At 61.7% G+C, this 57,671-nt stretch carries 49 protein-coding genes, 1 tRNA gene and 1 riboswitch (2 of these 51 running past the window's edge); of the genes, 24 read left to right on the forward strand and 26 right to left on the reverse strand.

Translation table 11 applies throughout. The features are described 5' to 3' along the window. The 3 genes from H8S23_RS09600 to H8S23_RS09610 form a co-directional block, all read right to left on the reverse strand. On the reverse strand, nt 1-467 hold the 5' portion of the coding sequence (locus H8S23_RS09600) for a [Fe-Fe] hydrogenase large subunit C-terminal domain-containing protein (RefSeq protein ID WP_186888126.1). 826 nt of this gene lie to the left of the window's left edge; only the first 467 of its 1,293 coding nucleotides appear in the window; the start codon lies at nt 465-467; the stop codon falls past the left edge of the window. 86 nt (nt 468-553) lie between these two features. Beyond that, nucleotides 554-994, reverse strand: a complete 441-nt coding sequence (locus H8S23_RS09605; RefSeq protein ID WP_186888127.1) for an ATP-binding protein — start codon at nt 992-994, stop codon at nt 554-556. Between the two features lies 1 nt (nt 995). Continuing rightward, nucleotides 996-1,343 (reverse strand): DRTGG domain-containing protein, encoded by a 348-nt coding sequence (locus H8S23_RS09610; RefSeq protein ID WP_186888128.1) that lies wholly within the window; start codon nt 1,341-1,343, stop codon nt 996-998. A 275-nt stretch (nt 1,344-1,618) separates the two neighbouring features. On the opposite strand from H8S23_RS09610, the gene H8S23_RS09615 reads away from it, so the two are divergent. The 15 genes from H8S23_RS09615 (at nt 1,619) to H8S23_RS09685 (ending at nt 18,400) form a co-directional block, all read left to right on the forward strand. Beyond that, a complete protein-coding gene (locus tag H8S23_RS09615; RefSeq protein ID WP_186888129.1) occupies nt 1,619-2,107 on the forward strand; it encodes an NADH-quinone oxidoreductase subunit NuoE family protein in 489 nt (162 codons plus the stop codon). A 45-nt stretch (nt 2,108-2,152) separates the two neighbouring features. Beyond that, complete coding sequence (locus H8S23_RS09620; RefSeq protein WP_186888130.1) at nt 2,153-2,710, forward strand: ATP-binding protein; 558 nt, start codon at nt 2,153-2,155, stop codon at nt 2,708-2,710. Next, entirely contained in the window at nt 2,707-3,078 is a 372-nt protein-coding gene (locus tag H8S23_RS09625; protein WP_186888131.1) for a (2Fe-2S) ferredoxin domain-containing protein, read from the forward strand. The genes H8S23_RS09620 and H8S23_RS09625 overlap by 4 nt, the downstream gene beginning before the upstream one ends. Nucleotides 3,079-3,090: 12 nt before the next feature. Next, entirely contained in the window at nt 3,091-4,881 is a 1,791-nt protein-coding gene (gene nuoF / locus H8S23_RS09630) for an NADH-quinone oxidoreductase subunit NuoF (RefSeq protein ID WP_186888132.1), read from the forward strand. An 18-nt stretch (nt 4,882-4,899) separates the two neighbouring features. Then, nucleotides 4,900-6,645 carry an NADH-dependent [FeFe] hydrogenase, group A6 gene (locus H8S23_RS09635; RefSeq protein WP_186888133.1) on the forward strand — a complete coding sequence of 582 codons (1,746 nt, stop codon included), beginning with the start codon at nt 4,900-4,902 and terminating at the stop codon, nt 6,643-6,645. Between the two features lie 846 nt (nt 6,646-7,491). Then, nucleotides 7,492-8,703 carry a phosphoglycerate kinase gene (locus H8S23_RS09640; RefSeq protein WP_186888134.1) on the forward strand — a complete coding sequence of 404 codons (1,212 nt, stop codon included), beginning with the start codon at nt 7,492-7,494 and terminating at the stop codon, nt 8,701-8,703. Nucleotides 8,704-8,808: 105 nt separating this feature from the next. Further along, entirely contained in the window at nt 8,809-9,576 is a 768-nt protein-coding gene (tpiA, locus tag H8S23_RS09645; RefSeq protein WP_186888135.1) for a triose-phosphate isomerase, read from the forward strand. 211 nt (nt 9,577-9,787) lie between these two features. Further along, on the forward strand, nt 9,788-11,302 hold the full coding sequence (gpmI, locus tag H8S23_RS09650) for a 2,3-bisphosphoglycerate-independent phosphoglycerate mutase (RefSeq protein ID WP_186888136.1): 1,515 nt from the start codon (nt 9,788-9,790) through the stop codon (nt 11,300-11,302). Nucleotides 11,303-11,502: 200 nt separating this feature from the next. Beyond that, nucleotides 11,503-11,673, forward strand: a riboswitch (Lysine riboswitch). Nucleotides 11,674-11,759: 86 nt separating this feature from the next. After that, nucleotides 11,760-13,184, forward strand: coding sequence for an APC family permease (locus H8S23_RS09655; RefSeq protein ID WP_186888137.1), 1,425 nt, complete (start codon nt 11,760-11,762; stop codon nt 13,182-13,184). 1 nt (nt 13,185) lies between these two features. Beyond that, entirely contained in the window at nt 13,186-14,787 is a 1,602-nt protein-coding gene (locus tag H8S23_RS09660; RefSeq protein ID WP_186888138.1) for an amidohydrolase, read from the forward strand. Nucleotides 14,788-14,880: 93 nt separating this feature from the next. After that, complete coding sequence (locus tag H8S23_RS09665) at nt 14,881-15,087, forward strand: hypothetical protein (protein WP_186888139.1); 207 nt, start codon at nt 14,881-14,883, stop codon at nt 15,085-15,087. Beyond that, nucleotides 15,084-15,869: a DUF6994 family protein gene (locus H8S23_RS09670; protein WP_207721140.1), complete on the forward strand. Its 786-nt coding sequence runs from the start codon at nt 15,084-15,086 to the stop codon at nt 15,867-15,869. The genes H8S23_RS09665 and H8S23_RS09670 overlap by 4 nt, the downstream gene beginning before the upstream one ends. Before the next feature lie 393 nt (nt 15,870-16,262). Beyond that, nucleotides 16,263-17,267: a DUF2804 domain-containing protein gene (locus tag H8S23_RS09675; RefSeq protein ID WP_186888140.1), complete on the forward strand. Its 1,005-nt coding sequence runs from the start codon at nt 16,263-16,265 to the stop codon at nt 17,265-17,267. A 464-nt stretch (nt 17,268-17,731) separates the two neighbouring features. After that, nucleotides 17,732-18,244 (forward strand): N-acetyltransferase, encoded by a 513-nt coding sequence (locus tag H8S23_RS09680; protein ID WP_186888141.1) that lies wholly within the window; start codon nt 17,732-17,734, stop codon nt 18,242-18,244. A gap of 67 nt (nt 18,245-18,311) precedes the next feature. Continuing rightward, nucleotides 18,312-18,400: transfer RNA gene (locus H8S23_RS09685), tRNA-Ser, on the forward strand. A 235-nt stretch (nt 18,401-18,635) separates the two neighbouring features. Here H8S23_RS09685 and H8S23_RS09690 read toward each other — a convergent pair. After that, on the reverse strand, nt 18,636-19,073 hold the full coding sequence (locus H8S23_RS09690; RefSeq protein ID WP_341479914.1) for a DDE-type integrase/transposase/recombinase: 438 nt from the start codon (nt 19,071-19,073) through the stop codon (nt 18,636-18,638). A 91-nt stretch (nt 19,074-19,164) separates the two neighbouring features. Here H8S23_RS09690 and H8S23_RS09695 point away from each other — a divergent pair, with 91 nt between their 5' ends. Then, nucleotides 19,165-19,656: a hypothetical protein gene (locus H8S23_RS09695; protein WP_186888142.1), complete on the forward strand. Its 492-nt coding sequence runs from the start codon at nt 19,165-19,167 to the stop codon at nt 19,654-19,656. Nucleotides 19,657-20,023: 367 nt separating this feature from the next. Here the strand turns inward: H8S23_RS09695 and H8S23_RS09700 are convergent, their stop codons facing one another. The 5 genes from H8S23_RS09700 to H8S23_RS09720 form a co-directional block, all read right to left on the reverse strand. After that, complete coding sequence (locus tag H8S23_RS09700) at nt 20,024-20,812, reverse strand: class B sortase (protein WP_243165972.1); 789 nt, start codon at nt 20,810-20,812, stop codon at nt 20,024-20,026. 166 nt (nt 20,813-20,978) lie between these two features. After that, on the reverse strand, nt 20,979-23,105 hold the full coding sequence (locus tag H8S23_RS09705) for an autotransporter outer membrane beta-barrel domain-containing protein (protein ID WP_186888143.1): 2,127 nt from the start codon (nt 23,103-23,105) through the stop codon (nt 20,979-20,981). Then, nucleotides 23,102-23,389, reverse strand: a complete 288-nt coding sequence (locus H8S23_RS09710) for a hypothetical protein (protein ID WP_186888144.1) — start codon at nt 23,387-23,389, stop codon at nt 23,102-23,104. Before H8S23_RS09710 ends, H8S23_RS09705 begins: the two co-directional genes overlap by 4 nt. A 38-nt stretch (nt 23,390-23,427) precedes the next feature. Next, nucleotides 23,428-23,985, reverse strand: a complete 558-nt coding sequence (locus H8S23_RS09715) for a hypothetical protein (RefSeq protein ID WP_186888145.1) — start codon at nt 23,983-23,985, stop codon at nt 23,428-23,430. 815 nt (nt 23,986-24,800) lie between these two features. Then, the gene (locus H8S23_RS09720; protein ID WP_186888146.1) at nt 24,801-25,637 is read right to left on the reverse strand and encodes a tyrosine-type recombinase/integrase; all 837 of its coding nucleotides are present in this window, start codon (nt 25,635-25,637) and stop codon (nt 24,801-24,803) included. A gap of 960 nt (nt 25,638-26,597) precedes the next feature. On the opposite strand from H8S23_RS09720, the gene H8S23_RS09725 reads away from it, so the two are divergent. Beyond that, entirely contained in the window at nt 26,598-27,278 is a 681-nt protein-coding gene (locus H8S23_RS09725) for a nucleotidyltransferase domain-containing protein (protein WP_186888147.1), read from the forward strand. A 398-nt stretch (nt 27,279-27,676) separates the two neighbouring features. On the opposite strand, the gene H8S23_RS09730 is transcribed toward H8S23_RS09725, so the two are convergent. Then, nucleotides 27,677-28,210 carry a prolyl-tRNA synthetase associated domain-containing protein gene (locus tag H8S23_RS09730; protein ID WP_186888148.1) on the reverse strand — a complete coding sequence of 178 codons (534 nt, stop codon included), beginning with the start codon at nt 28,208-28,210 and terminating at the stop codon, nt 27,677-27,679. 802 nt (nt 28,211-29,012) lie between these two features. Here H8S23_RS09730 and H8S23_RS09735 point away from each other — a divergent pair. The 4 genes from H8S23_RS09735 to H8S23_RS09750 all read left to right on the forward strand — a co-directional run bounded on the left by H8S23_RS09735 (nt 29,013) and on the right by H8S23_RS09750 (nt 33,499). Further along, a complete protein-coding gene (locus H8S23_RS09735) occupies nt 29,013-29,477 on the forward strand; it encodes a low molecular weight protein-tyrosine-phosphatase (RefSeq protein WP_186888149.1) in 465 nt (154 codons plus the stop codon). 180 nt (nt 29,478-29,657) lie between these two features. Then, nucleotides 29,658-31,517 carry a serine hydrolase domain-containing protein gene (locus tag H8S23_RS09740; RefSeq protein WP_186888150.1) on the forward strand — a complete coding sequence of 620 codons (1,860 nt, stop codon included), beginning with the start codon at nt 29,658-29,660 and terminating at the stop codon, nt 31,515-31,517. A gap of 6 nt (nt 31,518-31,523) precedes the next feature. Then, nucleotides 31,524-32,927 (forward strand): MATE family efflux transporter, encoded by a 1,404-nt coding sequence (locus H8S23_RS09745; protein ID WP_186888151.1) that lies wholly within the window; start codon nt 31,524-31,526, stop codon nt 32,925-32,927. Nucleotides 32,928-33,034: 107 nt separating this feature from the next. Continuing rightward, entirely contained in the window at nt 33,035-33,499 is a 465-nt protein-coding gene (locus tag H8S23_RS09750; RefSeq protein ID WP_186888152.1) for a helix-turn-helix domain-containing protein, read from the forward strand. Nucleotides 33,500-33,935: 436 nt separating this feature from the next. Here the strand turns inward: H8S23_RS09750 and H8S23_RS09755 are convergent, their stop codons facing one another. After that, nucleotides 33,936-37,193 carry a UvrD-helicase domain-containing protein gene (locus H8S23_RS09755; RefSeq protein ID WP_186888153.1) on the reverse strand — a complete coding sequence of 1,086 codons (3,258 nt, stop codon included), beginning with the start codon at nt 37,191-37,193 and terminating at the stop codon, nt 33,936-33,938. 536 nt (nt 37,194-37,729) lie between these two features. Further along, nucleotides 37,730-39,028: a M23 family metallopeptidase gene (locus H8S23_RS09760; protein ID WP_186888154.1), complete on the reverse strand. Its 1,299-nt coding sequence runs from the start codon at nt 39,026-39,028 to the stop codon at nt 37,730-37,732. 333 nt (nt 39,029-39,361) lie between these two features. On the opposite strand from H8S23_RS09760, the gene H8S23_RS09765 reads away from it, so the two are divergent. Both H8S23_RS09765 and H8S23_RS09770 read left to right on the forward strand, forming a co-directional pair. Further along, nucleotides 39,362-40,654, forward strand: a complete 1,293-nt coding sequence (locus H8S23_RS09765; protein WP_186888155.1) for an MFS transporter — start codon at nt 39,362-39,364, stop codon at nt 40,652-40,654. 101 nt (nt 40,655-40,755) lie between these two features. Next, nucleotides 40,756-42,030, forward strand: coding sequence for an MFS transporter (locus H8S23_RS09770; RefSeq protein ID WP_186888156.1), 1,275 nt, complete (start codon nt 40,756-40,758; stop codon nt 42,028-42,030). Nucleotides 42,031-42,158: 128 nt separating this feature from the next. On the opposite strand, the gene H8S23_RS09775 is transcribed toward H8S23_RS09770, so the two are convergent. The 4 genes from H8S23_RS09775 to H8S23_RS09790 form a co-directional block, all read right to left on the reverse strand. Then, nucleotides 42,159-43,199, reverse strand: a complete 1,041-nt coding sequence (locus H8S23_RS09775) for a zinc-dependent alcohol dehydrogenase (protein ID WP_186888157.1) — start codon at nt 43,197-43,199, stop codon at nt 42,159-42,161. Nucleotides 43,200-43,359: 160 nt separating this feature from the next. After that, nucleotides 43,360-44,307, reverse strand: a complete 948-nt coding sequence (locus H8S23_RS09780) for a carbohydrate kinase family protein (RefSeq protein WP_186888158.1) — start codon at nt 44,305-44,307, stop codon at nt 43,360-43,362. A 23-nt stretch (nt 44,308-44,330) separates the two neighbouring features. Further along, on the reverse strand, nt 44,331-45,167 hold the full coding sequence (locus H8S23_RS09785; RefSeq protein WP_186888159.1) for a class II fructose-bisphosphate aldolase: 837 nt from the start codon (nt 45,165-45,167) through the stop codon (nt 44,331-44,333). Between the two features lie 14 nt (nt 45,168-45,181). Further along, complete coding sequence (locus H8S23_RS09790) at nt 45,182-46,222, reverse strand: NAD(P)-dependent alcohol dehydrogenase (RefSeq protein ID WP_186888160.1); 1,041 nt, start codon at nt 46,220-46,222, stop codon at nt 45,182-45,184. 273 nt (nt 46,223-46,495) lie between these two features. Here H8S23_RS09790 and H8S23_RS09795 point away from each other — a divergent pair, with 273 nt between their 5' ends. Further along, complete coding sequence (locus tag H8S23_RS09795; protein WP_186888161.1) at nt 46,496-47,725, forward strand: ROK family protein; 1,230 nt, start codon at nt 46,496-46,498, stop codon at nt 47,723-47,725. Between the two features lie 70 nt (nt 47,726-47,795). Here the strand turns inward: H8S23_RS09795 and H8S23_RS09800 are convergent, their stop codons facing one another. The 10 genes from H8S23_RS09800 to H8S23_RS09845 all read right to left on the reverse strand — a co-directional run. Continuing rightward, entirely contained in the window at nt 47,796-48,743 is a 948-nt protein-coding gene (locus tag H8S23_RS09800) for an aldo/keto reductase (RefSeq protein WP_186888162.1), read from the reverse strand. Between the two features lie 107 nt (nt 48,744-48,850). Further along, nucleotides 48,851-49,633 (reverse strand): VOC family protein, encoded by a 783-nt coding sequence (locus H8S23_RS09805; RefSeq protein ID WP_186888163.1) that lies wholly within the window; start codon nt 49,631-49,633, stop codon nt 48,851-48,853. Between the two features lie 13 nt (nt 49,634-49,646). Beyond that, nucleotides 49,647-50,606: a carbohydrate kinase family protein gene (locus H8S23_RS09810; RefSeq protein ID WP_186888164.1), complete on the reverse strand. Its 960-nt coding sequence runs from the start codon at nt 50,604-50,606 to the stop codon at nt 49,647-49,649. A 44-nt stretch (nt 50,607-50,650) separates the two neighbouring features. Beyond that, entirely contained in the window at nt 50,651-51,487 is an 837-nt protein-coding gene (locus H8S23_RS09815) for an alpha/beta hydrolase (RefSeq protein WP_186888165.1), read from the reverse strand. A gap of 15 nt (nt 51,488-51,502) precedes the next feature. Beyond that, nucleotides 51,503-52,324, reverse strand: a complete 822-nt coding sequence (locus tag H8S23_RS09820) for an alpha/beta hydrolase (protein ID WP_186888166.1) — start codon at nt 52,322-52,324, stop codon at nt 51,503-51,505. 99 nt (nt 52,325-52,423) lie between these two features. Then, on the reverse strand, nt 52,424-53,446 hold the full coding sequence (locus H8S23_RS09825) for a zinc-dependent alcohol dehydrogenase family protein (protein ID WP_186888167.1): 1,023 nt from the start codon (nt 53,444-53,446) through the stop codon (nt 52,424-52,426). 168 nt (nt 53,447-53,614) lie between these two features. After that, nucleotides 53,615-54,595, reverse strand: a complete 981-nt coding sequence (locus tag H8S23_RS09830; protein ID WP_186888168.1) for an alpha/beta hydrolase — start codon at nt 54,593-54,595, stop codon at nt 53,615-53,617. After that, entirely contained in the window at nt 54,592-55,593 is a 1,002-nt protein-coding gene (locus tag H8S23_RS09835; protein ID WP_186888169.1) for an ABC transporter permease, read from the reverse strand. Before H8S23_RS09835 ends, H8S23_RS09830 begins: the two co-directional genes overlap by 4 nt. A gap of 18 nt (nt 55,594-55,611) precedes the next feature. After that, nucleotides 55,612-57,102, reverse strand: coding sequence for a sugar ABC transporter ATP-binding protein (locus tag H8S23_RS09840; RefSeq protein WP_186888170.1), 1,491 nt, complete (start codon nt 57,100-57,102; stop codon nt 55,612-55,614). A gap of 116 nt (nt 57,103-57,218) precedes the next feature. Beyond that, on the reverse strand, nt 57,219-57,671 hold the end of the coding sequence (locus tag H8S23_RS09845) for a sugar ABC transporter substrate-binding protein (protein WP_186888171.1). It continues 543 nt past the right edge of the window; only the last 453 of its 996 coding nucleotides appear in the window; its start codon lies off the right edge, out of view — the gene reads right to left on this strand; its stop codon occupies nt 57,219-57,221.

Consider the following 57,671-nt stretch of genomic DNA (forward strand, 5'->3'; position numbering starts at 1 on the left):
GGCACCAGCTCGGGAAAACGCACCCGGATCAGCCGTGAGACCGCCGGGCAGGCGGAGCTGATGACCGGTTTGAGCGTGTCCGGGCGGGCGAGATAGCGCCGGGTCGCGTCGCTGACCAGCTCGGCGGCCCGGGCCACCTCGTACACCTCGGCAAAGCCCATGTCCCGCAGGGCGGTGAGCAGCAGGTCGGTGTCCTCCAGGTTGTTGAACTGGGCGTAAAGGCTGGGCGCGGGCAGCGCGATGGGATAGTCGTAATCGCCGATGACCGACAGGGGATCATAAATGGGCTGCTTGGCGTGGTGCGGGCAGATGCGGATGCACTCGCCGCAGTCGATGCAGCGCTCAGGGCTGATGGCGGCCTTGCCGTCCCGCACCCGGATGGCCTCGGTGGGGCAGCGTTTGATGCAGTTGATGCATCCCTTGCACTTGTCCCGGTCCAGTGTGACCGAATGGAAAAACTCGCGCACGGACAAAACCTCCTCGCTCTCGACTGAAAACGCCCCGCCCGCCGCGCCTGCGGCCGCAGGGGCGCAAAAAGCACCGGCCGGGCCCGTCAGGCCCGGCCCAGACGCACCGCCATCTGGATGCGGGTGCCCTCGCCCACGACGGATTCGATCTGGAACTCGTCGGTGTATTTTTTCATGTTGGGCAGGCCCATGCCGGCCCCGAAGCCCAGGCTGCGCACCTCGTCGGGCGCGGTGGAATATCCCTCGCTCATGGCCAGCGGGATGTCCTCGATGCCCGGCCCCTGGTCGGACAGCGTCATATCCACCCGCTGGGGGGTGACGGCCACCTCGATCTCGCCGCCCCCGGCGTGGATGGCCAGGTTGATCTCGCCCTCGTACAGCGAGATGGCCACCTTGCGCACCGCGTCGGGCGGGAAGCCCAGCGCCTTGAGGCGCGCCTTCAGGTCGGCGCTGGCCTCCCCGGCGCGGGTGAAATCGTCCCCCGGTACGTCGTAGTGCAGGCGGATCGCCTGCGTCGTCTCACCCATCTCAGCCCACACCGCCTCTCAGCCCTTGTTCATAGAGCAGCCCGCAGGCGGTGAACATGGTGTGGCGGGTGCAGAGGATGGCCATCCCCCGCTCTTCCGCCAGGGCAAGGATGCCCGCGTCCGGGCGCTTGCCGCGCACAAAGACGATGCAGATCATGTCCATCATGTCCGCGGTGCGCACCACCTGCGGGTTGTTGAGGCCGGTGATCAGCACCGACTGATCCTTGACAAAGGCCAGCACGTCGCTCATCATATCGCTGCCGCAGGCGGTGTGGACCTCTTTTTCCAGGTCCGCCCCCGGCGTCAGCAGCTGTGCGTCCAGAATCTGAATGATATCGGAAATTTTCATAAAAACCCTCCCTGCGGCGTGAAGCCGTAGCCGAAGTGCGCTCTCTGGCGGGCAGACCGCCTCTCTGCTGACTATTATATCGGATAACCGCAATCCGCGCAATGCACAAAAAAACTTGCGATATTTGTGCAACTTTTCGACAATTTCCAGTAAAAAAGAAATGGCGGCCGCCCGCTGGTTTTGGTATAATGAATATGTCTGGAATTTTCGCATTTTTGCGGAATGCAATAAAGCCGCGGCTGGTTTTGCGCGGCTAAACAGGGAGGACTTTTTGTATGGCGCGTGGAACAACAGTGCCCTTCAAGGGCACGCCGGAACAGGAGCAGCAGCTCAGGGCCTGGCTGGCGGAGCACAAAGACATGCCCGGGGCGGCAATGCCGGCCCTGCAGTATGCGCAGGAGGTCTATGGCTACCTGCCCATCGAGGTGCAGCGGATCGTGGCGGAAGAGCTGGACATGCCGCTGGAGGAGATCTACGGCATCGCGACCTTTTATGCCCAGTTCAGCCTGAACCCCAAGGGGCAGTACAAGATCTCGGTGTGCCTGGGCACCGCCTGTTATGTCAAGGGCAGCGGCAAGATCTATGAGAAGCTGCAGGAAAAACTGGGGATCGCCGGCGGCGAGTGCACGCCGGACGGCAAGTTCAGCCTGGACGCCTGCCGCTGTGTGGGCGCCTGCGGCCTGGCCCCGGTCATGACCGTCAACGACGACGTCTACGGCCGTTTGACCGGCGACGAGCTGGACGAGATCCTGGCCAAGTATTGAACTGCGGCCGCCCCGTGAGGGCGGACGAAAGGAGCCGGGGACACCATGCAGGAACTTTCCATGAACGTGCTGGACGTGGCTGAGAACAGCGTGGCCGCGGGCAGCACCCTCACCCGGGTCACCGTTGAGATCGATACGGCACAGCGGCTGCTCACCGTCACCATCGCTGACAACGGCAGGGGGATGGACGAGGAGACGGTGCGCCGGGTGACCGACCCGTTTTACACCACCCGGACCACCCGCAAGGTGGGCCTGGGGCTGCCCCTTTTCCGGGAGGCGGCAGAGGCCACCGGCGGCGGGCTGACGATCGAGTCTCAGCCGGGCAGGGGGACCACCGTGAGGGCGACCTTCACGCTGGGGCACATCGACCTTGCGCCGCTGGGGGACATGACCGGCACCATAGTGGGGCTGGTGCAGTGCAACCCGGAGATCGACTTTGTCTACCGGGTGACCGCGGACGGAGAGGAATTCTGTATGGACACCCGCGAAGTGCGGGACATCCTGGAGGGCGTCCCGCTCTCCACCCCGGAGGTGGCCGTGTTTCTGCGCGGCTATCTGCAAGAGAACACCGAAAATCTGCTGAAAAGGAGCACATTGATATGAAGAGCCTGGAAGAGCTTGCCGCCATCCGCGACCGGATGAAGAACGTGGTCAATACGCGTGAAGCCGGCGAGGACAATATCCGCATCGCCGTGGGCATGGCCACCTGCGGCATCGCCGCCGGCGCCCGCCCGGTGCTGAACGCCTTTACCGAGGAGGTCGCCCGCCGCGAACTGTCCGGCGTCACGGTCACCCAGACCGGCTGCATCGGCATCTGCCAGTACGAGCCGGTGGTCGAGGTATTCGCGCCCGGCAAAGAAAAGGTCACCTATGTAAAAATGACGCCCGAAAAGGTGGCGCGCGTGGTCGGCGAGCACATCGTCGGCGGCACCCCCGTCGCCGAGTACACCATCGGCGCGGCCCAGAGATAAGGAGGAAAAGAGATGTTTAGAAGCCATGTAATGGTTTGCGGCGGCACCGGCTGCACCTCCTCCGGCAGCGCCAAGATCATGGAGGCCTTCGAGCGCGAGATCGCGCTGAACGGCCTGGACAAAGAGGTCAAGGTCATACATACGGGCTGCTTCGGCCTGTGCGCGCTGGGCCCCATCGTGGTCGTCTATCCCGAGGGCTGCTTTTACAGCCGCGTAAGGGAAGAGGACGTGGGCGAGATCGTGCGCGAGCACCTGCTCAAGGGCCGCCCGGTCACCCGGCTGCTGTATGACGAGACCGTGGAGAACAACGAGATCAAGTCCCTCTCCGAGACCAACTTCTATAAAAAGCAGCACCGTGTGGCGCTGCGCAACTGCGGCGTCATCAACCCGGAGAACATCGACGAGTATATCGCGTTCGACGGCTACCAGGCGCTGGGCAAGGCCCTGACCACTATGACCCCGGACGAGGTCATCCAGACCATTCTGGACAGCGGCCTGCGCGGCCGCGGCGGCGCGGGCTTCCCCACCGGCCTGAAGTGGAAATTTGCCTCCGGCAACCGCGGCAGCGTGCAGAAGTACGTGTGCTGCAACGCCGACGAGGGCGACCCCGGCGCGTTCATGGACCGCTCGGTGCTGGAGGGCGACCCCCACGTCGTGCTGGAGGCCATGTCCATCGCGGCCTACGCCATCGGCGCCACCCAGGGCTACATCTACATCCGCGCCGAGTACCCCATCGCCGTCGAGCGCCTGCGCATCGCCATCGACCAGGCGCGCGAGTACGGCCTGCTGGGCAAAAACATTTTCGGCACCGACTTCTGCTTTGACATCGACCTCAAGCTCGGCGCCGGCGCTTTCGTCTGCGGCGAGGAGACGGCCCTGATGACCTCCATCGAGGGCAAGCGCGGCGAGCCGCGTCCCCGCCCGCCGTTCCCGGCGGTCAAGGGCCTGTTTGCCAGCCCCACCATCCTGAACAACGTCGAGACCTATGCCAACGTGCCCCAGATCATCCTCAACGGCGCCGAGTGGTTCTCCTCCATGGGCACCGAGAAGAGCAAGGGCACCAAGGTCTTCGCGCTGGGCGGCAAGATCCATAACACCGGCTTGGTCGAGGTGCCGATGGGCACCACGCTGCGCGAGATCGTCGAGGAGATCGGCGGCGGCATCCCCAACGGCAAAAAGTTCAAGGCGGCCCAGACCGGCGGCCCCTCCGGCGGCTGCATCCCGGCCAGCCTGATCGACACCCCCATCGACTATGACAACCTGCTGGCCATCGGCACCATGATGGGCTCCGGCGGACTGATCGTCATGGACGAGGACACCTGCATGGTGGACATCGCCAAGTTCTTCCTGGAGTTCACGGTCGACGAGTCCTGCGGCAAGTGCGCGCCCTGCCGCATCGGCACCCGCCGCCTGCTGGAGCTGCTGGAGAAGATCACCGACGGCCGCGGCGAGATGGAGGACCTGGACAAGATCGAAGAGCTGGCCCAGTTCATCAAAGAGAACGCCCTGTGCGGCCTGGGCCAGACCGCCCCGAACCCCGTCCTCTCCACGCTGCGCTATTTCCGCGACGAGTACATCGCCCACATCAAAGACAAGCGCTGCCCGGCCGGCGTCTGCAAAAAGCTGCTGCAGTTCCGCATCGACCCGGTCAAGTGCAAGGGCTGCACCCTCTGCGCCCGCACCTGCCCGGCCGGCGCCATCAACGGCAGCGTGAAGAACCCGCATGTCATCGACCAGTCCAAGTGCATCAAGTGCGGCGCCTGCATGGAGAAGTGCAAGTTCGGCGCGATTTCGAAAGGTTAAGAGAGGGAGTGAAGAAACGTGGAGACTGTAAACATCAAGATCAATAACGTGCCTTACGCCGTTAAGGCCGGTTCTACCATCCTCGAGGCCTGCCATGAGGTGGGCATCGATATCCCGACCCTTTGCTACCTCAAAGAGATCAACGAGATCGGCGCTTGCCGCATCTGCGTGGTCGAGGTCAAGGGCGCGAAAAGCCTGGTCACCGCCTGCGTTTACCCGGTGAACGAGGGCATGGAGATCTTTACCAACACGCCGAAAGTTTTTGCCGCGCGCAAGACCAACCTGGAGCTGGTGCTCTCGACCCACAACAAGGACTGCCTGGCCTGTGTGCGCAACGGCTCCTGCGAGCTGCAGGCCCTTTGCCTGCGCTACGGCGTGAGCAACTCTGAGCGCTTTGCCGGTGAAATGCCGGAGAGCGAGATCGACGACATGGCCCCGCACCTGATCCGCGACAACTCCAAGTGCGTGCTGTGCCGCCGCTGCGTGGCGGTCTGCAAGAGCCTGCAGCACGTGGGCGTCATCGGCCCCAACGAGCGCGGCTTCAAGACCCACATCGGCTCCGCTTTTGAGGCGAACCTGGTGCAGACCAGCTGCATCCACTGCGGCCAGTGCATCGTGGCCTGCCCCACCGGCGCGCTGCGTGAAAAGGACGATACCGACAAGGTGTGGGCGGCTCTGGCCGACCCGACCAAGCATGTGGTGGTGCAGCCCGCGCCCAGCGTGCGCGCCACCCTGGGCGAGTGCTTCGGCGACCCGGTGGGCACCAATGTACAGGGCAAGATGGTGGCCGCGCTGCGCCGCCTGGGCTTTGACAAGGTGTTCGACACCGATTTTGCGGCCGACCTGACCATCATGGAGGAGGCGCACGAGTTCATCGAGCGCGTCCAGAACGGCGGCAAGCTGCCCCTGATCACCAGCTGCAGCCCCGGCTGGGTCAAATTCTGCGAGTATTATCACCCCGAGTTTGTGGAGAACCTGTCCAGCTGCAAGTCCCCGCAGCAGATGTTCGGCGCCACGGTCAAGAGCTATTACGCCGAGAAAGCGGGCATCGACCCCAAGGACATCGTCTGTGTGTCGGTCATGCCCTGCACGGCCAAAAAGTTTGAGATCAAGCGCAACGATCAGGATGCCAACGGCGTGCCCGACGTGGACATCTCCATCACCACCCGCGAGCTGTCCCGCATGATCGACCGCGCGGGCATCCAGTGGGCGGACCTGCCCGACGAGCAGTTTGACCCGCTGATGGGCGAGTCCACCGGCGCGGGCACCATCTTCGGCGCCACCGGCGGCGTGATGGAGGCGGCGCTGCGCACCGCCGTCGAGACCCTCACCGGCAAACCGCTGGAAAACGTGGAGTTCCACGACGTCCGCGGCACCGCGGGCATCAAGGAGGCCACCTATGACGTGGCTGGCATGCAGGTGAACGTCTGCGTGGCCAGCGGCCTGGAAAACGCGCATCAGGTGCTCAAGAGCGTTGTCAGCGGGGAAAAGAGCTATCACTTTATCGAGTTCATGGCCTGCCCGGGCGGCTGCGTGAACGGCGGCGGCCAGCCCTATCAGCCGGCCAGCGTGCGCAACTTCACCGATCTGAAAGCCCTGCGCGCGAAAGCCCTGTACAGCGAGGACGAGGGCCAGACCTATCGCAAGAGCCACGAGAACCCTGAGATCATCCAGCTTTACAAAGAGTATCTCGGCGAGCCGGGCAGCGAAAAGGCCCATCACCTGCTGCACACCACCTACCAGAAGCGCGATATCCAGTATTGAGCTTTTAGAGGCGGTACGGATCAAGAAAAAAGGGACGGCGGAAATTTTCCGCCGTCCCTTTTTTGGCGCTTTGAGGCGGCGCAGGACCGGGGGCTTTGCAAACGCTGCGGCGGGACAGGCTTTGCAATAGAACTGAAAAACATTTGCAGATCTTCGGCGAAGATCTTTACGGCAGCGCAAAAGTGGCGTTAGGAAAAGGGGCGCATCGAAGAACCAAAAATGCGCTTCCGCTCCCATCGCAAAGCCCTGCCGCTGTTCTGCGGGCTGCTCCAGGCGGCATTCCTGCAAAACGCCGGGCTTTTTGGTACAGAACACGGGAGGCGGAGACCCTCAAAAGTGCGCGTGCAGGTTTTTCAGGGATGGGATCCGTCTTTTTGACTTTCTGTTTTCAGTGGTTTTGCAGCTGCCGGACGGATCTTGACCCGAGGTTCAGCGGGAGACAAAAACGATCCGCCCCCAGGGATGGATGGGCGCTCTGCCCAAAGCCGGATATGCCGCTCCCGACGGACGGCGGGGACGCCGGCCGGCCGCGTTTTTCCCGGCGCGCCGGGGCAAGCCGGGACTTTGAAAAAGAGCGGGACGCGGACGCGCGGGACGGGGAGCGGGACGGTTTCCTCCGCCGGTGCGGCGTGCCCGCACAGGAAGCTTTCATCAACAGGACCATCTTTCCTGTTTTGTGCCCTTTTGCTTTTGTCCAAACTGTTAAAAAATTAACGTTTCGCCTGTAAAATGGCCGTTTACCGCTTGCATGCGGCGGCAAATCTTATTATAATAGAAAAGGTGAAAACCACGGCCGAAAAAGATTCGAACAGGAAAGTTTGAAATAAGAAAGGGAGTACGGTTTTTATGAGCACTCTTGGAAAAAAGACAGTTGACGAACTCGATGTAAAGGGCAAGCGCGTCCTGGTCCGGGTCGACTTCAATGTCCCCATGAAAGACGGCGCCATCACCAACGATAACCGCATCGTCGCGGCCCTGCCCACCATCAAAAAGCTGGTCGCGGAGGGCGGTAAGGTCATCCTCTGCAGCCATCTGGGCAAGCCCAAGAACGGCCCCGAGGCCAAGTTCAGCCTGGCTCCCTGCGCGGTGCGCCTGTCCGAGCTGCTGGGCCAGCCGGTCGTCTTTGCCGACGACGACCAGGTAGCCGGCGAAAAAGCCCACGCCGCTGTCGCCGCCATGAAAGACGGCGATGTGGTGCTGCTGCAGAACACCCGCTTCCGCAAAGAGGAGACCAAAAACGAGCCCGCGTTCAGCAAAGAGCTGGCCAGCCTGGCGGAAGTGTATGTCAACGACGCGTTCGGCTCCGCCCATCGCGCCCACTGCTCCACCGCAGGCGTCACCGACTATATCAAGGACACCGCCGTGGGCTACCTGATGGGCAAGGAGATCGAGTTTTTGGGCAACGCGGTCAACAGCCCGGTGCGCCCGTTCGTCGCCATCCTGGGCGGCGCGAAGGTCGCCGACAAGCTGAGCGTCATTGAAAACCTGCTGACCAAGGTGGACACCCTGATCATCGGCGGGGGCATGGCCTATACTTTCCTGAAAGCGCAGGGCATGGAGGTCGGCTCTTCCCTGGTGGATGACGAGAAGCTGGATTACTGCAGAGAGATGCTGAAAAAGGCCGAGGAGAAAGGCGTCAAGCTGCTGCTGCCGGTGGATACCGCCATTTCGGCGCACTTCCCCGACCCCATCGACGCTGTCATCGAGGTCACCTATGTGGACGCCGACAAGATCCCCGCCCACATGATGGGCCTGGATATCGGCCCCAAGACCCGCGAGGCGTTTGCCGAGGCGGTCAAGAGCGCCAAGACCGTGGTCTGGAACGGCCCCATGGGCGTGTTTGAGAACCCGGTGCTGGCCGAGGGCACCAAGGCGGTCGCCAGGGCGATGGCCGAGACCGACGCCACCACCGTCATCGGCGGCGGCGACTCCGCGGCTGCAGTCATGCAGCTGGGCTATGCGGACAAGATGACCCATATCTCCACGGGCGGCGGCGCCTCTCTGGAGTATCTGGAGGGCAAGGTCCTGCCTGGCATCGCCTGCATCGCGGACAACTGAGTATTCTGAATGCGGCGGATCCTGATCCCGCCGCATTTTTCGCAGGCAGCCGCGGCGCTGTGCCGGGGCCGCCTGTCATCACACCACACAAAGGAGAGGTTCTCAATGAATAAAGCAAAGCGCAAGGCCGTTATCGCCGGCAACTGGAAAATGAACAAGACCGCGGGCGAGGCTGCCGAGCTGATCTCCGCCCTGATCCCCGAAGTGGCGGGCGCCGACTGCGAGGTCGTCATTTGCACCCCGTTCACCGATCTGCCGGTCGCCGTCTCCAAGACTGCGGGCAGCAACATCTCGGTGGGCGCGCAGAACGTCCATTTTGAAAAGTCCGGCGCGTTTACCGGCGAGATCTCGGCCGACATGCTCACCGAGCTGGGCGTCGAGTACGTCATCATCGGCCACTCCGAGCGCCGTCAGTATTTTGCCGAGACCGACGAGACGGTCAACAAGCGGCTGAAAGCCGCCCTCGCGGCAGGGCTGAAAGTCATCCTGTGCGTGGGCGAGAGCCTGGCCCAGCGCGAGCAGGGCGTCACCAGCGAGCTGGTGGCCCTGCAGACCCGGATCGCCCTGGGGGGCGTGTCGGCGGCGGAGCTGAAAAACGTCATCATCGCCTATGAGCCCATCTGGGCCATCGGCACGGGGCTGACCGCCACCGCCGAGCAGGCGGAAGAGGTCTGCAAGACCATCCGCGAGGTCATCGCCGCCCTGTACGGCAAGGCGGAGGCGGAGGCATTCACCATCCAGTACGGCGGCAGCATGAACGCCAAGAATGCCGACGAGCTGCTGGCCATGCCGGACGTGGACGGCGGCCTGATCGGCGGCGCGTCCCTCAAGGCGCCGGATTTTGCGGCCATCGTCAAGGCTGCCAGCAAGTGATCTGCCGGGTCCGCCGGCGGCCGGGACCGGGCTCTTTCTGATGAGACGGGCGCAAACGCGCGCTGCGCACAGGTTTGCGCCCGTTTTGCTTTTGAGGCCGCTTGAGCGCCGCTTCTGCCGGGAGAAGCCCGGCCGCAAGCGGCTGCGCTGCGCGCAAAACGACAGCGCGCGCTCCGCTGTTTCAGCCTGTTAAACGAAAAGGAGAAAACCAATGAAACCTCTGGTTCTTTGTATCATGGACGGCTTCGGCAACAACCCCAGCGACTACGGCAACGCGATCCACGCGGCGAAAAAGCCGAATCTGGACCGGCTGTTTGCCGAGTGTCCCCACACCCTCATCGGCGCCTCCGGCATGGACGTGGGCCTGCCCGACGGCCAGATGGGCAACAGCGAGGTGGGGCACACTAACATCGGCGCCGGCCGCATCGTCTACCAGGAGCTCACCCGCATCACCAAGAGCATCCAGGACGGCGACTTTTTTGAGAATGAGGCGCTGGCCGCGGCTATGGACAACGCGGCGCAGGACGGCCGCGCCCTGCACCTGATGGGCCTTTTGTCCGACGGCGGCGTCCACAGCCACAACACCCACCTTTACGGTTTGCTGGAAATGGCAAAGCGCAGAGGGGTGAAAGAGGTCTATGTCCACTGCTTTATGGACGGCCGCGACGTGCCCCCCTCCTCCGGCAAGGACTACGTCGAGCAGCTGCAGGCCAAGATGGCCGAGCTGGGCGTGGGCCGCATCGCCACTGTGATGGGGCGCTATTATGCCATGGACCGCGACAACCGCTGGGACCGGGTGGAAAAAGCTTACAGCGCCATGGTCTGCGGTGAGGGCGAGCAGAACGACAGCGCCGTGGACGCGATGGCGAAGAGCTATGCCGACGGGGTCACCGACGAATTTGTGGTGCCCACTGTGATCGCCGGGGGCGCGGCGATCAAGGCGGAGGACAGCGTGATCTTTTTCAACTTCCGCCCCGACCGCGCCCGCGAGATCACCCGCACCCTGGTGGACCCCGAATTCAAGGGCTTTGAGCGGAAGAACGGCTTTTTCCCGCTCACCTACGTCTGCTTCACCCAGTACGACGCCACCATGCCGGGGGTGCTGGTGGCGTTCCGCCCCCAGAGCCTGACGAACACCTTTGGCGAGTATATCTCCCGGCTGGGCAAAACGCAGCTGCGCATTGCCGAGACCGAAAAATACGCCCATGTCACCTTCTTTTTCAACGGCGGCAAGGAAGAACCCTACGCGGGCGAGGACCGCGCCCTCATCAAGAGCCCGAAAGTTGCCACCTATGACCTGAAGCCCGAGATGAGCGCCTATGAGGTCTGCGACGAGATGGTGCGCCGCATCGAGAGCGGCAAATACGATGTGATCGTGCTCAACTTTGCCAACTGCGACATGGTGGGCCACACCGGCGTGTTCGACGCGGCGGTCAGGGCCGTCGAGGCGGTGGATGCGTGCGTGGGCCGCATCGTAAAGGCGCTGGAGCAGTGCGGCGGCGCCATGCTGCTGACTGCGGACCACGGCAACGCCGACAAGATGTACGAGCCGGACGGCAGCCCCTTTACCGCCCACACCACCAACCCCGTGCCTTTCCTGGTATACGGTGTGCCCGGCGCGAAGCTGCGCGAGGGCGGCCGTCTGGCGGATATCGCCCCCACCATGCTCAAGGTGATGGGCCTGCCCCAGCCGGAGGAGATGACCGGCGTCAGCATCATCGAGTGAGATCAGGTCCCAAAGCAAAAAAAGGCGGCGGGCGCCCCGGAACGCTGGGCGCCCGCCCCTCTTTTTTGTTTTTTGGGCGGCGGATTGTCTGTTTTCGTCTGCTTTCGCTGCAAAAGCGGGCCGAAATTTGGCATTGTAACAAAAAGTTCAAAAATAGCTGGACAGCGGCCCGGCCTTTGTGTTATAGTGAAACCACAAAAAAAGTTGATAGAGGCGCGGCGCGGATGAGTAACCGGCAGAGGGGGCACCCTGGGAAGCCGGCAAAAGGCCAAACCGCCGAAACGGACCGCCGGGCACGGCGGCTCAGTTGGGCATGGGGAGAAGATCTCCATGACTCCTGCCCCTTTAAGGGCAGAGGAGCTATCGGTGATAACTGACGCCCCTTCGCGGGTCCGGGAGTTGCATCGATGGATGCAACTTTTTTTTGTGCGACAAACCTGGAAAGGGGAAAGATCACATGAACGAAAATCAAAGCACACAGGCCGTACAGGAGCTCTCGTCGGAAAAGACAGAACTCAAGCGCGAGGTTGGCCTGTTCGGCGGCATCTCGGTGCTGGCGGGCATCATGATCGGCTCCGGCATCTTCTACATCGGCGGCATTGTGCTGCAGCGGGCCGGCATGAGCCTGGGCCTGGCGCTGCTGGTGTGGGTGGTCGGCGGCCTTATCACCCTGATGAGCGGCATCTGCTATGCCGAGCTGGGGGCCATGATGCCCAAAGCGGGCGGCGGCTATGTCTACCTGCGCGAGGCCTACGGCGAGAGGGTCGCTTTCATGAGCGGCTTCTCCAACTTCATCCTGGGCTCTTCCGGCTCCAACGCGGCGCTGGCGGTGGCGTTTTCCACCTCGATCGCCAGCATGATGCCCGGCAGCTTTTTTGCCGAGAGCGGCCTGACCCAGAAAGGGCTGGCCATCGCGATGATCGTGCTGCTCACCGTGATCAACATCTTCGGCATCAAGCTGGGCAGCACCGTGCAGAACATCTTCATGGTCCTCAAGATGCTGCCCATCTTTGCCATCCTCATCTGCGGCCTGTTTATGGGCAAGCAGAACCCCAGCCTTTCGGTCATCCCGGCTTCCAACCCCGGCTTTGCACAGATCTGCGGCATGGTGGCTTTCGGCGTGGTGGCCACCATGTGGGCCTATGAGGGCTGGACCAACCTGAACGGCATTGCGGAAGAGATCAAAAAGCCGAAAAAGAACCTGCCGCTGGCCATCATCATCTCCATCATCGGCGTCACCGTGATCTATGTGCTGTTCAACTACGCGGTCTACCGGGTGCTGCCGTATGATACCATCGTCTCCATGATCGAGAGCGGCAACTACTATCTGGGCACCGCGGCCGCAGGCAGCCTGTTTGGCAGCGCGGGCGGCCTGATCGTGGGCGCGGCCATGATCCTGGCCATCTTCAACTCGCTCAACGGCTGCGTGATGGTCTTTCCGCGCACCTACTACGCCATGGCCCGCGACGGCGCCTTTTTCAAGAGCATGGCCAAGCTGCACCCCACCTACAAGACGCCGGTCAACGCGCTGGTGGTGTCCGGCGTGGTGTCCATCGCCCTGGTCTGCGCCCGCGATCTGGGCCAGCTCACCAGCCTGGTGGCTTTCTGCGGCATGGTCTTTAACGGCCTCACTTTCTATGCGGTCATCCGGCTGCGCAAAAAGTACCCCACCATGGACCGTCCTTACAAGGTCTGGGGCTATCCCGTCATGATCATCATCATCTGCCTGATCATGGTCGGCCTGATGATCAACACTTTTATGGAGGACCCCGTCACCTCTGTCATCGGCCTGGCGGTGCCCATCGTGGGCCTGGTCCTTTACGAGCTGGTATTCAAGAAGAACCGCGAGGCGGCTGTCCGCGGTGAAGAGGAGGAAAAATAAGATGGCAATTGTCATTTATAATGCAAAGGTCTATGTGGAACGGGACAATTTTGCCCAGGCGGTGCTGGTAGAGGACGGCCTCATCCGGGCTGTGGGCACCAATGAAGAGGTCCTGGCCGCCGCCCCGGCGGATGCCGAGCGGTACGACGCCGCGGGCCGCACCGTGGTGCCGGGCTTCAACGACTCTCACCAGCACCTCTACTCGGTTGGGACCAACCTGGAATCGGTGGACGTCCACGGCGTCACCAGCATTGCGGACGTCAAGCGCATCACCCGCGCGTTTATCGAAAAAAATCAGCCCGCCCCGGGCAGTGTGGTCTACGGCAGCGGCTGGAACCAGGATTATTTCACCGACGAGTCCCGCCTGCTCACCCGGCAGGACCTGGACGAGATCTCCACCGACCTGGCCATTGTGCTGGAGCGCGCCTGCGGCCATATCCTCGTCGCCAACACCCGCGCCATCGAGCTGGCCGGCATCACAAAGGACTCGACTCCCGTGGCGGGCGGCGCGTTCGACTATGACGCCGACGGCGAGCTGACCGGCATCTTCCGCGAGAACGCCTGCAATGCTTTTACCGCCATCAAGGCCGAGCAGACCGTGGAGATGGTGGAGCACACGCTGCGCACCGCCATGGCCCATGCGGCCGAGTGCGGCGTGACCTCGGTGCAGACCATGGACGTGCGCCCGGCGGACTGGCCGGTCATGCTGGAAGCCTACAAGCGGGTGCAGCAGGACCCCACCGTCCGCGTTTATCACCAGTGCAATTTCCAGGACCCGGAGAGCTTTCAGCGCTTTCTGGACGCAGGATACAAGACCGGCGTCGGCGACGCGGTGAACAAGATCGGCCCGCTGAAGCTGTTTGTGGACGGCAGCCTGGGCGCACGCACCGCCCTGATGCGCGAACCTTATTGTGACGACCCCTCCACCAGCGGCATTGCCACCCTCACCCAGCAGGAGTTCAACACGCTGGTGGCCATGGCGGCCGAGCATGGCTGCCAGGTGGTGACCCACGCCATCGGCGACGGCGCCATCGAGCTGGTGCTGAACGGCTATGACACGGTCTGCAAAGACGGCGAGAACCCGCTGCGCCTGGGCGTGGTACACTGCCAGATCACCGACCGCCCCCTGGTGGAGCGGTTCGCGGAGAACGACATCCTGGCGCTGGTGCAGCCCATCTTCCTGCATTACGACATGACCGTGGTCGAGGACCGGGTGGGCAAGGAGCTGTCGTCCACCAGTTATGCCTTTGAGAGCATGCGCCGGCTGGGCATCCATATGAGCTTCGGCACCGATTCCCCGGTAGAGGATATGGACCCCATCGACAACCTTTACTGTGCGGTGACCCGCAAAAACCTGAACGGACAGCCGGAGGACGGCTTCTATCCCGGCGAGTGCGTGGACATCTGCGATGCGGTGGACGCCTATACTGCCGAGAGCGCCTATGTCAGCTTTGAAGAGGATGTAAAAGGCCGCATCAAGCCGGGCTATTACGCCGACCTGGTGGTGCTCAGCGAGGATATTTTCACCATGCCCGCCGACGAGCTGCGCCGCACCAAGGTGGACGCCACGATGATGGGCGGCCGGTTTGTCTACCAGAGATAATTTGAACGGCATATAATACGATCTGTTATGACCGCGCGGGGGTTCCCGCGCGGTTTTTTTGCGGGAGGTTTGTGGGGAGAGGAGAAACGGGCTGTGGGGGAAAAACGCCCGAGCGGTCTGTGCGGCAAGAGGCAATTTCCCCCAGTAAAGATGCACCGCACAAGGGCGCGCGTATTTGCCGGCGACAGTCAAAGTTCGCCCGACCGGATTGTTGACGGGGGAACCGAATTAGCTGTTCTGGAGGTGAAAAGAAGAGAAAAAACTTCCTATTTCTATTTTAAAGGAGGCCAAAAAATATGACGGCAAAGTATGAGATCATGTCGAGGAACGATATTGATGTTTCATTTGATTTTACAACGGATACTCCTGGTTATTGGGCAAACTTTTGGAACAAAAATGATGGTCTCGGGACAGGTGGCAAAGATCCGGATGTGTTAAGCAAAACATTGCAAAAATATCATCAAATCTTGTGGAGTAAAGAGCTGCCTAACGGTGAGATGCTGGATCTTTCCATTGGAAAAGGTCCTTCTTATCTTATATGGAAAAATTTTAGGTTTGGCAGTGATTCGATTACTGCGAGTTTTAGATATAAGAGATATAAAAAAATGCTGCAGCAGGTCGAAGATGCACTGCCAAACTATAGAGCATATATGGAAGCTTATATAAAAAAATCTTATACTATTGGTGGTTCTATCATTTTTCCAAAAAGAATGGGTGGGATAAATCAAAGCAGGGGCTGCAATCCTTTCATCAAAGACAGATGGGACTTATCTTTAGAATGTATTCGCAGATATTATTCAGGAGAAGAAAGTCCCTTGTCGAAAGTTTTACAGCAAGATCGAGATTTCTTTAATTTATTTGTAAATTTTAAAGGGTATGTAGACTTCTTTTATTTGCAGGATTGTGTGAGCGCAGATTATAGCGAAGTAAAGATATGGATAGGGGATGCAGAATTTACTCATGATCCGCTTCCACAAACGGTAGATTCCTATTTGGTTTGGATAAAAAGCAATTTGGATTTTGTGGAGAAAAGAAATCAATGGATCCAAAAGGTTTGTCAAAGCAAAGGAAACAAAGATTAAATAAATAATCTTAAAACTTTTTAAAAGCCGTATTTTCGTAATTTCCATAGGCAAATGAGCTCAAAAAAACGTAAATCATATGATAAAAAATTTTATTTTAAGCAATTTTTTATAAGGCAGTGTAAAAGTACTTGTGAAAAGTTATAAAGGGGCCCGTCATCCCATTTTTAAAAGCCTTTCCGATCGGCGGCTGAAAACCGGGCAGGCGCGGTTTTGTTATCCCGCCGCGCTTTCTGCCGAAAGCCTCCGGGATATCCGCCGCATACGCTGATTTTTCGCCGTAAGGCCTGCCTGCCGGGCAGCGGCCATAAAAATAAATTGATTTTTCTTGTACAATCTGACGGTTGCAGGGCGTTGCGCGGCAACGGTACAATGAATGGGAGGTGAGGCGCTATGGAACAAAAACTGTTTACCGTCCCGGGCCCTGTTTTGGATGAGAGGGGGCGCCCTGTGCCCGGATATTCCACCCGCAGCGTGCTGCGCTATGACCGCAGCGCCATAAAGGCCAGCCCTTTCCGCATCAAGGAGTGGGACTTTTATCAGGTCAGCGACCGGGAAAAGTGCCTGCAGTTCACGCTGGGGCATGCCAGCTATGCGGGACAGGTGGGCATCATGTTTTTCGACTTCATCAAGGGTGAGTGGATCGCCAACTTCGACAAGCTGCTGGCGTTCCCTTTCGGGAGCCTGCATATGCCGCAGGACGCAGAGGCGGACCATACCCTGACCTATGACAAAGGCGGTATTTTTATGCAGTACCGGGTACAGGGCGACACCCGGGTGCTGTGCTGCAAAAAGGGCGATTTTGACGCCGAGATCACCCTCACGCGGGAAAACCCCGAGTCCATCGTGATCAATATCCCGTTTGACCAGAAGCCGACCCAGTTTTACTATAACCACAAGATCAACTGTATGCGGGCCAGCGGCAGGGTGCGGGCGGGCGGCAGCGAATACGTTTTTGACCCGGCGGAAAGCTTCGGCCTGTTGGACTGGGGACGCGGGGTCTGGCCCTTTCATAACGAGTGGTTCTGGTCCAATGGCACCGGCCTGGTGGAGGGCGAGGTCTTCGGCTTTAATCTGGGCTGCGGATTCGGCAATGTGAGCGCGGCCACCGAAAACACGCTGTTTTGGCGCGGTGCGGCGCACAAGCTGGGAAAGGTCTCCATCACCCATGAGGCGGATTTCATGAAGCGCTGGCGCCTGGCCGATGAGGCGGGGCGGCTGGAGCTGGTCATGACTCCCACCTGGGACCGCACCACCAGCACAAAGGTGCTCTTCATCGACAATTGCTGTCATCAGGTGTTCGGCCGCTTCGACGGTTTTGCAGTGCTGGACGACGGCACGCGCGTGGAGGTCAAAGAGCTCTATGCCTTTGCAGAACACGCCGTGAACAACTGGTAAGCCGGACGGAGACCGCGGGACAGGAGGGGCCCCCGGGCGCGCCGCAGGGCGCTTTCTTTGCGGCAAACCGCGCCGCTGGGCCGCTTTTGACCCTGTGCGCCGCCGGCACTGCAGGGCGGTGGGTGGCGGAACGGTTTTGCGCGTCCGCCTTTTCTTCACTGCGGGCGACACTTTCAGATGACAACAGGGCGGCCTCTGCCGGGTGTGCGGCGCGGAGGGTGTCCCGCTTAAAGTTTGAAAAAAGGCGGCGGCCCGGCGCCGAAAAAAGCAAAAACGGAAGCTTCTGCGGCCACGGAACAGGTGCAAAACAGCGGGAAACGGGGAAAAGCGGCGAAGGAGCTGCTCTTTCGGCCCGGTCACGGACCCCTTTGCAGGGCCGGCTTTTTAGTGCTTTAAGGAGGAGAGCCGACCGAAAACAGATCTTTACTTTTTGAGAGCGCAGGGCGCGGAAAGGGTGCGTTTAGTTGATACGGGCAGCACAGCTGGAAGACATGGAACAGATCCTGCGGGTTTACGACACGGCCCGCAGGTATATGAAAGACAGCGGAAACCCCACCCAGTGGGGAGACGATTACCCGGCGCGGACCCTGCTGGAAAACGATATCCGCAAAGGACAGCTCTATGTGGACGAGGAGGGGGGAGCGGTGCATGGGGTTTTTGCCTTTATTCTGGGCAAGGACCCCACCTACGCTGTTATTGAACAGGGGGCCTGGAAAAACGACGCCCCCTACGGCACCATCCACCGGGTGGCGGGGGACGGCGCGGTGAAAGGTGTGTTTGCGCGCTGCCTTGCATTCTGCCTTTGCCTGAGCGGCGAGATCCGCATCGATACGCATCACGACAACCACACCATGCAGCACCTGATCGAAAAGAACGGTTTTGCGCGCTGCGGTATCATTCATGTGGAGGACGGCAGCCCGCGCATCGCCTACCAGTATGTGGGGGATATCAGGGGAAAAAGCATGGATAATTCTTGACCTTTCGCGGCACAATTGATATAATAAATAAGCGCCTCTGCGGCAGCAGCCGTGGCAGCGCCATGATGGAGAGGTATCGAAGTGGTCATAACGGGACTGACTCGAAATCAGTTGTACCGCAAGGTACCGTGGGTTCGAATCCCACCCTCTCCGCCAAGTGAGTGACCATAGCCTATTCGAACAAATCCATGAGATTTGGCGGGTAGGCTATGGTCCTTTTTTGCCCATGAGCCTTGATATTGCAAGGCTTACGGGCTTTTAATATCTCTTCTGAAAATGACACATGAAAACGCAAATAGTCCAAATTCGAAGTGCAAATAGTAAAAATTTTGAAATCTGAACCCCTATGTGTCACGGCTCATGAGAGCCTCATGGGAGGGTCATGACTGGTTCATGAGATACCCATGAACTGCTTTTCAATTTGACATGGTGTTAGATTTTTCAACGTCCGATGGGGACGTTGCGTGTTGTAGAACTTTATGCAGGAGTCAATGCCATGCTTAAAGGCTGCCTCTGACGGGTAATCCCTCCGATACAACTCCTCCTTTTTGAGAGACGCAAAGAACGACTCCGCGACCGCATTATCATGTGGTCGGCCTGAATGGGAAAATGACTGTACAAATGCACAGTCATGAAGCAATTGCTGAAAGCGATGGGATGTATATTGTGCGCCTCGATCGCTGTGAAAAATTAGTCCAGCCTCTGGCTCGCGAGTGTCACACGCCATTGTAAGCGTAGCCGTAATAAGCTGGGTGCTGTTCTTCTTGGAAACTTTATAGGCAATGATCCGGCGAGAAAACAGATCTTTTTCGTCAACACAAGCCAACAAAACAGACCTGTTTTTTATTAAAAGATAAAAGACAGGTCTGTTTTCATTTCTTAAAAAGCAAAATAAGTTAGCAGTAGAAAAGGGTATCGAAATGCCGCTATTGTCAGAAGCTGAACAAAAAATTGTAATTTTTATGAGTTTGTTAACTGGATCAAAATATTTTTATCACGATATGAGTTATACTTGGTATTATAAGGGACGTCAAATCAGAATGGGTGAAATCCCACCATTACCACCGAGTATGCAGCAACCGTTACCTGAACAAGGAAAAGATATTTTTGTTGAATTTGCAGCTACAAAACAAGATGACAATATTGTATTAACAACTAATTTACCAGAACAATGTGAGGTTTTTGCTTCAGTAAATAATAGTGGCTTCTCTCAAAAACTGTTGGTATCTGAAGGAAAGATGGTAATCATTGGTGCAAGTAATGTTAAAAAAGTAATCATTGACTCAGGGGTATTCTCTTCTGATTGCATGGTTCAAAAAATCATTGGAGATAAGTGTCGGAATCTTGTCGGAAAATATGTTAAGTACAATCCGATATTTGGTAATCAACTTATGTGTACTTTTGAATTTTAGAGGCATAATTCTTTTATTCTTTACACTTTACAGAAATATCGTTTTTGCCCAGTAGTAGCAGAACAGAAAAGCCTGTGATCTCAAGGGATCACAGGCTTTTTCTCTTTTGCGTGAACCCGGTGCGTCCGCCCACTTCGGCTGCAGCTCTAGCGGCTCTTTTTAAATCAGGATGACCGGTCGGCGCGTCCGGCTTACCCGGAGCGGACGCCCTGTCCTGAATCGGCAGAGGTCCGATCGCCCCGCAAATAAGTTTTATCCACAGGTGCTTGGCTGCCCCTTTGAAATTCAGGCGGCGGGAGCCGCCCGGGCAAGGGCCGCACAGCAGAACGGCAGAAAGGCTGGAAAAGAACTGACCGCTTTGCTGTTTTTATTGGCTCGCCCCGCCGCCGATCTTTTTCGCCACAACGACAAACCGCCCGTTTTCGGCGTGATAGCTGCAGGTGGAAAGGGTGAGAAGCTGATCGCCGTGCTCTGCCTCCACGCCCGTATCGTAGAGCGCGGAGCTCTTCACCTGCCGGAGATAATCCTCAAAAACAGCTTTCTCCCGCAGATCAGTATAGTTGTAATAGCGGAAGGCCCCCTCCGCGTCCGCGGGGCAGACCTCTGAATAGAAAGCCGCCAAAACGGTATACTCGCCCTTTTCGTACAGGGTATCAAAGCGGATCACCGGATGTTCCTGCCAGAATTTTTTGTCAGCATAGGAGAGCAGCCCGGCAAACATGGTGCCGTTGTTCATATGGTGGCCGTAGAGGATATAATTCCCGCAGCCGGCAGAGCATCTTGCATCCAGGAATGGGGTGCCGCTGAGGGCGCTGCTGCCGTCAAAAGCCCTGCGCAGGTAATGCTCCGGGTCATCCGGCGTATACATGACGGGGTAGTTCAGTTCGGTACCCTCCAGGGCGATCCAGCCGAACAGGTCGGGGTTCTGCCCATACAGGGACGCATATTCCAGGAGGATACCGTCGTCTGTGGTCAAAGGGGCCGATGTGTTCTGGTCCGAGGCTTGTGAGGAGTTTTGCAAGATCTGCTGTGCGATCTCCTGAAAGGCTTTTTCTTCCTGCCATCCAGTCAGAAAATGGGAGAGCAGCATAGAGCCGGAGATGCAGAACAGAATGAGAAAAAGTATTGTGAGGATCCAGACTTGCTTTTGTTTCATGGTGATCCTATCCTATCTGCCGGGAGTATTCAGCAATGCTTTGCCCGGGAGGCGTATTCTTCTTCAGTTACGGGCGACTTGCCCTGCCGGGGCAGGCGGCGCTGTTTTTAAGTCCAAAACACAAACACGGCGCAGAGAGATGACCTCCGCGCCGTGTTTCATCAGATCATTTTGCCTGCTTGCCGTGACAGTTCCGCTTTTTAGAAATTGCAAAAGTGGTGCCAAGGCCGATGACGGAAACGAGCAGCAGAGAAACATAGACCCCTAAGTGATTGGTGTCGCCCGTCTGAGGATTGGTTTTATCCGGCCGGGAGGGCGGGGATGCAGGCGTGGTCGTCGTGCTGCCGGTAGCGGGGATCTCCACGGTCGCTCTTTTATAGTGGCAGACGGAGCATTCCTCGTACTTGCTGCCTTTTTCAGAAGCGGTGGCCTCCTTATCGATGACCCAATGGAAAGTATGGACAACAACGGCATCTTTCCCATGGCAGACCGTGCATTCGTGCCAATGGCCGTTTGCATCGTAGTTCCAGTCGGTGCCATAGGAGTGGCCGGTGGCAGCAATTGCGACAGGCTTTTCGATTTCAGTTGTCCCATTTTCGTCCGAGAAGAGTTTATTGCAAACGCTGCAAGTCCAATAAGCCTCATGACCGGCTTGTGTGCAGGCGGCAGGCTTTTTCTCGGTTTTTGTCAAGCTGTGGGCAAGCAGATCGCCGTATTCTTTGCCGCAGACGGCGCAAACCGCTTTTTGGGTGCAGGTAGCCGTGCCGCGGGTATGAGTCGCGCAGTTCACGGTCCCGTTGTTGGTGACTTTCCCTTCACCATCGACGGTCCCCTGGTTTGTCAAGGTAACGCCTGCCGGGACGGTGAGGCTTGCGCCGGAGGGAATCGTTAAAGTCGTCCCGGCAGGAATGGTGACATCCCCGGGAATAACGGCATCGCCGACCACTGTCCCTTTTGTCCCGTTGATCAAAACGCTGTTTGCGATGCTGCCCTCAAAGGTTTCCGAGCCGGAAGTGCTGATCCAGGAGCCATTAGAAGAGGCGGCGCCATTTGCCTTGATCCCGTTTGCACCCTCTACACCTTTGGCTTCCACAATGCTGTCGGCAATGCTCACATTTTGGGGAGAGTAGATCGCCACATCATTGCTGGACTCAGCAGCTACCGTACTGCCGGTCATGGTAACGCCGCCATTGCCTCGAATTGCCGGCCAATACCCGCTGGCCTCCACATCCGAACCGTCTGTAATGGAAACAGAGCCGGGGGTAAAGATCCCCGCGTCACCGCCGGATACTGTTGTCACTTGGCTGCCGGAAATGCTCACGCTGTTCTCTGCAAAGATAGAGGGATAGCTTGCGCTATTTTCCGCCTTAGCAGTCACGGCGGCGTCATTTGAAATGTTGATAGCGTCCCATGCACAAATAGCATTTGCGCCTTTACCCGTTGAGACCGCCGTGACGGTCCCGCCTGAAATAGAGACATTATTTCCGCCAATTGCATAAATGCCAAAATCGTCCGTGCCGGGGAACTCGCTTTTAGCCTCCACGGTGCTGTCGGTGATCGTGACATTTCCATTTGTTGAGATCCCGGCGGCGTTGGCGCTGGCTGCAGTTACAGTGGAATTTTCGATTTTGATCTCGCCGCTTGATGCGGCCAGGGCCGCGTCGTATTCGCTGTTTTGGGCAAACGCTTTCACGATACTGCCGCCTGTGACGGTTACGCCGTTGGTTCCGGAGATCCCCGACTTGTTCGTCGATGTCGCCTCTACTGTTGCGCCATTCTGTATCGTTACGATACCTTGCGAACTGAGAATTGCCGCGCTGCTGTTCCCTGTAGTATTTGCGGAGACCTTAGTTCCATCTACCGTAAGACCTTTTAAACCCGCAACCGCATAGGACACGCCATCAGCGGTCAAAGAGCCTTCCCCTGTGATGGTCAGGGTACCGGTCACAAAGATACACTGATCCGCACGCATTGTGTTTGTACCGATCAGGTTTATGATCAGATCCTTATTATTTGGCGCATAGATAATGGAATTCCCCGATCCGTCATATGACAAATTGGCGTTGTTCAGGGTAAGGGTATTGGCAGTAGCATCATAAGAAACACTGCCGCCGTCCTCCAGAATATCCGCCGCGTTGCTGTCGCTTACCCATGTGTTTTTCGTGTTGCCTGTGGCTCCGGTATTGATCTGGACCCCATATTCTGCCGCAAACACTGTCATCCCACACAGGGAGAAAACCATAGTCAGCATCAGAAGAACGGATATTAGCCTGCCCGGCTTTGCCTGTTTCATGTTTCTCTCTTCCTTTCGTTGCTTTCTGCACCTTTTTTCGGCGCGAATGCGATCAAAAACTGTTTCGCCTGCTCCTGCGTTTCAAAGGAACAGCTCTGTCCGATAAGATAGGCCGCCGCATCCTCCCATTCCCGCAGACTGAAAGCCGCCGCGTCGATCTCCTGCAGATAATGAGGAAGCAAAGCCGAGCTGCCAGCACCCGCCAGGTCGGACAGGTAGGTGCAGCCGGATTTTGCCGCCAGAATATCCAGCAGACCTAAAGAACTTCTGTTTAAAATGCCCATGACCTGCTCCTCTCTGTCTTCAAATCCAACACAAGAGACTAAGGTTTTTCTGCGCAGTTTTGCTGCTGTTCTGGGGCCTTTGGTCCTTGCAGAGCTGAATCGATCAGCAGCATCAACTCCAAAACGCTCCGAAAATACTGCTTTTGCTGGCCCTGCTTCCAGTAGATCTCCCCCTGCCAGCTGCTGTGCTGGCGGTAGAGCACCCGGATGTAGAACACCTCCAAGGCCCTGTCTGCGTGGCAAAACAGCTGCGGCTCCCAACAAGGGGAGAGGGGCTTGGGCTTTTCTTCATTCAGCCACGCCAGATATTCCTGCTTTTCCTGCGCTCTCGTCTTTTTCTGAGGGAAGAAGCTGCGCCTTTGAGTATCGGGCTGCGGGCAATCCAATTCATCCAGTATGCGCTCCATCCACAAAAGCGCGCCGCTCACGGAGGAAAATTGCCCCGGCTCCTTAAAAAACAGATGGCGGACAGACCATCTTTCCGGGGCGTTTCTCTCGCCAAAGGTCAGCATGAAAAGCCGGGCGTTGGGCGGCAGGGTCACGCTGGAATAAACAGGTCGATCTTTTTGGGGAATTTCATATCTGCGTTTTATCATGAGCCACCCTCATCCTCCACTTCCTGTTGTTGCCCTCCCGGAATACCACCTTGTAAAGGTCGCTTTGGGCGCCGGGGGGAGTTCTCCACCAAAGGAGATGTCTTCAGCTTTATCTTGAATAGGCCAAAGCCTTTGCCGAGATCAACGATATTCCTGTTTGCAATTTGTCTACCAGCCGCTCCATAAGGACGGATGCGGCCCGGCAGACAGTTTGCTGATCGCAGCCCGTAGTTTCCCCACGCGTCTGCAGCAGTTCCTCCAGCTCTAAATACACCATCTCCTTTTTTGGCAAAATAAAGAAACAGCCGGCGTATTGGCCGGTTTTAAGTTTTCACTGTACCCCGGCTGCAGTCGGGCCTGTGTGCTGAAAGCCCTTGGCTTTGGCACAGTCGGCTTGCGCCGGCCGTGCTTCTGCTTACGTCACCACAGAATAATCCTTCTGTGGTAAACGCTGCGGCGAAAGGGGAAAAATTTGGCCGGCAAAGCAAAGGGGAAGCCCTGCTGTTTTTGCAGAGCCTCCCCTTTGGGGCAGAATAAAAAAACCTGTAACACGGAAAAGGTTTCAGGCTTTTTTGTTGTGCGCAAATTTTAGTTTTTCTTCCAACTCCGTCTGTTTTTGCGGCCGCTTCTCTTGAAAAGAGAGAAAAATCGTGCTATGTTATATGTAATCACATTAAGTCTGAAAGTGTAAGCAGGGGCAAGCGTACCACAGAAGGATTATTTCATGGTGTGATTTTCTCCATTAGATGCGTTTTGCGGCGATGGTGAAAGAAACAGGCAAACCACAGAAGGATTATTCTGTGGTTTTTTTTCTTTTAGAGGATCAGTTTCATTCGGTTCAAGACCTTTTCATGGGCCGCGGCGCTCACCGCCACATAAATTCGCGTTGTCTCGATCCTGCTGTGGCCCAGCACATCGGCCAGGTGCGCCAGGTTGTGTTCAACAGCATAAAAGGTGCGGGCGAACAGGTGGCGCAGGTTGTGGGGGAATATCTTGCGGGAGTCTACGTTTGCCGCCCGGCTCAGGCGCTTCATGTCGTGGCAGATGTTGGCCCGGTCTAAGGGCTTGCCGGTTTTGGTGCGGAAGATATGACCGCTTTCAATGCCGTGTTCCTTTGCATACCGAAGCAGCCTGCCCCGCAGATCCTTTTGCAGGATGATGGTGCGGTTTTTGCCTTTCATGCGAATCTCCGCCCGGCCTGTTTTTGCTGCTTCCACCGTGATAGACGCCAGTTCGCTCACCCGGATGCCGGTGCCGCATACGGTCAGCATCAGCAGATACAGCCGCTCGTTTCCCCTCGCCCGAGCCGCCGCCAGCAGCCGTTTGTACTCCGCTTCAGAGAGCTCCCGCGCTTCATCCAGAAATGCCTGCCGCTGCACTTTCAGCAGCTTTACCTTACAGTCCTGCCGACCGCTAAAATCCAGGAACGCGCCTATGGCTGACAGCGCCCCGTTGACGGTCTGGGCTCTGCTCTTGCCTTGCAGATACTCCCGGTATTCTAAAAGACGGGTCTTTGTAAGCTCTGTACCCTGTAAAAATGCCGCCAGACGCCGTACCGCCCGGACATATTTGCTCACTGTGGCTCGGGATTTTTCATTGAGGTACAGGTGGGCTTCAAACGCCTGCACACTCTGCTCTGTGATTTCTTTCATTGTATAAACACCTCCTGCATATCATTCTCTTCCATTTTACCTGCGGCTATGCAGGAAGAAATGAGGCGCCTATAAAATGGGGCGGAGCAGGCCAAACCTGCCCGCGCCGCCATATAAAAATGCTGCCCATGTGGGCAGCATTTTTGTGGTAAAGCGAACTCAATAAGTTGAGGACATACCCCGGGATTTCACAGCAGCCGAGGAGGGGGCCTTTCTTGCGGCCCTGGCGGCCAGCGTTTTCTTCCGCTGTGTTGGTGCGGCCATTTTCGCTGCGCACCGCAATGCCCGCGTGGTCAGAAGAACTCTCCCGGCCGTCCTCATCCCCACCGAAAAAGGGGATGCCGTGGGGCGGCAGGGCGCTTTGTCCATCGAATTATCACGACGCGGCGGGTGATCGTTTAGGGGAAGGAAAAGCCGCAGGGGAGAAGACACGAGGCCCTCGGCAAAAGCCCGGCGGCGCCGAAAGGAGCGGGCCGATAGGCATGACAAGCTGATTTTTTCTTTTCAAAAGGGAGAGGAACACCGTGCAGGGGGCGGCAGACGACTGCGGAACTGCTTTTCGCAGCGGTGCAGACCTGTTATAATGAAACTGTCTGTCGCTTTATAAAAAGCGGCGCGCGGGAACAAAGAGACAGGGGCTGCAAAAAACATCACCGGGACGCAGCAGAGGACCGGCTGTGCAAAGCGCAGAGAAAAGCGGGGCCCGGGAGCCTGCGCGCTGCGCGGCGGCAGGGACAGGATCTGTGCAAAGCAAAAGGGCGGAAAAAACCGCCCTTGACGCGCTCTTTACAGGGCTTTGCAGCGTCGGGCGGCCCGGCGCTGGCAGGGCGGTGCGAAAAAATGTGGAGCACAGCGCAGCCCGATCAGCGCTGCGCTGTGCTCCGGCGCAGATCCTGCACTGGGGAGCTGCGGGCTGACTTGGGCGCTTTTGTGCGCGCCCGGACAAAGGAGGAGAAACGGATGGTACCGATCAGGCAGTGGATGGAAGCATTTGCCGCAAGTGTGCTGGAGGAGTTTGGCGAGCGCATCGTTTTTATCGGCCTGCAGGGCAGCTATGGTAGGGGAGAGGCCACGGAGGACAGCGACCTGGACGTGGTGGTCATCTTTGATAAGCTGGGCCCGCCGGAGCTGGCGCGCTATGCTGCGCTGCTGGAGAAGATGGAGCACCGCGAAAAGATCTGCGGTTTTGTGTCCGGCAAAGCGGAACTGCAGGGCTGGGACCGCGCGGATCTCTTCCAGTTCTGCCGGGACACCACGCCGGTGCACGGCAGCCTGGATTTTCTTTGCCCGCAGCCGGGCCCGCAGGACGCACGGCGGGCGGTGCTCACAGGGGCATGCGATCTTTACCACGGCTGCTGTCACAACCTGCTGCATGAAAAAGATCCGGCTGTGCTGGCTGGTCTGTATAAAGGGGCTGCGTTTGTGCTGCAGGCAAAATATTTTTGCGAGAGCGGGGCCTATATCCGCAGAAAAGAGGAACTGATCCCGCTCCTGCAGGGGCCGGACCAACGGTTGATGGAGACTGCCCGGGAGCTGCGCCGCCGCCCGGAGACAGCGGCGCAGCAGTTTGGATCCCTCTCACAGGAGCTGCTGCGCTGGAGCAGCGAAGCGATCGCCGCCTATGGGGGCGGCGGGCGGTGACAGCCGCCCCGTCCCGCGCGAAAAAGCGGAACACCATTCCCCGGCGCGGGCAGACAGGGCCGTGCGCGGCCTGACCTGCTGATCAAAGGTGGACAGGTCCGGCTTTTCAGCGGGACAGACGCTGGAAGCGGGCGTTCCGCGGTCTGCAGGGGGCGCTGCGCTGAAAAGGACGGAGGCTTTTTACGCCCCCCTCCAGAATACAATAGAAAAAAGCCGCCCCAGAACGGCAAAGCGGCTTTTGGGCCCCGGGCCATGGCTTTTTGGGGACAGAGCAGGCGCGTAGGTGCGAAAAAAGCGGCAGAGTGACCGCTGTTCCTCAAGTTCAGGAGAAAATGCGCGTTGGCTCTGCGGCAATTTTTTCGCAGAGGCGTCCTTTTTTGTCCGCGGGACGGTGTCTTTTAAAGCCGCACCACGGTGGGCTCATGCCCCACGGCGGGCAGGAACTTATGCAGCAGGTCCTCGGTGCGCAGTTTGATGCTGCTGGTATTCTGGCAGGGGTGGCAGCCCACGTACTCGTCCCGCAGCACCTCTTCGTCGATGACCAGGCGCACCTGCTTGTCCGTGTCGTTCATCAGGCCCAGCACGCTGACGCTGCCGGGGTGCAGGCCGAGGAACTGTTCCATAAAGTCCTCGCTGCCAAAGCTGAGGCGGGCCACGCCCAGCTGGGCCGAGAGGTCCTTGGTCTTGAAAGGCTTGTCCCCGGGCATCATCAGCAGATAAAACCGGGTCTGCTGGCGGTTGCAGAGAAACAGGTTTTTGCAGATGAGCACGTCCAGCACCCGGTCGATCTCCTTGCAGACCTCCATAGTGGTGGCGGGGGCGTGGTCGGTGCGCAGGTACTCCACGCCCAGACGGTCCAGCAGATCGTAAGTGCGCACCTCGCGCGCTTCGCGGCCGCGGCAGTCCTCCGGCCGCCCGTGAAAAATTTCCATGTGATGACCTCCTCGGCCCGCCGACAGGGCGGGCGGACAATTTTTGAGGAGACGGGTCTTGCATCGCGCGCCTCGTCTCGTCTGTCTATTATACCATAGACGCGTAAGCGTCTATGGTATAATTGCGCATCAAAAGCCGGTTGCCCTGTGCGCGCGGGCGCGCAGGGCGAGGCGCTGCGCATAAGGGGTATCGCGCCCGCTTTGCGGGCGTGATACCATAGACGCGTAAGCGTCTATGGTATAATTGCGCATCAAAAGCCGGTTGCCCTGTGCGCGCGGGCGCGCAGGGCGAGGCGCTGCGCATAAGGGGTATCGCGCCTGCTTTGCGGGCGTGATACCATAGACGCGTAAGCGTCTATGGTATAATTGCGCATCAAAAGCCGGTCGCCCTGTGCGCGTGGGCGCGCAGGGCGAGGCGCTGCGCATAAAGGGACAGGGGTGAAGCAGAACCTCCGCAGCCGCGAAAAGCGACCGGCTGTGCCGGCACGGGATGCGGCGAAGCAGACAAAGAGGCCTTTTCGCCGGTGCCGCGAAAAGGAGATAAGCCGGTGCGGCGTTCAGCAAAGACAGGGAAAGGGCCGCACGGCGGCACGGTCTGCCGGCGCCAAGCGGCGGCTCTTCATCGGGCGGGCAGACGCGCAAGGCAGAAAAAAGAAGAGGAGAACGCCCTCCCTTCAAAGAACGATGATCTGTGCGGGTCCGCAAAAAAAGAACGTAAGTTTGAGGCAAAACACAAAAACGAAAAAACGCCGGATAGCCCGTTGCATCAGGGTTTGAAGGCTTGTGAAGGGATATAAAAGAGATGATAAAAATACTTTTTGTCTGCCACGGCAATATCTGCCGTTCGCCCATGGCGGAGTTTTTGTTCCGTGATCTGCTGCATAAACAGGGGCTGGAGGGACGGGCGCTGGTGGCCAGCGCAGCCACCAGCGCGGAGGAGATCGGCAACCCGGTGTATCCCCCGGCACGGCGCAAACTGGCGCAGCTGGGCATCGACGCGGGCGGCAAACGGGCCGTCCAGCTTGTCCGGGCCGATTATGGCCGCTGGGACCGGCTTATCGGCATGGAGCAGTATAATATCCGCAACATGCTGCGCATCCTGGGCGGTGACCCGGAGGGGAAAGTCTTTCGCCTGCTGGATTTCACCGCCCGCCCGCGGGATATTGAGGACCCGTGGTACAGCGGCGATTTTGATACGGCCTGCACAGAGATCCGCGAGGGCTGCGCGGCGCTGCTGGACCGGCTGCGGGCAGAGGGGCAGCTCTGAGATCGCGGCGGCGTGCCCCCGCGCTTCAAGAAAAAGATCTGCCCCCGGTCTCTCCGCGCCTGCTCACAGCGCACCGCGGGGCAGAACAACACGCCCGGCGGCGGGCCCGTTTGCTCCCGCGGGCCGGACGCGGTATAATACAGTAGATATCGGATCTTTGCCGGTGGGAGGGAAAGCGGTATGGCTTTGATGACACAGGTAAAAACGCTGCGGCTGCTGCGGGAGGTACTGCTGGGCCACGGCACCCGCGTGCTGCCCTATGAGCCGGACTCCAAGCCGGAGTTCACCGGCGGCGGCCCGGCCCAGAGGATGCCCCGCAGCGGGCCGGAGGCGGAGGGCATGTCCAGCGTTGCGCTGGCGCAGCTCTACTGCGATCTGGCCGCGGCAAAAGGGGCCTGCGTGCACGGGCTGATCGTGGCGCGGCATGGACGGGTGGTCAGCGAGGGCTGGTTTGCCCCGTTTCGGTCCGGGGTGTGGCATGTCACCCATTCGCTGTGCAAAAGCTTTACCGGCACCGCGGTGGGGCTGGCTGTGGAGGAGGGCTTTTTTGGCCTGGACGATAAGGTGGCGGACTATTTCCCGGAGTACTGCAGCCTGCTGACCAGCCGGCGCACCCGGGCCATCACAGTGCGCCATCTGCTGACCATGTGCAGCGGCATCACCTTCAACGAGATGGGGGAGGCGCTGGAGCGGGACTGGGTGCGGGCCATCTTTGAATCGGAGGTCGCGTTTGAGCCGGGCGCGAAGTTTGTTTACAACAGCATGAACAGCTATCTGCTCAGCGCGCTGGTGAAAAAGACCACCGGGCAGGGCCTGACGGATTTTTTGACCCCGCGCATCTTTGAGCCGCTGGGCTTTGGCCCCGTGGGATGGGAGAAATGCCCCTGCGGCATTGAAAAGGGCGGCTGGGGCATGTATCTGGACCCGGAAGACATGCTCAAATTCGGTCAGCTTTATCTGCAGGGCGGCGTTTGGCGCGGGCCGCAGGGAGAGCGCCGCCTGATCCCCGAAGCCTGGGCGCGGGAGGCCGTGCGCACCCAGATCACCGGCGCGGACGGCGAGTACGGCTGGCAGATCTGGACGCGGGAAGAGGACGGCAGCTTTTTGATGAACGGCATGTTCGGCCAGTATGTGGCGGTCTTTCCGCAGCAGGACGTCGTTGCGGTGCTGACCTCGGGCAACGGCAACCTGCTCACCGACTCGGTGGCCTATACCCGCCTGAGGGCGGCGCTGGCACAGCCGCATTTTTCAGACGGGCCGCTGCCCGCGGACCCGGCGGGGGAAAAAGAACTGGCCCGCGTGCTGGCGGCGCTGGAGTTTGACCGCCCGGTGCCCCCGCCTCCGCTGCCGCAGCCCTGGTACCGCGCGGCCTGGGCGCGCCTGAGCAAAAGGGCGCGCGGGCCGCAGCCGGCCCCGCCGCCCCGCGCCCTGCCCCCCGAGGCGCTGGCTTTTTGCGGCGAAACCTGGCGGTTTGAAAAGAGCAGGGGCGGCCTGATGCCGATGATCCTGCAGTTTATGGACGGACGCTTTTCCGACGGGGTGCGGGCGCTGCGCATCGAGGCCGCGGAGGACGCGCTGATCCTGTATTGGGAAGAGGGCGGCGCGACGCTGTGTCTGCCCGCGGGCTGGAAGCGTTGGGCCGACGGCCGCGTGTGCATGCAGGGGGAGACCTTTCTCACTGCGGCGCGCGCCGAGGTAAAGCTGGATGAGGACGACCAGCCGGTGCTGAAGATCCAGCTCTGCCTGCCCGAACACAGCTCCTGCCGCCGCATCAAGCTCTCGCGGCAGGAGGAGGGCGTGCTGCTGCGGCTGGACGAGAGCCCCAGCCTGGCCCTTGCCATCAGCAAGGTGGTGGGGCAGGCGGCGAACACGGGCACAAAGGACCCCATGTCCGACCTGCTGCTGGGCGGCGGCTACCCACAGTATCGGGTGCAGCAGCTGATCGCCCCGCAGCTGCGGGGCGTGGTCACCCACGCCGGAGATCCGGCCCTGGCGGCGGAAGCGCAGCCCGCAGGCCGGGAGATCACAAAGCAGGGATAGGTGAAAATGGAGGAAGAAAAACAAACGGCGGGCGCGGGGGCTGCGGCTCAGAGCGATTTTTCGCAGGGGACCGTGCCCTCCAACATCCTGCGGCTGGCGCTGCCCATGGTGGTGGCCCAGCTTATCAACGTGCTCTACAGTGTGGTGGACCGGATGTATATCGGCCACCTGCCCGCCGCGGCGGGCAACGCCCTGACCGGGGTGGGGGTGACCTTTCCCATCCTGACGGTGGTCATCGCCTTTGCAAACCTTTTCGGGGCGGGCGGCGCGCCGCTGTTCTCGATGGCAAGGGGGCGCGGCGACAGCGAAGAGGCCTGCCGCATCATGGGCAATGTCTTTTCGATGCTCACCGCCACCGGCCTGCTGCTGACTGCGCTGGTGCTGCTGTTCAAACGGCCGCTGCTCTATCTGTTTGGGGCCAGCGACGTCACCTATCCCTATGCCAGCGACTATATCACCATCTACCTGCTTGGCAGCGTCTTTGTGATGCTGGGCCTTGGCATGAACAATTTTATCAATGCGCAGGGGTTTGCGCGCAAGGGCATGATGACGGTGCTGATCGGCGCGGCCCTCAACATCGCCCTGGACCCGCTGTTCATCTTTGTCTTTGATATGGGGGTGCGCGGCGCGGCGCTGGCCACGGTGCTGTCTCAGTTTGTCTCGGCCCTGTGGGCGGTGGGCTTTCTGTGCGGCAGACGCACGCTGCTGCGGCTGGAGCCGCGCTGGATGCGGGTGCAGCTGCCGGTGGTGGGCCGCATCACCGCGCTGGGCTTTTCCAGCTTTATCATGGCGGTCACCAACAGCGCGGTGCAAAGCGTCTGCAACGCCACGCTGCAGACCTTCGGCGGAGATCTGTACGTGGGGGTCATGACCGTGCTCAACTCGGTGCGCGAGGTGGTGATGACGGTGGTGAGCGGCGTGACCAACGCCGCCCAGCCGGTGATGAGCTTCAACTACGGCGCGCGCAAATACCGCCGTGTGCGGGAGGGGATCGGCTTCACCACCGCCCTGTGCATCGGCTATACGGTGCTGGTGTGGGCGCTGCTGTTTTTCTTCCCCCGCGTGTTTATTGCGGTGTTCAACGATGACCCGGCGCTGATGGAGGCCTGTGTGCCCGCAATGCACATCTACTTTTTCGGTTTCTTTATGATGTCGCTGCAGATGGCCGGGCAGGCGGTGTCGGTGGCCCTGGGCCGCTCCAAACAGGCGGTGTTCTTTTCGCTGCTGCGCAAGGCGTTTATCGTCATCCCGCTCACGCTGCTGCTGCCGCGGCTGTTCGGCCTTGGGGTGGACGGCGTGTTCCTGGCCGAGCCCATCTCCAATTTCATCGGCGGCGTCGCCTGTTATGTGACAATGCTGCTTACCATCTGGCCGGAGCTCAAACGGCGGGAGCGGGAGCAGGCCGCCTGAGCGGAAAAAGGGACCTGTTACTCCCCGTTGCTTGCGGCAACGGCGCGCGCGGGGCTACAATGGCTTCAACAAAAGGGGCCGCAGGGACCCCAAAGGAGGCGCGGCGGATGCTGCAGGAGAATTTGAGGGCGTATCGAAAGGAAAAAGGCCTGTCCCAGGAGGAACTGGCCATCCGGCTGCACGTGGTGCGCCAGACCGTGTCCAAGTGGGAGAAAGGACTGTCGGTGCCGGACGCAGACGCGCTGCTGCGGATCGCGGAGATATTTGAAGTGCCGGTGGACGCCCTGTTGGGCGCAAAGCCGGCGCGGGGGGCGGAGCCGGGCGAAGTGGCGCTCCAGCTGGCCCGCATCAACGAGCAGCTTGCGGTCAAAAACCGCCGCGCCCGCAGAGTGTGGAAGATCGTGGCCGCCGTACTGGCGGGGATCCTGCTGTTCAATCTGCTTCTGATGGCGCTGAGCATGAGCGCGCTGGGAAGCTATCGGCAGAAAGGCGTTTCCCAGATAGTACAGTCGGTCCCGGCCCGGTCCGCAGCGGCAAAAGCGCCGCCCGCGGCCCCGGCGGTCCGGGGATGAAAAAAGACAAGGCCGCACGGTGCGCCGTGCGGCCTTGCTGCGTTTTTGGAGCGTTGGAAGCCCCACCGGGCCGCCCGTCCCGCGGAGGACACGGAGAGCGCGGGGCAAAAAGGGGCGCCTTGCACCCTTGGGGCAAACCTGTTTTTGGCTTTTTTCAGGCGGCCGCGCCCCGCGGCTTTGCGGCGGCTCAGGGGCGTTGGAAATGCCATAGGGCCGTCCGGCTCGCGGGGAGGACACGAAGAGCGCGGGGCAAAAAGGGGCACTCCGTCCCCCCGGCCAACCCTTTTTTGCTTTCTCCAGGCAGCCCCTGCCCGCACCTCGCGGCCCGGTGCGGGGAGAGGAAAGTGGCCGAACGGGGGCCGGGGCGGTCGTTGATGGCGCCCCTGCCGCCGCAGCGGGCGCAGAAGCGGGCCCGCACTGCGGTAGGGCTGGGGGGTCATAGTTCAAACAAACTCAGCTGTTTGCCCTGCGCCGTGTGCCGGCCCTCCAGAACGCTGCCCCGCTGCAGTGGTACGGCGGCGAGGTCGGCGACAAACGGGGAGGGCTCCCCCGGGGCCAGCAGCACGAGTTCGCGCTCGGCGCGGGTGATGCCCACATAAAAAAGACGGCGTTCCTCTTCCGTGTCCGCAGGCCGGCCCGGCGCATCGTAGGGCAGCACGCCGGCGCTGAGCCCGCAGAGAAAGACCACCGGGAACTCGAGCCCCTTTGCCGCGTGCAGCGTCATCAGCTGCACCGCGTCAGTGGGGTAGACCCTTGCGCCCGGCCGGTCGAGGTCCCCCTCCTCGCCCAGCTGCAGGTTCTGCAGAAAAGCCCCGAGGTCGATGGCGGAAGCCGCGGCCGAGAGCAGGCGGTCCAGCGGCGGCGACAGGGGCAGGCCCGCGCCGGCGAGCCAGCTCTCGAGCAGCTTCTGCGGCCGCTCGGCGGTGCGGGGGGCGTAGTCCTGCGCCAGCAGGCAAAGCGCGCGCACGGCCTCCAGCTCCCGCAGCGCGGGCGGCAGCGCGTCCAGAAGTCCGGTCAGGGTATCGGGGCCCGGCGCGGTCTCTGCCGCCGCGTGTACGATCTGCCGTGCGGTTTCAGGCGGGCAGCCCAGCGCGCCGGTGAGGCAGGCGGCGAGGCCGGTGAGGCAGCCCGGGTACAGCAGAGCGCGGAAGAAGCCCAGTGTCCCCCGGACGGCCGGGTCCTCCAGATAGGGCTCCCGGCCGGTCACCACATAGGGGATGCCGTCGGTGGAAAGGGCGTATTCCAGGCGCTCCAGCTGGCGGTGGGTGCGGCAGAGCACCGCGATCTCCGAAAAGCCGGAGACCGCCGCCTGCTCGCGCCGCCCTTTTGCCGCGTGCGCGCCGAGCATATCCACGCCGCCCGCCATGCGGGCGATCTCTTTGGCGACAAAGATCGCCTGTGCCAGTTCGTCCGGCGCGGTGAGCAGCCGCACCGCCGGCCCGTCCGGCCGCATGGGGGCCAGCGCGCGCCCGCCCTCCGGCGCGGGATTGGGGGCGATGGCGGCGGCCGCGCAGGCGAGGATCTGCGGGCTGGAGCGGTAGTTGTGCCCGAGATGCAGAGGGGCCTTGACCCCGTAGTCGGAGAAAAAGCGGGAAAAACAGGCGGGCTCCGCGCCGCGGAAGCGGTAGATCGATTGATCCGGGTCCCCGATGACAAAGACGCTGTCACTGCTGCGGCTCCAGGCGCGCACCAGCCGGTACTGCAGCGGATCGATGTCCTGAAATTCGTCCACCAGCAGGTGGCACAAGGCCGCGCGCAGCGGCGCACAGTCTTTTTCCTCCGCGCCCTCGAACAGCTGTATGGCGCCCAGCAGCAGATCGTCGAAGTCGCAGGCGCCCAGCGCGGCGAGCTGGGCGGCATAGGCGTCAAAGGCGGCGGCGGGGAAAGCGCCGTCCTCCCGCGCAGCGCGGCCGTTTTTGACCTGGGAGACCCAAGCGAGGAATTTTTTTGCTGAACCGTGCGCGCCGCTCTGCCCGAGAAGTTCGCGGGCGATGCGCTCGGCCTCGGGGGCGTCGATCAGCGAGAGCGGACCGCGGCAGGCGGTCAGCTGCCGCAGGGCGATGGCGTGAAAGGTGCCGACAGTCAGCCCTTTGCAGCGCCGCTTCCCCAAACGCTGTTCCAGCCGGCCGCGCAGTTCGGCCGCCGCCTTGTTGGTAAAGGTCACCGCGGTGATGGAGGCGGGAGATGCCCCGCAGGCCTCGATGAGATGCGCGATGCGCCCCACCAGCGTCCGGGTCTTGCCGGCCCCGGGCCCGGCGATCACCGCCACTGCCGGGGCGTCGTCCTCAATGGCGCGCCGCTGCGCTTCATTGAACGCCTCCGCCGCCGGGGCAGCCGCCGCTTTTCCGGCTTTTGCCGGCGCGCGGGGCGGGCGCTTTGCCGCCGGGGCGGCGGCGCGGGGCAGGATGACGGGCGCGGGGGCGTCGAAAGAGAGCTGGCCGGAAAAGGCGCCGATCTCGTCCCGGCTGAGGATCTCCACCCGGCCGTACTCGCCGTCAAAACCCGGCTCCCAGCGCAGCTCTCCGGCGCGGACCCGGCGCACGCCCTCGGCCACGCAGGGGCCGGCGACCCGGCGGATGTCCTCCAGCGGCAGCTCGCGCAGGATGGCGAATTCCGGCCCCAGCTGGGCCAGCATGGCTTCGTAAGCCTGCCCCACCGCGGCCCCGGCGGCGGAGCGGCCCACCGAGGCGCCGATGATCTCGGGCAGCGGCACGATGCGCTCAAACGGCGCTGCGCCGGGGCGGCGAAACTCCTCGCCGCGGTCCGCGAGCTGTTCCACCCGGTGCAGCACGCCGGTGGTGATCTTGCGGCCGCAGACCGGGCACACCCCGCCCGCAGCCTCAGCCTCGGTCGGGGTCAGGCGCAGGCCGCAGCTGCGGTGCCCGTCAAAGTGGTATTTTCCCTCTTCCGGGAAAAACTCGATGGTGCCTGCGGGCCCGGCGCCTTTGCCGGACAGCGCCTGAGAAAACCCCTGCCAGCAGAGCTCGGCGTCGAAGAGGTTCGCCTCCCTGCCCAGCTTGGCGGGGGAGTGCGCGTCGGAGTTGGAGACCAGAAAATAGCGGTCGAGGGCAGAGAGCCGCCAGTTCATCGGCGGGTCGGATGAGAGGCCGGTCTCCAGCGCGTGGATCTGCGGCGTCAGGTCCTCGAAACATTCCTCGATCGTGTCGAAGCCGGAAAAGGCGCCGAACAGCGAAAAATGCGGCGTCCAGATATGGGCGGGGATAAAAACGGCGTTTGGGCAGACGTCCAGCGTGAGCTCCAGCAGGTCGCGGCTGTCAAGGCCAAGGATCGGCCGTCCGTCCGAGTGCAGGTTGCAGCCCAGCGCCTCCAGCCGGGCGGACAGCGTCGCCGCGGCCTCCAGAGAGGGCAGCAGGATGAGGTTGTGCACCTTGCGCACCCGGCCGTTTTTCTTGTAGATGGAACTGATCTCGCCCGTGACCACAAAGCGCGGGTCGGGCGCGGCGGCCGAGGAGCGGTCGCGCCGGCAAAGCTCCGGCCGCAGGCGGTAAAAGCCGTCGCCGTCCGGGGCCAGCCGCCCGGCCAGCTCCTCCCGCCAGGCGGGATGGGTGAAATCGCCGGTGCCGACCAGATCGATGCCCTTGCGGCGGGCCCAGAGGTCCAGCATCTCGGGCGTGCAGTCGCGGCTGGTGGCGCGGGAGTAATGAGAGTGGATGTGCAGGTCTGCGATGAACATGGGAACACCTCGCTTGCAGGCTGCGGCGGCGCAGGGGCGCCGCGTGCCGGAATTTGTCGATTTGTCCCTATCATAGCGTTTTTGACGGGTCTGCGCAAGCGGGGTGAGCGGAAAGAGGCCTCGGGAAGGTTTGATACAAAAAGGGCTTGCCTCCTCTTCGGAAACAAGCCCTTTAAAAAACGCCTCACAGGGGACGTCAAACATTTCTTTCAGCAGGACCAGGTTGCGGATAAAGATATTCCGGCCCCCGGTTCCATGCGGGCACAGCTTGCCCGGGACATAGCGCGTCCGCGGAGCGGAAGCTTTCGCATGAGGTCCTATTGCGACAGACCGCAAGCTTCACGCAGCTTTTTTAAATTTTCACCCAAAGGACCGCTGCGATTTTGAGGCAGCCTTTGCACCGCGCTGCTCCCCTGCAAGTTTTTATTCCACGAAATCAAGCGGAAAAAGGCCGGGTTATCATTCTATGCTGCAAAAAATGTTCCATGCCGCAAAACGGAGCGAGCGGAAAACACGCGCCGGGCTGCGGGAAAGCTTTATTCGCCCGCGGCGGCAAAGATGGGCGAGCTGCCGTCGAAGAGAGGCCAGGGCGACACGCTTTCGCGGCCGATCTTTACCTCATAGTGCAGATGCGGCCCGGTGGAATAGCCGGTGGTGCCCACGGCGCCCAGCAGCTGCCCTTTTTCCACCCGGTCGCCGGTGGCGACATTCAGGCTGTCCATATGGTAGAAATAGCTCTTGAGCCCGCCGCCGTGTTCCAGGACGATGGTGTTGCCCGACAGCTGCAGGAAACCGGCGTATTCCACCACCCCGTCCCCCGGGCACTGTACCGGGGTGCCCAGGGCCGCCGCGATATCCACGCCGCCATGGCGCTCTGGCGTGGCGCTGCCGTTCACATACCGCTTTACCCCATAGGGGGTGGAGATGCGGCCCTCTACAGGCTGTAAAAACGCGCCGCTCCAATACTGCTCGTCGCTGGCGGTGTCGTACAGCGGCACCACCGTGATGTGAAATTCCCAGTTGGCAGCCTGCGAGTTCACGGTTTCGTCGGCGATCTCTTCGCTGATGGTCATCTGCTGCACCTCAAAATCGCTCTCCGCCACCGTCACCGGCAGCGAGGCCGAAGCCTGCCCGGCCGTGACCTCTATGGTGTAGCCGCCCGGCTCGCGCGCATAGCCCACCGGCACCAGCGCCGTGTAGGCGCCCGCCTCCGCGGCGGGCACAAAGCGCACATAACCCAGGCCGCTCTGCCCAGAGGGGACCGTCCCGTCGGGGACATGGCGGACCGTCACGGTGAGCAGGTCCCCCTGCCGCGCGACGCTGGGGGAGAGGGAGAATTCCGGCTCCGGCACGGGCAGTTCCAGGTGCACCGAGGCGTCGAAGTAAAAATCGCCGCGGCCGGCGCTGCCCCGGTCCAGGCTGCCCCAGACCTCGAAAAAATAGTCCCCGTCGCCCGGGAAACGGAACGCCGCGAAAGCGTCGGGTGCGCCGTCAAAGACCGTGCCGCCGCCGTCGGAGACCCGCACCCGGGTAAGCGCCGCGTCCGCCGGCGCGGCGGCAAGGGCGGGCTGGTCGCTGTCCAGCGTGAGGATGGCGCCCAGAGCGGGATAGGCGGGGTCCAGCCGCCGGGTCAGCAGCCCGCCCAGCACCGGCGTCTCCCAGCTGCCGCCGTGCTGCAGCAGTTCGCCGCCGTCCAGCGTCACCGACACGGCGGGTATGGACCCCTCCCCGGCGGCCGCCCACTGCCGCCAGAGGACAAGGCCGGCGGCCAGCGCCGCCAGCAGCAGCGCCGTCAGTCCGATGGTAAGGGCGCGGCGCGGGGATATTCTGTTCATGCCGAGGACCTCCTTTTACTGAAAAAACGGGAAGGGGAAGCGGGTGCGGCGCGGATATGGGCCGGACCGGGCTGTCTGGGGCCCGCGCGGGACGCCGCGGGGAAAAAGGTCCCGGCCGGACCTTTTCCTCTCAAAAAAGCCCGCTTTAAAGCCCGGCCCGCCGCGCCGCACCGATCAGCCGCGGGGGGCGCCTTTCCAGAGCCATTATACCACAGGGAGAACTGTAATAGAATGTCGCAGCCTGATTGAATCGGGACAAGCAAAATGGTACAATACCTTATAGATCGCGGGGCGCGCGGGCGCGGCCCATCAAACATGCGGAGGAAAATCCTGATGAAACTCGACAACAAGCGCACCATCCTGGTCGGCCTTGCCTTTATGTCCATCAGCGCGTTCTGGCAGGTCTACGACGGTATCATCCCACTGATCCTGAAAAACACCTTTGGCATCGGCGACACGGCCTCCGGCGTCGTTATGGCGCTGGACAACGTGCTGGCGCTGTTCCTGCTGCCGGTCTTCGGCTCGCTGAGCGACCGCACCCACACCCGGCTCGGACGCCGCATGCCCTATATCGTCTGCGGCACCGCGGCGGTGGCGGTGGCCATCATCCTCATCCCGCTGGGCGACCATTTGTTCAGCCTGCCGCTGTTCATCGTCGGCCTTGGCCTGGCGCTGCTGGCGATGTCCAGCTATCGCAGCCCGGCCGTGGCCCTGATGCCGGACGTCACCCCCAAGCCCCTGCGCAGCAAGGGCAACGCCATCATCAACCTGATGGGCGCGGTGGGCGGCATCCTGATGCTGCTCACCATCAAGCTGATCGTCCCCAAGACCGACCATCCCGATTACATCCCGCTGTTCGTCATCCTGGACGTTTTCATGGTGGTCTGCGTGGCGGTGCTCTTTTTCACCGTCAACGAGCCCAAAGCCGTGAAAAAGATGGAGGCCGAGAGCCGCGCCATGGGCGTGGTGGAAGAGGAGGAAAAGCCCCAACAGGGCGCTGCGGGAGAAAAGCTGCCGCCGGACGTTTTCCGCTCGCTCTGCTTTTTGCTGGGCAGCATCTTTTTGTGGTTCATGGGCTATAACGCCATCACCACGGCTTTCAGCAAATACGCCAACCACATGTGGGGCCTGGAGGGCGGCGATTACGCCATGGTGCTGATGGTGGCCCAGGCGGCGGCCATCGTGGCGTTCATCCCGGTGGGCGTCATCGCCAGCCGGATCGGGCGCAAGCGCACCATTTTGTTCGGCATCACCTTTTTGGCCGTGGCTTTTGGGTCGGGCATCTTTTTCAGCGACCGTTTCACCTGGCTCATGTTCGTGTTTTTCTCGCTGGCCGGCGTCGGCTGGGCTTTCATCAACGTCAACAGCTATCCGATGGTGGTGGAGATGAGCAAAGGCGGCGACGTGGGCAAATACACCGGCTATTATTATACGTTCTCGATGGCCGCCCAGATCATCACCCCCATCCTTTCGGGCGCGGTGATGCAGTTTATGGGTTACAAATACCTGTTCCCCTATGGCACGCTGTTTGTGGTGCTGAGCTTTGTGACGATGCTGTTCGTCCGGCACGGCGACAACCGGCCCAAGGCGCAGGTGGGCATCGAGGCCTTTGACGTGGACGACTGACCGTCCGCGGCGGAGCAAAAAACGGCGCGCGGCCCGGCGGGGGCGGCGCGCCGCATTGTGTGAAAAAGAGGGAAGTAAAAAAGTAAAGGAGCGGGGTCGTTTTGAAAGGAAGAGGAAAATTGCACCGGGCGTGGTGGATGATGGTAGGCTGTATTCTGCTGCAGGCCGGCGCCACGGGAGTGTTCAGCAACTGCGCGACCATTTTTTATTCCTCCATCTGCGGGGAACTGGGCTTCAGCAACGGCGCGATGGCAATGTTTACCACCGTGCGCACCGTGACCATGGCTTTTGCCATGACCGGCGTCACGCTGCTGTATAAAAAGATCGATCTGCGGGTGCTGCTCTCCGCGCTGGCGGCGGTGGGCGCAGCCTGCTTTGCCTCGCAGGCGCTGTTTCACAACATCTGGCAGTGGTACGCCATGGGCGTGGTCTACGGCATCGCCTGCGGCGGCCTGATGACCGTGCCTGCCACCATCGTCATCAACAACTGGTTCCACGAGCGCACCGGCTTTGCGCTGGGGCTGGCGCTTTCCGCCTCCGGCGTGGCGGGCGCGGTCATCAACCCGCTGTGCTCAGCGCTCATCAGCGCGCTGGGCTGGCGGCCCGCCGCGGTCGTCGTGGCGGGGCTGGCGCTTGTCCTGCTGCTGCCCGCAACGGCGTTTATCCTGCGGCTGACGCCGGAGGAGGTGGGCTGCACCCCCTATGGCGCCAAACAGCGGGACGGCGTTGCCGAGCGCACGGTGCTGCGGGCCCAGGACAGCCCCCTGGCGGCCAAAGGCGGGGCCTTTGTGCTCTGCTTCATTCTGGTCATCCTGCCCAACTGCGTGGTGCAGATCACCTATCACATCTCGCTGTTCGTGCAGCAGGAGGGCCTCAGCCTGGCGCTGGCCGCCACCCTCACCTCGCTGGTGATGGTGGGCAACACGCTGGGCAAGCTGCTGCTGGGCATGCTCAACGACCGCAAGGGCCCCTGGTTCACCAGCTGCTGCGCCTGCGCGGCGCTGGCGCTGGCCTCGCTGGGCTTTACCGGCGGGCGGGCCGCGCCCTGGCTGCTGTACCTGAGCGCGCCGCTGCTGGGCGTATCGTTTTCGCTGGCCGCCATGCTGCCCTCGCTGATCGCCCGGCAGATCTATGCGGCCCAGTATCAAAAGCGGTACAGCGTGCTGATGACCACAGGCACTCTGCTGGGCGCGGTGGCCAACACGGCGATCGGCGTGGCCTCGGACGTGGCGGGCAGCTATCTGCCGGTCTACGCGGTCAGCGCCGCGGCCTGCGCGGCCTGCGCGGTGCTTTCGGTGCTGCTTGGCGTGTGGGAGCGGCGGACAGGCCCTGCGCCGCTGGAAAAAGCGGTCGTGTGCGAGGACAAGAACGGCTGACGACGTTGCCGGCGCACAGGAGAGAAAATGAAAAAAGGGCCGGCGTGAGCCGGTCCTTTTTTTGTGATCCTTTTGCGGGCCCGGCAGCTCCGGCCTGCATTGCCCGGTGCTGCGCCGCTGTGGGGTGCTCAGTCGAAATCCAGCACCACTTTCAGCGCCTGTTTGGTGCGCACCAGCTCCAGCACTTCGTCGATCTGCTCCGCTTTGCGCACATGGGTGTAAAAATCCTTGGGATCGATAAAACCGCTGCGGATCAGGTCCACGTTCTCCGCGGTGATGTCGTACTGACCATAGGGGAAGTTGAGCATTTGCAGCAGGGTGTTGTTTTTGAGCCGGGTCACGTCCAGCACCGCATCGGTATTGCGCAGCACCCCCATCGAGCCCACGATGCCGTAGGGGCGCAGCCGGTGCGAGCCCTCCATCAGCAGGGAGGAGAGCCCCACGATATCGATGACCCGGTCGAACAGGCGCCCCTCCAGCAGGGCGTCCTTGTCCTGGGTGGCAAAGTTGATGACCTCGTCGGCGCCCGAGAGGGACTTGGCCAGCGCCAGCCGCTCGTCGACGCAGTCCACGCAGGTGATGGTGGCCGCGCCCAGATGGCGCAGGTATTTCATGGTGGCAAGGCCCATCGGCCCCGCCCCGTAGACCAGGATATCCTTGCCCTCGGGCGTGAAATTGCGCGCGGCCGAGAAGCACTCGTTCAGGGTGAGCAGCACCCCCATGTCGATGGGGTCAAGGTCGCTGGGGATCTGCCGGCAGGCGTTCTGCGAGGGGTTGAACTCGCTTTCGGACACGCCGTCCTCCCGCATGGCCTGCTGGTCCTGCACGATGCAGTAGTCCGACATGGCGCCCCAGGTCACCCCGTACTGCAGGCCGGGCATCTTTTTAAAAACCGGGTTCATAAAGCGGTCGCCCACCCGGTGATGACGCACTTTGGAGCCGGTCTCCACGATATCGCCGATGCCCTCGTGCCCCAGCAGGGTGGGGAAAGGGTCCACCGGCACGGCCATCTCGCCGCGGATGATGTGGAAATCGGTGCCGCTGCAGAAACCGCAGCTGCGCACTTTTACCAGGCTTTCGTAGGGGCCGGGCTCGGGCATGGGCACATCCCGGACGATCTCTACCTTGCCGCCGCCCACTGCGGCGATGGAACGCATGGTCTTGGCCATTTGACAGTACCTCCTTGTACTTTTCCCGGGGAAACACCGGCGGGGGAAGCGCAGCCCCTGTGCGGGGCCGGACGCGTGCTTTTTTTGAAAAAACGGCGCGCGGAAAAGGGCTGCGCCTGCCCCGGGGGGTGCCCGCGGGAAGATCTTGTGTGCAGCAGATTCAGACGAGCCCCTGATCGAACCGGGCAATGGCTTCTTTTACCTGGGCCAGGCTTTTGACCCCGGTGGAGGCGCCCATCACCTGGATAGCCACCGAGGCCACCCCGTTGCCGAAGCGGCAGGCGTCGGCCGGGCTTTTGCCCTCCAGCAGGGCGTGGATGGTGCCGGCGGCGAAATTGTCGCCCGCGCCGGTGGTGTCCACCACCGGCAGGTGCGTGTAGGTGGGGATCACGGTGCCGCCCTGTGCGTTGCGCAGATAGCAGCCGCGGCTGCCGGTCTTGACCACCACGTTTTTTACCCCGTAGCCGTACAGCGCTTCGGCGGCTTCCTCGGGGGTGTACGCGCCGGTGAGGGCGAGGGCCTCGTCCTGGTTGGGAAAGATGAAATCCAGGTGGGCAAGCGCCTCGGCAAAGTCCGACAGGCGCCAGTTCCCCGACAGGCCGCCGCAGTCGGCGCAGACGATGGCCCCGGCCTCTTTGGCCTGCCGGACGATGCGGGCCACCCGGTCCGGGCGGTGCAGGGGCGGCACCATCATGCTGCCCAGCGAGACCACCCGCGCCCGCGCCAGCAGCGCGGGGTCAGGATCGTAATCCCCGTAGGCCAGCAGGCCGGTATTGATAAAATTGCGCTGCCCGTCCGGCTCGATGACGATCACATTCATGGGGGTGGTGTCCATCTCGGCGGTGACGCCGCTCACGTCGGCGCCGCTTTCCGCCACCGAGGTGCGGATCAGCTCGGCGCCGGCGTCCCGGCCCACCGCGCACTGCAGGGTCACCCTGTCGCCCAGCCGGGCCAGCACCCGCGCCTCGTTGAGGGCGTCGCCCCCAACCGACAGCATGGTGGATTCAGCGTGCTTGCTCTCTGAGGTGAAAGGGCTGTGCAGGTCCACCCCGCGGATCAGCACGTCCAGGCAGCACATCCCAACGCAGAGTACGTCGATCTCTTTCATGGCGAACGCTCCTTCCTCCCGCGTCACCGGCGGGTGCCGAACAGGCGGATCTTTTCCAGGCAGCGCTCCCGGGTGCCGGCGCGGACCGCCTTGCTGAGGGAAAATACGTTGTAATCTTCTGCCTGCGCGCGCTCTTTCACCCGCAGGGCCGCCTGCTGGGTCAGCTCGGTGAAAATGTTGATCTTGGTGATGCCGCCGGCGATGACCCTGCGGATGTCCGCGTCCGAAATGCCGGAAGCGCCGTGAAGCACCAGGGGCACCTCCACCGCCGCGCGCACCGCGTCCAGCACTTCGAAGTTGATCTTCGGCTCGCTGGAATAGGCGCCGTGGGCGTTGCCGATGGCCACCGCCAGCGCGTCGATGCCGGTGCGCTGGACAAATTGGGCCGCCAGGGCGGGGTCGGTGTAGTGATAATTGGAGAGGTCGTAGTCCGCGGCCTCCCCCACATGGCCCAGCTCGGCCTCCACCGGGATGCCCAGCGGTTTGCAGAGATCCACCACTTCCCGGGTGAGCCGCACATTCTCCTCAAAGGGCTTGGAAGAGGCGTCGATCATGACCGAGCTGAAGCCCAGCGCCACACATTTTTTCACCATTTCCAGGTCCTGGCCGTGATCCAGATGCACCGCCACCGGCACCTTCGCGGCCTCCGCGGCCGAGACCACCGCCTTGCCGAAATGGCGGACATCCAGCCCCGCCAGCCCCTCAAACACCTGGGCAAACTGCAGGATCACCGGGGTGTCGCTCTCCTCTGCGGCGTCCAGGATGCCCTCCAGCATCTCCAGATTCATCAGGTCGTAGGCGCCCACCGCATAATGGCCCGCCTGGGCCGCGTCGAGCAGCTGTCTGAAATTTGCAAGCATCGTCTGTTCCTCCTTTAAAATTCCACAACGACCTTCAAAGCCGTCTGCTTCTGGTTTTTGGCCACATCGAACGCCTTGGCCGCCTCTTCGAACGGGAAGAAGTTGGTGGCCACCTTTGCCACCGGGATGGAGCCCGCGGCGATGGCCTGGATGGCCACCGGGTAGAGATTCCGGTAACGGAAGACCGAGAGGACGTCCACCTCTTTGGAGTTGAGGGCAAAAAAGTCGAAGGACACCTTTTCGTGGATGTTGCCCACCAGCACGATCCGGCCGCCCCGCATCACCAGACCGGGGGTCAGAGCGGTGGTCACCGGGCTGCCCGCGGTTTCAAAGACCAGGTCGGCCCCAAGACCGCCGGTAAACTCGAGCACCCGCTGGGTCAGATCCTCTTTGCCGGAGTTGACGGTCAGATCGGCGCCCAGGCTGGCGGCGGTCTCAAGGCGGTTGTCGAACAGGTCGGCCATCACCACCCGGGAAACGCCCATCGACCGGCAGGCCAGCAGGGTCATCAGGCCGATGCAGCCACTGCCCAGGATGACCGCCGTCTGGCCCAGCCCCGCCCCGGCGCGGCTGGCCGCGTGCAGCCCGACCGCCAGCGGCTCCACCAGCGCGCCCTCCAGCGTCGAGACGTTGTCCGGCAGTTTGAAGCTGAAAGCCGCCGGGTGGGTGATATAGCGGCTGAGGGCGGCGCGCTCCCAGGGGGCGCAGGCCATGAAGTTGACCTGCGGGCAGAGATTGTACTTGCCGGACAGGCACCAGCGGCATTTGCCGCAGGGCACGCCCGGCTCCAGCGCCACCCGGTCGCCGGGGGCAAGGCCGGTCACCTGGGCGCCCACCTCCACCACTACGCCGGCGCTTTCATGGCCCAGCACCACCGGCAGCGGCGTGTCCAGACGGCCGCCCACGCTGGGGTCCTCATAAAACATCACGTCTGAGCCGCAGATGCCCACGTGTTTCACCTCTACCAGCACCTCGTCGGGGGCCATGCGGGGCATTTCGGAGTCCCGCAGTTCGATCTTCTGCGCGCCGGTGAGATAAGCGGTTTGATTTTTCATAAGATCGTTTTCCTTTCCTCCGCCCTGCGCAGCCGGTGCCGGCTTTGACAGGAGCGGGCGTTTTTTATAAAATAAAATCAATTACATTAAATCAGCAGCTGTCTGAAAAAATGGGCCGCCGTCTTTTTGCGGCCGGCGGAACCGCCCGCGCCGAGAGGAGCCGGGTCCTGCCCCGGCGCTCTGCGCTTTTGCCTGCGGCTTTCCCGCCGGGGCGGCGGAGCCGGCGCTCTCGCGGGTCTCAGACCAGCCCTGACAAATATGGGAGGGACCGGCTTGGCATTTGCAGAGCAGAACGGCGCGCCCCGCCGCAAAAAGCGCGGCAATAATTTTGAGAGCATGCAGCAGAGCAACCGCGCCCTGATCCTGCAGCTGATGAAAGCGCAGGGCGTCTCCACCCGCAAAGGGCTGGCCGAGCAGAGCGGCCTGCAGGCGGCCACCATCAGCATCATCGTGGCCGAGCTCATGGAGCGCCGGCTGGTGGAGGAGACGGGATTGGTGGAGGGGGACTGCGGCCGCCGACTCACCGGCCTGCGGCTGCGGCGGGACCAGTACTGCACGGCCGCGGTGCGGATCACCCCGTCCTACTACGCGGTGGGGCTCTACGATATCAACTCGGCCTGCCTGGCCGTTGAAAAGACCATCTGGCCCTTTTTTGACGACCCCGCCCGGTCGCTGGAAGAGGTCCTGGCCGCGGTGCGCCGCTTTTTGGGGCTGCGGCCCGACCTGCAGCCCCTGGGGGCCGCTTTCGCCCTGCAGGGCGGGTTCTGGCTGGAGGACGGCCGCTGCGCCCTGCCCGGTCTTGCGGGCGAGGCCGGCGCGGACCTCTGCGCCTGGTTCTCCCGCAGGCTGGGGCTGCCGGTGACCGCCGATCTCGCCGCGGACTACAGCGCTTACTGCTACACCGCCCGGCCGGACTACAGCTATCTGAAAAAGGAAGTGTTCCTCTATCTGCTGGTCAGCGATACGGTGGATTACAGCATTTTGGACCACGGCCGCATCTATCGCGGGGCGCTGGGACTGCCCGGCTCGCTGGGACAGCTCACCGTCTTTGACGAGGCGGGGCAGCCGGCGCCGCTGGAAACGCTTTGCGGCAACTCGGTGCTGCTGCGCCGGGCCGCCGGGCTGCTGAAAGAGTACCCGGACAGCGCGCTGGCCGCCCGGGCGGACGGGCTGCGCAGCCGGGATCTGATCAACGCCTTTTATGCCGGAGACCCCGTTGCGGTGCAGCTGTACGGCGGCGCGGCCGCCGCGCTGGCCCAGGCGCTGGCGGTCCTCATCCGGCTGCTGCGCCCCCACCGGGTGCTGCTGAGCGATGAGATCCCCCAGAACGAGACCTTTCTGGACATGGTGCGGGAAGACCTGCGCCCGCTGCTGGAGCCGCGGCTGCTGGCCAGGGTGCAGCTGCTGGCCCCCAGCGAAGAGCGCAGCACCGCCCGGGACTCCACCATGATCGGCGGCAGTATGTACCTGACCGACCGCAGCATCCGCGAGCTGCGCCTTTGATCCGGAACTGCCGCGGGTGCGGGGCCGCCGCGCGTGGACCGGCGCGGTCCGGGCCCCGCTCCGCCGGCGCTCAGCGCCCTACCGTGCAGTCGATGGCGGCGTCGATCTGGGCCATCTCGTCCTCGGTGAGGCTCCAGTCAAAGCCGCTGCAGTTCTCATGCGCCTCGGCGGGGTTGCGCACGCCGATGATGGCGGTATCGATGAAGGATTTCTGGGTCGACCAGTTGAGCGCCACCTGGGGCACCGGCGCGCCGTGGGCGGCCGCCACTTTGTCCAGCGTTTTCAGCAGCTCCATGGTGTGGGAGAACTTGGGCTCGCGGAAAAAGTCGTAGAAAGTCATGCGGATATCGCTGGGGGCAAAGTTGGGCATGCTGCGGATGCTGCCGGTGAGGATGCCCGCGCCCAGCGACGCGTAGGACATCACCCCCAGCCCCTGTGCGGAGGCCCAGCGGATCAGCTCTTCCTGGGAGCGGTTGACCATCGAATAGGGGGGCTGGATCAGCTCCACCTCGCCGTATTGCCGGGCCTCCTCGATCTGCTCCACCGAGTAGTTCGAGACGCCGATGTGGCGGATCACGCCCTGATCTTTCAGCTCCATCATGGTCTCCATGCTCTCTTTTACCGGCTGGCCGGGCACGGGCCAGTGCAGGATATAGACGTCGAAATAGTCGGTGCGCAGGTTTTTCAGTGATTCCTCACACAGGCGCAGGATGGTGTCCCGCCGTCCGTCCTTGATGGCCTCCCCGGTGAGGGGGTCGTTGTAAAGGGCTGTTTTGGTGGCCAGAAAAAGTTTGTCGCGGCGGCCCTGCAGCGCCTCGCCCACCACCTGCTCCGAGTGGCCCGCGTTGTACACCGGCGCGGTGTCCACAAAGTTCACCCCGTCGTCCAGCATGGCCTGGATGGCGGCGATGCTCTCCTCACGGTCCACCGCGCCCCAGTTTGCACCGCCGATGGCCCAGGTGCCCACTGTCAGCGCGGACACCTTCATCCCCGTTTTGCCGAACTCTTTGTACCTCATAAAAAAGCTCCTTTCTGTTGCTTCATTAATTTAATTAAATTAATTTAACAGCCCATAAGAAACCCCTTCCCGCGCGGGCGGGGCAGGGGTTTGGTGATGATGGGCTGTCAGACGGACAACATTTCGCTCAGCTCCACTTTCTGGCCGTCCGGCCCGCGCAGCGTGAAAAAGCGCACGCCATACTGCCAGAAAGGCAAAAACTGAGGTTCCGGGTGCAGAAGCTGCAGATTCAGCGCCCGGGCGGACGCAAAGGCCTGGCCGATGCAGCGCACATCCAGCGCCATATGGTCGTGATGGCTGTCCCGGGTGGAATCCGGGCCCCAGCCCTCCCGCTGGTAGAGCTTGATGATCCAGCCGCCCAGGGCAAGGCAGGCCGTGTCCCGCAACGCGCCGTCGATCTCCTCCTGCAGATAGAACAGGAAGTCAAAGCCGAACTCCTCATAGAACGCCGTCGAGACCCGCAGGTCGGCCACCGGCATGCGCAGGTAGCTGAAAGAGGACAGCGGGCGGGACGACCTGCCCGAAAGCTCGTTCAGGCAGAGCCCCTCGCCGTCCGGCCCCTTGCCGTGCACGCTGCGCAGCAGCTGGCCGCCCGGCAGCAGCTGTTCTTCCACCGGGCCGTCGAAGCCCGCCCTGGCGGCGGCCTCTTCCAGCTGTTCCACGGTGACGGCCAGCTCGTCGTGACGGCCGCCGTCCACGGTGAAGGGGGGCTCCTCTACCGGGTAGACCTCCAGGCAGAGATCGCCGCGGCGCAGAAAACGCGCGCCGGCCGCGGCCTCAAACACCACTGCAAAGCCCAGCTTTTCGGTGAGGAACCGCACGGTGCGGTCCCGGTCGTTGGACGGGTAGCCGATGTGCTGCAGGCCTGTTACATTGTCAGACAAACGCATGGGACGCTCTCCTTTACAATTTTAATTTCGGCACCTTTGCCATGCACTCCCGGATGCCCGCCTCATCCTGCAGCGAGGGGATGGCCCCGTAGCCGGCGGCGCAGCAGGAGCCTGCCGCGTTGCCGAAATCCACCATCTCCGCCAGCTGCAGGTCGCTGAGGGCCGCCACCGGCACGCCCAGACAGCTGAGCCGGTAGACCACCGCCCCGAAGAAAGAATCCCCCGAGCCGGTGGTGTCCACCACTTTGGTGTCGTAGGTCTCGAAATGCCGGTCCAGGTTTTTGTGATAGCAGTGGCAGCCGCGCGCGCCCAGGGTGACCAGCACCAGCGCCGGGCCCATGGACGCCAGAACGGCCGCGGCCTTTTCGACGGTGTCCTCGCCGGTGATCATCAGCGCCTCCTCGTCCGACACCTTGAGCAGGTCGCACATCGGCACGCCCAGGCGCAAGACCTCGGCGGCCTCCGTCTCGCTGTCCCACAGGGTGGAGCGGTAGTTGGGGTCGAACGAGATCACTTTGCCCGCCCGCCGGGCATAGGACGCGGCGGCAAAGGTGGCGCTGCGCATCGGCTCCTTGGTCAGCGAGACGCCTGCAAAGTGAAAATAGCGGGCGCTGTCGATCAGGCTGTAGTCGATGTCCTGTTCGGTGAACATCATGTCCGCCCCGGGCCGCCGGTAAAAGGTGAAGCTGCGGTCCCCCTGCTTGTTGATATGTACGAAAGCCAGGGTGGTGCCCACATCCGGGTTCATCTTCAGCCCTTCGGCACCGACCCCGACCCCTGCAAGCGTGTCACGCAGGTATTCGCCAAATTGATCTTTGCCCACCATCCCCATAAAGGAAGTTTTTTTGCCAAGGACCGAGAGCTGGGCCAGAAAGTTGGCCACGCTGCCGCCCGGGTGGGCGACGAAGCTCCACTCGCCGTCGCCCGGTGTGAAGTCGATCAATAATTCTCCAATTGCAGCTACGTCAATCATCTTGTTTTCCTCATTCCTATGGGTATGGTATTGCCCTGCCGTACTCAGTCCACGAACCCGCCGCTGGTGGGCAGCCACTCCACGGCGCGCCGGATATAGGGGTCCCAGAAGTCCCAATTGTGGATGCCCGGGCCCTCTTCATAGGTGAGCGGCGCGCCCAAAGCGGCCGCATAGTCGCGGTACTCGACATTGCAGGGATAGACAAAATCCTCGGTGCCGCAGGCCTGGTAAAGCAGGGGCACGGGGCCGCCGCTTTCCATCGCCGCTTTGAGCAGCACTTTCAGATCGTTTTCCTCCGGCTTCAGATACTCGCCGTGTTCGCCGAAAGCGGCGCGCATAAAGCGGTCGGTGGGCACCTCGTCCGGGCTGGCCGAGCCGATGGTGCAGGCCCAGCCCTCGCCGGCGCCGCAGCTCATGCCGCCGGAAAGGCTGACCGCTGCCGCGTAGCTGCCCGGCTCGCGCAGCGCCGCCTTGAACGCGCCGTAGCCGCCCATCGAAAGGCCGGCCAGGAACTTGTTTTCCCGCTTGCCGGAGATGGGGAACAGGGACTCCATCACCGCGGGCAGCTCTTTGGTATAGTAGTCGTAGTAGTTGCCGCCCTCGGGCAGGTTGCAGTAAAAGCTGTTGTCCACCCCGGGCATCACCACCGCGATCTGCCGCTCCTGCGCGTAGCGCTCGATGCCGGAAAAGCGCGCCCAGTCAGAGTGATCGGCGGAAAAGCCGTGCAGCAGGTACAGCACCGGGTATTTCTGGCCCGCAGCGGGGTAAAGGGTCCTGGAGCCGAAGAAGGCGTCCCCGGATTCCGGCAGGGGAAGCACCACGTTGACGCAGACGCTGCGGAACAGCTCTTTCGAGAAAAACTTGCTTTCAATGATCGCCATATCGCATCCCCTCCCTTAATTCACGAATCCGCCGGTGAGCGGCAGCCAGTTGAGCACCCGCTCGATGTATTTGTCCCAGAACGCCATGTCGTGGCGGCCGGGGCCCTCCTCGTAGGTCACGTCCAGCCCCAGGCCCAGCAGGTAGTCTTTCAGCTCCAGATTGGCCTGGTACAAAAAGTCCTCCGTGCCGCAGGCGATATAAAGTTTGGGCGCTTTTTTGCCGCTCTGGACCAGATTTTTCGAGGCGGTCCGCAGGTCGTCGGTGGCGGGGTCGAAGTACTCGCCGTTCGGGCCGTAGGAGGCGGCTTTCCACTTGTCGGTCTGGATGGGGGACCGGGTGGTGGTCTCCTCGCCCGGCTTGCGCCCCGCCACGCCGCCGGACAGGCTTGCCGCGGCGGCGAACTGTTCCGGCCGGGTGAAAGCGGCTTTCAGGGTGCCGAAACCGCCCATGGAAAGGCCGGCCACGAAGTTGTGTTCCCGCTTTGCGGAAAGAGGGAAGATGGCCCGCATCTGGGCGGGAAGCTCATCCAGATAATAGTTGTAATAGCTGCCGCCGTTGCGCAGGTTGCAGTAGCTGCTGTTGTTGACGCTGGGCATGACCACCGCCAGCTGGTGCGCCTGGGCGTACCGCTCGATGCTGGAAAAGCGCTGCCAGTCGCTGAAGTCGGCGGTGAAACCGTGCAGCAGGTACAGGGTCTGATACTTCTGCCCCTCTTTGGGGTACAGGGTCGTGGTGCCGAAGAAAGCGTCGCCCGACTCCGGCGTGGGCAGGATCACGTTCACCGAGACGCTGGAAAACAGCTCTTTGGAGAACATTTTGCATTCAAAGATCGCCATGAGAGAATCACCGTTCCTTTCTGGAGTCCGCGTCCCCCGGGGCCGGGAGGAGAAGATGCCCCGTCCCGGGCGCGGCGCCAATCATTGGTTCAGCCCCGATCAGGGGATGATGAGGATCTTGCCGTGGCTGCGGTAGCTGTCGTCCGAAAAGACTTTCTCCGCCTGGGCCAGCGGCACCCGGTCGGTGATGACGGTATCCAGATCCAGCCGGCCGGAGGCCAGCAGATCGATGACGCGCTGGCTGACCAGCGGGTTGATGTAAGAGCCGGTGATGGTGATCTCCTTGTTGAAGATCTGTTCCAGCGGCAGCAGCGAGATGCGGGTCTCCGGCGGGGTGAGGCCGAAGAGCATGACGGTGGCGGCGTTGGAGGCGATCTCCACAGCCATCTCCATCGTGTTGGCACGGCCCACGCACTCGATGACGGAGTCCAGAGACTCGATGCCCGCCTCTTCCACTGCCTTTTTCACGTCCTGGGTCGTGGGGTCCACGGCCAGGCAGGCGCCCAGCTTGAGGGCGGTCTCGCGCTTTGCGGCGATGGGCTCGATGGCGACCACCCGGGCCGCGCCTGCGGCGAGGGCGAGCTGCAGCATCAGCTGGCCGATGCTGCCAAGGCCGATGATGGCCACCGTGTCGCCGGTGTGGATGCCGCTGCGGTCGATGCCGTGCAGGCTGCAGGCCACCGGCTCCACCAGGGCGGCGTGCTCAAAGGAAAGGCTGTCCGGGATCTTGTAGGCCGCGTGCTCCAGCACCCGGCACTGCTCGGCAAAACCGCCGTACAGGGTGGTGCCGTAGCCGATCATGTTCTCGCAGAAGTGCACCTGCCCTTTGCGGCAGGCGCGGCAGTGGCCGCAATACATGTTGGGGTCCACACAGACCCGGTCGCCCACCTTGAGGCCGGTGACCTCGGGGCCCACTTTCGAGACCACGCCCGAGAATTCATGGCCCATCACCAGGGGGATGGGGTTGGGAAAGGCGCCCTTGTCGCCGTGGTACATGTGCAGGTCGGTGGCGCAGACGCCGCAGGCTTTCACGTCGACGATAACCTCGTGGCCGAGGGGCTCGCCCACGTCGATCTCCTCCACGTCCAGCTTGTCGACGCCGTTGAGAACTAATGCTTTCATACTGTTTTCCTCGCTTCTGGCTGAGGGGGCCTGCGGGCGGGGCCGTCCCCTGACAAACAGGCGCTTTGTTCCGGCATGCTTGCCGGGGAGCGGTGTTTCACGCGTCGGGAAAAGCGTCCCGTGTTTTTGCAGGGTCCGGCCTGCCCGTGCCCCTCAAGAGTCTAAAAGTTACCGGTAAGAGCCGGGCACGGCGGCGATGATGTCGTCCATCGCCTCAAAGGTCTTTTGATAAGTCTGGTTGATAAAGGCATGCAGAACGCCGGTATACAGGTGATAGTCCACAGGCACGCCCTCGTCCTGCAGCCGGGCGGCGTACATCAGCGCCTGGTCCAGCAGCGGGTCGCACTCGGCCGAGATGAAGCAGGCGGGGGGCAGGTCGCGCAGGCTGTCGGCGTTCAACGGGGAGGCATAGGGGTTTTCCGCGTCCTTTTGGTCCGCGAAGTAATCGTTGACCATGCCAAGCTCGCTGTTGATGATCAAAAAGTGGTCGCCGTTGCCATAGCGCTTTTCCGACTCGGTGCGCTCTTTGAGCAGAAAAGTGGTGGCCGGGTAGAGCAGGATCTGCTTGTGGATGGCAGGCCCCCCGCGGTCGCGGCTCATCAGACAGAGCACGGCGGAGAAGTTGCCGCCCGCAGAATCGCCGCAGACCGTGACGCTGCCGGGGTCTCCGCGGTAGCTGCCGGCGTTGGCCACCGCCCACTCCAGGGCGGCGTAGGCATCCTCCAGCCCGGTGGGGAACTTGTATTCCGGCGCCAGGCGATAGTCCACCGAGACCACCGCCACATGGCCGTATTTGGCAAAATAGCGGGGCACATAATCGTAGATGTCCAGGTTGTTCATCCGCCAGCCGCCGCCGTGGATGAAGAGCATGATGGGGAAAGGCCCCTCTCCCTGCGGATGGTAGATGCGCAGGGGGATCTGCGCGCCGTCCCGATCCACCGCCGTGTCGGTGGTCTCGATCTCCATGATGGGGCGGTAGCAGTAGCAGCTCTTGATGTCGTTGGTCAGGTCGGCGATGGTCTGCAGGTGATGCATCTTGCGCCACTTGCCGAAATCCTCCATGTCGCAGACCTCGGGCGCCTGGATGCGGGTGCCGGGCAGCGGGTCGCCGTAAGCGGGTTCAAAATACTTGCGGTAGGTGGTGATCATGCTTTCGCCCCCTCGGTCTGGCCGCTCTTGGGCTCGGCGTGGACGACTTTCTGCTGTTTGGCCCGGTGCTGATAGCTGTCCAGCAGGACCGCGCCCAGGAAGATCGCGCCGCGGATGACCATCTGGGTGTACTCGGAGATGTTCATCAGGGTGAGGCCGTTGGTGAGCATTGAGATGAGCACGCAGCCGCAGCAGGCCTTGAAGACCTTGCCCTCGCCGCCTGCCATCGAGACGCCGCCGATGACCACGGCGGTGAGCACGTTCATCTCCACCTCGTTGCCGGCGATGGGCTGGCCGGAGCCCACGCGCCCGTACATCATGATGCCCGCGATGCCGGCCAGCAGGCCGCTGATGGTGTAGGCCAGGATGCGGATGCGGGTGGTGTTGATGCCGGAGAGGCGGGCCGCCTCATCGTTGCTGCCGGCCGCATAGAAGTAGCGGCCCAGATAGGTCTTGTTGAGCACAAACGCCGCGATGGCGCCGATGATGACAAAGATGATGACCGGGACCGGCAAAAAGCCGATGGTGCCCTGGCCCAGGTATTTTGACTCCTGAGGGATGCCGTAGACCGGCAGGCCGCCGCAGATGATATAGGCCACGCCGCCCAGAATGGTCTTGACCGCCAGCGAGCCGATCATGGGGGCGATCTTGCCCTTGACGATGGCAAAACCGGTGAACCAGCCGCAGACAGTGGCGGCGATCACAGAGAGGACCATGCCGATGGCCCAGTGGATGCCCCAGTTGACACAGCACATCGCGACCAGCACGGTGACGATGGAGATGACCGAGCCGACAGCCAGGTTGATGCCGCCGGCGATCATGACGAACATGACGCCGACGCCGGCGACGCCGGTCATGGAGGACTGGCGCAGGATGGTGATAAAGTTGTTGCCGGTGAGAAAAGCGGGATTGCCGATGGTAAATACCGCCCCGAGCAGGATCATCACAATGACGACCGTGTACTCCTTGACAAAATGCATGACGCTTGATTTTTTCATTTGTGAGGTCTCTCCTTCTTAAACAGACTGCTCGCCGGAGGCATATTGCAGGACGCGCTCCTGGGAATAATCCTCTTTTTTGAGCTCGGCCATAAAGTGGCCCTCGTACAGGATGAGCATGCGGTCGGTCAGACCCAGCACTTCTTCCATCTCAGAGGAGATGACGATGATCGCCATGCCCTCTTCCGCCAGCTGATTGATGAGTTTGTAGATCTCCTGTTTGGCGCCCACGTCGATGCCGCGGGTGGGTTCGTCCAGAATAAGGATCTTGGAGTCGCTGGCCAGCCATTTGCCCAGCACCACTTTCTGCTGGTTGCCGCCGGACAGGTTGCCGGCCAGCTGCTCGGCGCTGGGGGTGCGGATGCGCATGTCGTCGATCTGCTTTGTGACGACCTCGGCTTCTTTTTTGGTGTCCACCACGCCCAGATGAGAAATGCGCTTGAGGATGGGCAGCGTGATGTTTTTGCTGATGGGCATGCGCAGCAGCACACCGCTCTGTTTGCGGTCCTCAGAGACGTAGCCGATGCCGTGGTCCACCGCGTCGCGGGGAGAGCGGATCTCCACCTTTTTGCCGTCCACAAAGATCTCGCCGCCGTCTTTGGGGTCAGCGCCGAAGATCAGGCGGGCCAGCTCGGTGCGGCCTGCGCCCACCAGGCCCGCTAGGCCCACGATTTCGCCGCGGCGCACCGAAAAGGAGACGGGGGCGACCCCGCTGCCGGTGAGGTCTTTGACCTCCAGCGCCACGTCGCCGTAGGCGATATGGCGGGAGGGGAACGACTCTTTCAGCTCGCGGCCCACCATGTAGTAGATCAGGTCCGCTTTGGACAGCTCGTTCACCTCTTTGGTGATGATGACCTCGCCGTCACGCATGACGGTGACCCGGTCGGCCACGCGGTACAGCTCGTCGAGCCGGTGGGAGATAAAGATGATCGAGATGCCCTCGGCTTTCAGCTCGTGGACGATCTTCATCAGGATATCCACCTCGTCGTCGGTCAGCGGGGCAGTGGGTTCATCCATGATGATGAGTTTGGCGTTTTTTGCGATCGCCTTGGCGATCTCCACCAGCTGCTTGTAAGCGACGGTCAGATCGCGCACCAGCGAGCGGGGATTGATGTCCACGCCAAAGCGGTCCAGCACCTGCTGCGCCTTTTCAAACAGCAGCCGGGTGTCCCGCACCGGCCCGCTGTTGATCCGCTGGCCCATAAAGATATTCTCGGCCACCGTCAGGGTGGGGGCCAGGGTGAACTCCTGATAAATAGCCGCGATGCCCAGGTCCCGTGTCAGCGCCGGGTCCAGCGCGCTGTAGTCTTTCCCCTCAAAGGAGATCGTGCCCTCATCGGGCCGGATGGCGCCGGTGATGGTTTTGATCATCGTGGATTTGCCCGCGCCGTTCTCGCCGATCAGCGCCAGCACCTCGCCTCGCCGCACCTCAATGGAGACGTCGTTCAAAGCGACCACGCCGGGGTAGCGCTTGGTGATGTTTTTCAGGGTCAAAATGTTGTCTGCCATGGTATTGTCAGCTCACCGCCTTGTCTCTTGGTAAAACCGGAGGGGATGTAAGCGATTCCCCTACATCCCCCCAGGCCTTGTTTCTTAATAAATCAATATGGTCTCAGCTTGCCGGCTTACATGAACTCGTCGACGTTTTCAGCAGTGATGAGGGTGGTCGGTCCGAGGTTCTCGCGGTCGACAGCCTCGCCCTGGGCCAGCTTGACAGCCAGGTCGATAAAGTCGGGAGCGAGAGAGACCAGGCCGGTGGTGACGGTGCCGCGATAGATGCCGCCCTCTTTGACCGCGTTCAGCGCGTCGTTGGTGGCGTCGCCCGCGAAGATGCCCACCTTGTCGCCGCCGTAACCAGCCGCGTTGAAAGCCTCGAGCACGCCCAGGCAGCCGCCGTCGTTGATGCCGACGACCAGGTTGATGTCTTTGCCGGTCTGCAGGAAGTTTTCGCCCGCGGTGACGCCGTTGGCAGCGTTGCCGCCGATGCCCTCAGCGACCCACTCCACAGTGATATCGGGGCAGAGCTCTTCGAGCGCGGCCTTGTAGCCCTGCTCACGGATGATCAGGAAGTTGGCGGT

Origin of the sequence: Anaerofilum hominis (genome assembly GCF_014287275.1) — a bacterium.
GTDB lineage: Bacteria > Bacillota > Clostridia > Oscillospirales > Ruminococcaceae > Pygmaiobacter > Pygmaiobacter hominis.

Bases quoted from the DNA above. Each gene is read 5' to 3' on its own strand.
- H8S23_RS09620 (WP_186888130.1), top strand. From the start codon at position 2,153: ATGCAGGAACTTTCCATGAACGTGCTGGACGTGGCTGAGAACAGCGTG.
- nuoF (WP_186888132.1), top strand. From the start codon at position 3,091: ATGTTTAGAAGCCATGTAATGGTTTGCGGCGGCACCGGCTGCACCTCC.
- H8S23_RS09640 (WP_186888134.1), top strand. From the start codon at position 7,492: ATGAGCACTCTTGGAAAAAAGACAGTTGACGAACTCGATGTAAAGGGC.
- H8S23_RS09810 (WP_186888164.1), bottom strand. From the start codon at position 50,606: ATGATTGACGTAGCTGCAATTGGAGAATTATTGATCGACTTCACACCG.
- H8S23_RS09840 (WP_186888170.1), bottom strand. From the start codon at position 57,102: ATGGCAGACAACATTTTGACCCTGAAAAACATCACCAAGCGCTACCCC.
- H8S23_RS09695 (WP_186888142.1), top strand. From the start codon at position 19,165: ATGCCGCTATTGTCAGAAGCTGAACAAAAAATTGTAATTTTTATGAGT.
- H8S23_RS09750 (WP_186888152.1), top strand. From the start codon at position 33,035: ATGCTGCAGGAGAATTTGAGGGCGTATCGAAAGGAAAAAGGCCTGTCC.
- H8S23_RS09745 (WP_186888151.1), top strand. From the start codon at position 31,524: ATGGAGGAAGAAAAACAAACGGCGGGCGCGGGGGCTGCGGCTCAGAGC.
- H8S23_RS09700 (WP_243165972.1), bottom strand. From the start codon at position 20,812: ATGAAACAAAAGCAAGTCTGGATCCTCACAATACTTTTTCTCATTCTG.
- H8S23_RS09775 (WP_186888157.1), bottom strand. From the start codon at position 43,199: ATGGCCAAGACCATGCGTTCCATCGCCGCAGTGGGCGGCGGCAAGGTA.
- H8S23_RS09735 (WP_186888149.1), top strand. From the start codon at position 29,013: ATGATAAAAATACTTTTTGTCTGCCACGGCAATATCTGCCGTTCGCCC.
- H8S23_RS09605 (WP_186888127.1), bottom strand. From the start codon at position 994: ATGGGTGAGACGACGCAGGCGATCCGCCTGCACTACGACGTACCGGGG.
- H8S23_RS09655 (WP_186888137.1), top strand. From the start codon at position 11,760: ATGAACGAAAATCAAAGCACACAGGCCGTACAGGAGCTCTCGTCGGAA.
- H8S23_RS09715 (WP_186888145.1), bottom strand. From the start codon at position 23,985: ATGATAAAACGCAGATATGAAATTCCCCAAAAAGATCGACCTGTTTAT.
- H8S23_RS09800 (WP_186888162.1), bottom strand. From the start codon at position 48,743: ATGAGGTACAAAGAGTTCGGCAAAACGGGGATGAAGGTGTCCGCGCTG.
- H8S23_RS09785 (WP_186888159.1), bottom strand. From the start codon at position 45,167: ATGCTTGCAAATTTCAGACAGCTGCTCGACGCGGCCCAGGCGGGCCAT.
- H8S23_RS09725 (WP_186888147.1), top strand. From the start codon at position 26,598: ATGGTACCGATCAGGCAGTGGATGGAAGCATTTGCCGCAAGTGTGCTG.
- H8S23_RS09710 (WP_186888144.1), bottom strand. From the start codon at position 23,389: ATGGGCATTTTAAACAGAAGTTCTTTAGGTCTGCTGGATATTCTGGCG.
- gpmI (WP_186888136.1), top strand. From the start codon at position 9,788: ATGAAACCTCTGGTTCTTTGTATCATGGACGGCTTCGGCAACAACCCC.
- H8S23_RS09705 (WP_186888143.1), bottom strand. From the start codon at position 23,105: ATGAAACAGGCAAAGCCGGGCAGGCTAATATCCGTTCTTCTGATGCTG.
- H8S23_RS09625 (WP_186888131.1), top strand. From the start codon at position 2,707: ATGAAGAGCCTGGAAGAGCTTGCCGCCATCCGCGACCGGATGAAGAAC.
- H8S23_RS09835 (WP_186888169.1), bottom strand. From the start codon at position 55,593: ATGAAAAAATCAAGCGTCATGCATTTTGTCAAGGAGTACACGGTCGTC.
- H8S23_RS09825 (WP_186888167.1), bottom strand. From the start codon at position 53,446: ATGAAAGCATTAGTTCTCAACGGCGTCGACAAGCTGGACGTGGAGGAG.
- H8S23_RS09765 (WP_186888155.1), top strand. From the start codon at position 39,362: ATGAAACTCGACAACAAGCGCACCATCCTGGTCGGCCTTGCCTTTATG.
- tpiA (WP_186888135.1), top strand. From the start codon at position 8,809: ATGAATAAAGCAAAGCGCAAGGCCGTTATCGCCGGCAACTGGAAAATG.
- H8S23_RS09740 (WP_186888150.1), top strand. From the start codon at position 29,658: ATGGCTTTGATGACACAGGTAAAAACGCTGCGGCTGCTGCGGGAGGTA.
- H8S23_RS09755 (WP_186888153.1), bottom strand. From the start codon at position 37,193: ATGTTCATCGCAGACCTGCACATCCACTCTCATTACTCCCGCGCCACC.
- H8S23_RS09675 (WP_186888140.1), top strand. From the start codon at position 16,263: ATGGAACAAAAACTGTTTACCGTCCCGGGCCCTGTTTTGGATGAGAGG.
- H8S23_RS09815 (WP_186888165.1), bottom strand. From the start codon at position 51,487: ATGGCGATCATTGAAAGCAAGTTTTTCTCGAAAGAGCTGTTCCGCAGC.
- H8S23_RS09805 (WP_186888163.1), bottom strand. From the start codon at position 49,633: ATGCGTTTGTCTGACAATGTAACAGGCCTGCAGCACATCGGCTACCCG.
- H8S23_RS09660 (WP_186888138.1), top strand. From the start codon at position 13,186: ATGGCAATTGTCATTTATAATGCAAAGGTCTATGTGGAACGGGACAAT.
- H8S23_RS09720 (WP_186888146.1), bottom strand. From the start codon at position 25,637: ATGAAAGAAATCACAGAGCAGAGTGTGCAGGCGTTTGAAGCCCACCTG.
- H8S23_RS09610 (WP_186888128.1), bottom strand. From the start codon at position 1,343: ATGAAAATTTCCGATATCATTCAGATTCTGGACGCACAGCTGCTGACG.
- H8S23_RS09820 (WP_186888166.1), bottom strand. From the start codon at position 52,324: ATGGCGATCTTTGAATGCAAAATGTTCTCCAAAGAGCTGTTTTCCAGC.
- H8S23_RS09790 (WP_186888160.1), bottom strand. From the start codon at position 46,222: ATGAAAAATCAAACCGCTTATCTCACCGGCGCGCAGAAGATCGAACTG.
- H8S23_RS09670 (WP_207721140.1), top strand. From the start codon at position 15,084: ATGACGGCAAAGTATGAGATCATGTCGAGGAACGATATTGATGTTTCA.
- H8S23_RS09730 (WP_186888148.1), bottom strand. From the start codon at position 28,210: ATGGAAATTTTTCACGGGCGGCCGGAGGACTGCCGCGGCCGCGAAGCG.
- H8S23_RS09760 (WP_186888154.1), bottom strand. From the start codon at position 39,028: ATGAACAGAATATCCCCGCGCCGCGCCCTTACCATCGGACTGACGGCG.
- H8S23_RS09615 (WP_186888129.1), top strand. From the start codon at position 1,619: ATGGCGCGTGGAACAACAGTGCCCTTCAAGGGCACGCCGGAACAGGAG.
- H8S23_RS09780 (WP_186888158.1), bottom strand. From the start codon at position 44,307: ATGAAAGAGATCGACGTACTCTGCGTTGGGATGTGCTGCCTGGACGTG.
- H8S23_RS09830 (WP_186888168.1), bottom strand. From the start codon at position 54,595: ATGATCACCACCTACCGCAAGTATTTTGAACCCGCTTACGGCGACCCG.